Here is a 54951-nt window from a genome sequence, read left to right as displayed (position 1 = left end):
GACGCCGTACGGCTACCTGATGACCCGGCGGATCGAGCGGGCCAAGGCCCTGCTGCGCCGGGGCGACCTCAGCGTGACCGAGGTGTGCCTCGCCGTCGGCTGCACCTCGCTCGGCTCCTTCAGCTCCCGGTTCACCGAGCTGGTCGGCGAGACGCCGAGCGCCTACCGCGCCCGCGACCACGAGGAGACCGCGGCGATCCCGCCCTGTGTGGCCCGCAGGCTGACCCGGCCGCGCCGCCGCCCGTACTGAGGCGCGATCCCGCCCCCCGGTCCTAGGGTGGGTCCATGGACGTGAAACTCGCGCAGTGTTTCCTCGCCGTGGACGACCACGACAAGGCCATCGCCTTCTACCGCGATGTGCTCGGCCTGGAGATCCGCAACGACGTGGGCTTCGAGGGGATGCGCTGGGTGACCCTGGGCTCCCCGCTCCAGCCGGACGTGGAGATCGTCCTGGAGCCGCCGGACGCGAGCCCGGACGCCTCCCCCGCCGACAAGCAGGCGCTCAACGAACTCCTCGCCAAGGGCCTGCTGCGCGGCGTCATCTTCACCACGCCCGACTGCGACGCGCTGTACGCGCGGGTCCGCGAGTCCGGCGCCGACGTCCTCCAGGAGCCGATGGACCAGCCGTACGGGGTGCGCGACTGCGCCTTCCGCGACCCGGCCGGCAACCAGCTGCGCTTCATCGAACGTCCCACGCGCTGAACCCCACCCGCCGGCTCCGCGCCGACGCCGCCCGCTGAGGCGGTACGGGCGCCGCGTCCGTCGGTGTGTCAGCGGTCCGCCTTCCCCGCCCCCCGCTCCGGCCCGCCGTGCCGCTTCCACGGCTCCACGTCCACCACCGCCTCGCACGGTACGGGCCCGTACACGTGCGGGAACTCCTCCCCGCCCGGCTCGGCGGACTCGTACCTCACCGGAACGCCGACCCGCGCCGGGTCCACGACCAGCACGACCAGCTCGTCCGGGCCGTCGTAGCCGCCGTAGAGGAAGTCGGCGATGCGCGGGAGCTGCTCGCGGGTGGAGAAGTGGAGGAAGCCCTCCTCCTGGAGGGTGCGGCCCCTGGTGGACATCTCGTAGGCGCCGCGCTCACGCGCCGCCTCCCACAGGGAGCGCTCGGTGATGTGCAGGATGTACGGCAGTTTCGGCATGCGCCCACGCTACGGCGCCCCCGCCCCCGGGCGCTCAGACGTCGCTGTTCCCGGTGCCCGACGCCGACGGGCCCCGCGGACCGCTGCGGCCGCCCGGCCGGGCCTGCGCACCGGCGGAACGCTCCTGCCCGGCGGCCCGGGTGCCGGTCTCGTCGTACGTCGCGCAGCCGGGGTTGCGGCAGGGCCCGGGGCCCCAGACCGGTACCCAGGCGCCCAGGGTCTTGTGCCGCTTGACGACCGTTTCCACGGGCTGTCCGCAGACGGGACAGGCGTGGTCCTCGCTGTCCATGCCCTCAGCGTAGAGCGGTGGCGCCCTCGGCGCGCCTTCCCGCGACGGCCCCGACGTCCGTGGGGAAGGATCGGCGGCCCCCGCACACCGTCGGGGTGTGCGGGGGCCGCCTGGCCGGAACCTCCCGATGACCGCACGGGGTCAGGAGCCGCACGGGCCCGGGGGCTCCGGGTTCTGCTCGGCCGCCGGGACGGGCGGCCCTCAGTTGGTGCGCCGGGTCACGAACTCGGCGAGCGCCAGCAGACCGCCCGCCGCCTCCGGATCGGGGACCGCGCGGGCCAGCTCCTGCATGGCCCGGGCCATCCGGTCCGCTGCCTCGGCCTGCGCCCAGTCCCGGCCGCCGGCCCGCTCCACCGCCAGCGCCGTACGCGCGATCTCCCCGGCCTCCGCCTCCTCCTCGCGGTACGGCGTCCCGTACAGCGCGGCGAGTTCGGCCGCCGCCGGGGTGCCGGAGGTGAGCGCCGCCACCACCGGCAGGGACTTCTTGCGGGCGGCGAGATCCGCGCCGGCCGGTTTGCCGGTGTGCCGCGGGTCTCCCCATATGCCGATGACGTCGTCGATGAGCTGGAAGGCGAGCCCGGCCTGCCGGCCGAAGCCGTCCAGCGCGGCCACCTCCTCCTCACCCGCGCCCGCGTACAGCGCGCCGAGCGCGCAGGCACAGCCCAGCAGGGCGCCGGTCTTGGCCTCGGCCATCGCGAGCACCTCGTCCAGGGTGACCGCGTCCGGCGCGCACCGCTCCAGGTCGGTGTCGGCGTGCTGGCCCTCGCACAGCTCCACGACACAGGCCGCGAGCCGGGCCGCGGCCGGCACGGAGGCCGGGTGCGGGTCCTCGGCGAGCAGCCGCAGGGCCAGCGCCTGGAGGGCGTCCCCGGCGAGGATCGCGTCGGCGTCGCCGAACACGGTCCAGGCCGTCGGCCGGTGGCGGCGGGTGGTGTCCCGGTCCATCACGTCGTCGTGCAACAGCGTGAAGTTGTGGACCAGTTCGACCGCCGCCGCCGCCCGGACGGCCGCCCCCCGGGCCGCCGGACCGCCGAGCGCGGCGGCGGCCGCCAGCACGAGGGCGGGTCTGATCGCCTTGCCCGCGTTGCCCGCCGCCGGGGTGCCGTCGGCGTGCTGCCAGCCGAAGTGGTAGCTCGCGATCCGGCACATGGAGGCGGGCAGCGATCCCACGGCCGCGCGCAGCTCCGGGTCGACCAGCTTCCGGGCGCGCTCCAGCTGGGCCGCCGCCTCGTGCCCTTCGAGCGGACCGGCGCCGCCGCCCCCGGCCTCCTGCGGTGGCTCCCCCGGGGTGCCGGGACGCGGCACCCCGGAGGAACGCTGTTCGGTCTCCGTCATGAACTCGGCCATGCCTCCCCCTCACCAGGACCGCGGAGTACGTCGTCACCGGCCCGGCCGGACGCGTACCCCGAGGGCCTACCCGCCCCGGGGGGCGGGGACACGGCCTCGACGTGCGGAAACGTCACCTCCATCGGCCGATCTCGACGTTCTCCAGCACGCCGAGGGCGTCGGGCACCAGGACCGCGGCCGAGTAGTACGCCGTCACCAGGTACTTGATGATGGCCTGCTCGTTGATGCCCATGAACCGGACGGACAGGCTCGGCTCGATCTCGTCCGGGATGCTGGACTGCCTGAGGCCGATGACGCCCTGGTCGGCCTCGCCGGTACGCATGGCGATGATCGAGGTCGTACGGGCCTCGCTGATCGGGATCTTGTTGCACGGGTAGATCGGCACCCCGCGCCAGGTGGGGATGCGGTTGCCGGCGATGTCGATGGTCTCCGGGACCAGTCCCCGCTTGTTCAGCTCGCGCCCGATCGCGGCGATGGCGCGCGGGTGGGCGAGCAGGAGCTTGGTGCCGCGGCGGCGGCTGAGCAGCTCGTCCAGGTCGTCCGGGCTCGGCACGCCGTCGTGCGGCTGGATCCGCTGGTCGTACTCGCAGTTGCTGAGCAGACCGAACTCCGGGTTGTTCACCAGCTCGTGCTCCTGGCGCTCCTTCAGCGCCTCGACCGTGAGCCGCAGCTGCTGCTCGGTCTGGTTCATCGGCTGGTTGTAGAGGTCGGCCACGCGCGAGTGGATGCGCAGCACGGTCTGGGCGATGCTCAGTTCGTACTCGCGCGGCCGCGGCTCGTAGTCCACGAAGGTGTGCGGGATGTCGGGCTCGCCGGAGTGGCCGGCCGCCAGCTCGACCTCCTTCTCCCCGTACTTGTTGGTCCGCTGCGCGGGGATCGAGCGCAGCCGTTCCAGGTGCGCGCGCAGCGAGTCGGAGCGCTCCGCGACCTGCTGGAAGTCCTGGCGGCTGAGGATCAGCACCGTGGTCGAGGTGTCCGCGCGGACGGTGTACTCCCAGATCGCCTCCGGGTCGACCAGCGCCTGGTCGCCGAAGTAGGCGCCGTCGGCGAGGACACCGAGGACGGCGTCGTCGCCGTAGGGACCCGTGCTGACCTTCTCCACCCGGCCGTGGGCGAGCAGGTAGACCTCGTCCGCCTGGTTGCCGAAGTCGGCGATCACCTCGCCGGGCGCGAAGTCGCGCTGGCGGCAGCGGCGGGCCAGTTCGGACAGCACCTCCTCGTCCTCGTACGACCGCAGGGCCGGCAGCTCGCCCAGCTCGTTCGGGATGACCTCCACCTGGTTGCCGGTCTTCACGAAGGTGATCCGGCCGTCGCCGACGGCGTACGTCAGACGCCGGTTCACCCGGTACGTGCCGCCCTGGACGTCCACCCAGGGAAGCGTGCGCAGCAGCCAGCGGGAGCTGATCTCCTGCATCTGCGGAACAGACTTGGTGGTGGTGGCCAGGTTCCGCGCGGCCGCCGTCCCGAGGGACTGCTGCGGCCTGCCCTGATCCGTGCGGACCTCTTCGCCTACCGACATAGAGAAATGCCCTCCCATGTATGCCCGGTACCGAAGTGCGCCGGGCATCGGTCTCGCATCGAGCGTCCCAGCACGGTGCGTGTGCGCGCCATTACCCGAAAGAGCGGGAATGGATCATCGGATTAGTGGGCACGGTGGGGGATCTCGCCGCGGCCCGCGGGGCATGCCCCGTCTGTCCGGATCGGCTCGCACACCATACGAACGATGTGTCACGGGACGTCCGGTTTCGGTAGAAGCGGGCAGGACATCCGGCGGCCGCGACCGGCGGCCGCACGGGCACGGCACGAAGGAGTCGGGCATGGCCCCACCCATGTCGGCGAGCGGTTTCCTGGACGCGCTCAGGGCGGAAGGCGTCACGGTCGTCGAGGTCGGCGACTGGCGGAACCACAACCGCAATCACAAGGGCCCCTGGGGGCCGGTCCACGGCGTGATGATCCACCACACGGTGACCAGGGGCGGCGCGCGCACGGTGGAGCTGTGCCGGGACGGTCACCCGGACCTGCCGGGGCCGCTGTGCCACGGCGTGATCACCAAGGACGGCACGGTCCACCTGGTCGGCTACGGCCGCGCCAACCACGCCGGCCTCGGGGACGACGAGGTGCTGCGCGCGGTGATCGCCGAGAAGGGGCTGCCGCCGGACGACGAGGCGAACACCGACGGCAACCGGCACTTCTACGGCTTCGAGTGCGAGAACCTCGGCGACGGGGAGGATCCCTGGCCGGACGCACAGCTGGAGGCGGTCGAACGGGTCGCCGCCGCGGTGTGCCGGCACCACGGGTGGACGGAACGGTCGGTCATCGGCCACCGGGAGTGGCAGCCGGGGAAGGTGGATCCCCGGGGCTTCGAGATGTCCTGGCTGCGGGAGCGGGTGCGGGAACGGCTGAAGGACTAGGTGTGCCGTCCGGACAGGCTGGTGACGCGGCTGGCCGGTGGTTGGCCGCCGATGCCGGTGTGGGGCCGGTGGGCGGCCCCGCCCCCGCCCGGCCGCCGTACCGGCGACAATGAAGCCGTGACCAGCCCCGGCCCGCTCAGCCCCCGCCTCCCCTCGCCCCTGCACGAGGTGCGGGACGCCCGGTTCGAGCGTCGCGGGCTCCGGCTGCTGCTCAAGCGGGACGACCTCATCCACCCGCAGTTGATCGGCAACAAGTGGCGCAAGCTGGTGCCCAACATCGCGGCGGCCCGGGGTCGCCCCCTGGTCACCTTCGGCGGGGCCTACTCCAACCACCTGCGGGCCACCGCCGCCGCGGGCCGCCTGCTGGGCCTGCCGACCACGGGCGTGGTCCGCGGCCACGAGCTGGCCGGCCGCCCCCTCAACCCGTCCCTGGCCCGGTGCGCGGCCGACGGCATGCGGCTGCACTTCATCGACAGATCGACATATCGCCGCAAGACCGAACCGGAGACCCTGGCCAGGATCCTGCGCGCGGCCGGCGCCGAGGACGCGTACGTCGTGCCCGAGGGCGGCAGCAACGCCGAGGCGGTACGCGGCTGCCGTGCCCTCGGCACGGAACTGCGCGGCCGGGCCGACGTCGTCGCGGTCGCCTGCGGCACCGGCGGCACCCTCGCCGGCCTCGCCGCCGGACTCGCGGCCGGCCAGCGCGCGCTCGGCGTACCGGTCCTCAAGGGCGGCTTCCTCGAGGCTGACGTACAGGCGCTGCAGGAACGTGCCTTCGGCGCCCGCAGCGGCGCCTGGTCCCTGGACGACCGCTTCCACTGCGGCGGTTACGCCCGGACGACACCGGAACTGGAGGCGTTCGCACAGGACTTCGAGCAGCGGCACGGGCTGGCCGTGGAGCGTCTCTATGTGGCCAAGTTGCTGTTCGGACTGGCCGCCCTGGCGGAGGAGAACGCCCTCGCGCGCGGGACGACGATCGCCGCCGTCGTCACCGGACGGCCGTTCCCGGAACCCGCGCCGGCCGCCCCGGAGCGCTAACCGGCCTCCCGGTAGGCCGCCGCCTCCTCCAGGTCCAGGCGTCTGAGCAGGGCGCGCAGCATCTCGTCGTCGATGTAGCGCAGGTCGCGGAGCCTGACGAAGACCTCCCGCTCGGCGCCGATCATCTCGCGGGACAGCCGCCGGTAGGTGTCGTCGACGGACTCGCCGGTGATCGGGTTGACCTGCCCGAGGCGTTCCCAGACGGCGTTGCGGCGGCGCTCCAGGACCATGCGGAGCCGGTCGGCGAGGGGCTCGGGCAGGGTGTTGCGCTCGTCGGCGAGGAGTTCGTCGAGCCGGGCCTCGGCGGCCCGGGAGGCCTGGGCCTGGGCGTTGGCCTCGGCGAGCGTCTCGGCCTGCCGGTCGCGGCCGGGGAACTTCAGCAGCCGGATCAGCGGCGGCAGCGTCACGCCCTGCACGACGAGGGTGCCGATGACGGTGGTGAAGGTCAGGAAGAGGATCAGGTTGCGCGGGCCGGCGGGCATGGTCGGCGGGACGGCGAAGGCGATGGCCAGGGAGACGACACCGCGCATGCCGGCCCACGAGGTGACCATCGCGCCCCGCCAGGTGGGGTTCTGTTCGCGCTGCGCGACACGCTTCGACAGGACGCGGGGCAGGAAGGTGGCCGGGTAGACCCAGACGAACCGGGCCACGACCACGACCAGGAAGACGGCGACCGCGTACCAGGCGGCGGAGACGCCCTCGTACTCCCCGAGCCGTTTCAGGACGATCGGCAGTTGCAGGCCGATCAGGGCGAACACCGCGGACTCCAGCACGAAGGCGACCATCTTCCACACCGCGCCCTCCTGGAGGCGGGTGGCGAAGTCGACCTCCCACGCGCGGTGGCCGAGGTAGAGGGCGACGACCACCACCGCGAGCACCCCGGAGGCGTGCGCCTGTTCGGCGACCCCGTAGGCGACGAACGGGATGAGCAGGGAGAGCGTGTTCTGCAGGAGGGGCTCGGTCAGGTGGGTGCGCAGCCAGTGCAGGGGCGCCATGAGGAGCAGGCCGATCCCGACACCGCCGACCGCGGCGAGCGCGAACTCGCGGATGCCGCCCGCCCAGGTGGCCCCCTCCCCGACGGCGGCGCCGAGCGCCACCTTGTAGGCGGTGATCGCCGTGGCGTCGTTCAGCAGGGACTCGCCCTGGAGGACGGTGGTGATCCGGGACGGCAGGCCCACCCGGCGCGCGACCGCCGTGGCGGCGACCGCGTCCGGCGGCGCCACCACCGCGCCCAGCACCAGCGCGGCGGTCAGCGAAAGACCGGGGATGATCATGTACGCGGCCCAGCCGACCACGACGGTCGCGAAGAGCACGTATCCCACCGAGAGCAGCGCCACCGGCCGCATCTGCGCCCGCAGGCCGAGGTAGGAGCTGTCGCTCGCCGACGTGTACAGCAGCGGGGGCAGCAGCAGCGGCAGGACGATGTGCGGATCGAGGGTGTAGGACGGCACACCCGGGATGTAGGACACCGCCAGACCGACCGCGACCAGCAGCAGGGGCGCCGGCACCGGGGTGCGCCGCGCCGCCGCGGCCACCACGGCACTGCCCGCCACCAGCAACAGCAGCGGCATCACGTCCATGGTCCTCGCCCACCCTCGTCTTTCGCGCGGCAACCCGCACAACCGTCGTAATCTGGCAATCATGAAACAGTGCACGCACGCCGACGCGCTGCCGCACCCCGAACCGGAGCCGCTCGACGAGACCTGTCCGGAGTGCCTGCGGGACGGCACGAACCCGGTCCAGCTGCGACTGTGCCTCACCTGCGGCCACGTCGGCTGCTGCGATTCCTCGCCGGCACGGCACGCGACGGAGCACCACGCGCAGTCCGGTCACCCGGTGATGCGGACGTTCGAGCCCGGCGAGGACTGGCGGTGGTGCTTCGTGGACCACGTACTCGTCTGAGCGTTCTCCCCCGGAGCGTCCCGTCCGACCGCGTTCTCGTGTGACACTGCATGCGGCGGCTGCCGCACGACGGTTCGAGCGTCTGACGTCTGGGTACGTCAACCCGGCGCGCGCTCTTCCCATTTGGGCCCGCGAACCCCCTAGACACGGAGCGTATCCACAGCTTTACTGTGAGTGACGCCAGGGGGTTGGGGTCCCGGGGACAGAAACGTTCGGAGCGCGATAGCGTCACCGCTTGAACCACTCACGCGTTACCCCGGGGGGCGACCCTCGGCCCCGTAAAGCTTGTACCACCATGGAGGTGAGGGTGTCCCAGATCGCAGGCGAGCCCGCGTCGAACCAGGACTTCGTGGAAGTCCGGCTGCCGGCTGCGGGTGCCTACCTGTCGGTGCTGCGGACGGCCACGGCCGGTCTCGCGGCCCGCTTGGACTTCACCCTGGACGAGATCGAGGACCTGCGCATCGCCGTGGACGAGGCCTGCGCGATCCTGCTCCAGCAAGCCGTGCCCGGCTCGGTGCTCAGCTGTGTCTTCCGGCTCGTCGACGACTCACTGGAAGTCACGGTGTCGGCGCCGACCACGGACGGCCACGCCCCCTCGCGGGACACCTTCGCCTGGACCGTGCTGTCGGCCCTCGCGGGCAAGGTCTCGTCCGCCGTGGACGAGGACAAGACGGTGTCGATCAGTCTCTACAAACAGCGTGGCGCCGGCCCCGGGCCGGCGTGAGGAACGGGGACGGGCCGGTGCGGGACGAAGAGCGCGGCACACGGGAGCTGCCGACCGGGGACGGGGGTGCCTCCTGGTCGGGCGACGCCGAGACCGCCGGGGCAGGCCCCCGGGACGGTTCCCGGCGCATGGCGGACGGCATCGACGGCATCCCCGAGCAGGCCAGACCGCACCCGGAGGACGACTCCGCGCCGGCCGGCGGTGACGGTGCCACGGGCACGCCGCCGAAGGCGCGCGGCGGCGCCGGACCCGCCGTCCGCGCGGGGGCCAGGGCTCGGGGAAGGGCTACGGGCGGGACGATGAGCGAGCACGAGCGATACGCCGAGGACGACGCGCTGGGCACGGAGGCCGTACAGGCCGTGCAGCACGACGCCCCGGACCGCAGCGGGGCGCGGGCGAAGTTCGTCGAGCTGCGCGCGCTGCCGGCGGGCAGCACGGAGTACGCGGAGCTGCGCAACCAGCTGGTCCGTATGCACCTGCCGCTCGTGGAGCACCTGGCACGCCGGTTCCGCAACCGCGGCGAGCCGCTGGACGACCTCACCCAGGTCGCCACCATCGGTCTCATCAAGTCCGTCGACCGGTTCGACCCCGAGCGTGGCGTGGAGTTCTCCACCTACGCCACACCGACCGTCGTCGGCGAGATCAAGCGGCACTTCCGCGACAAGGGCTGGGCGGTCCGCGTGCCGCGCCGGCTCCAGGAGCTGCGGCTCGCGCTGACCACCGCGACGGCCGAGCTGTCCCAGCTGCACGGCCGTTCCCCGACGGTCCACGAGCTGGCCGAGAAGCTCGCCATCTCCGAGGAGGAGGTTCTGGAGGGCCTGGAGTCCGCGAACGCGTACTCCACGCTGTCCCTGGACGTCCCCGACACCGACGACGAGTCACCGGCGGTCGCCGACACCCTGGGCGCCGAGGACGAGGCGCTGGAGGGCGTGGAGTACCGCGAGTCCCTCAAGCCGCTGCTGGAGGACCTCCCGCCGCGCGAGAAGCGGATCCTGCTGCTGCGCTTCTTCGGCAACATGACCCAGTCGCAGATCGCGCAGGAGGTCGGCATCTCCCAGATGCACGTCTCGCGCCTGCTGGCCCGCACGCTGGCCCAGCTCCGCGAGAAGCTCCTCGTGGAGGAATGAGCAAGCGGTGGGACCCCGCTCGGCGCGGCCCCTTGTGCGCGGCCGGTCCCGCCCGGTGAGCCCTACTCGCCCCGGCCCGGTCCCTTGATCCCGAGGGCCCGGGTCGTCTCGCCGTTGACGAGCAGCACCAGTGCCGCCACGGCGACGAGCGCGAGCGCGATACCGGCCGGAATGGCCACGCTGTCGGCCCGGAGCAGGTTGTAGGCCACGGGCAGGGCCATGAGCTGGGTGATCAGCGCGGGCCCCCGGCTCCAGCCGCGCCGCAGCAGCAGACCGCGCGCGGCGAGCAGCGGCAGCAGCGCGAGGACGACCAGGGTGATGCCCAGGGTCACGGCCTGCTGCCGGTCGTCCGGGTCACCGGTGAGCCCGAGCACCAGCACCCACAGGCCGCCGGCCACCAGCGCCGTGCCCTCCAGCGCGGCCAGCACCGCCGCGTACGTCAGCCGGCGCGGGCGCGGCCCGGCGGCCGGGTCGGCCGTGGCGGCTTCGGCGGTGTGCGGGGCGGGATTCTGCTGACTGCTCACCCCAGCAGGGTAGCCCTCCCCCTCCGGCGCGCTGCCGCGCCCCGCGCCCCGCGAGTGTCCAGGCTCACGCCCCGGTCTCTTACCGGATCCCTAACTCGGTCTGGGCCGAGTACCCCCCAGTAGGTACGCTGCCATCCATGCGTGCACTTCTCGTGGTCAATCCGGCGGCAACCACCACAAGCGCACGCAGACGTGACGTACTGATCCATGCGCTGGCCAGCGAGATGAAGCTGGAGGCGGTCACCACCGAGTACCGCGGCCACGCGCGCGACCTCGGCCGGCAGGCGGCGGAGAGCGACGACATCGACCTGGTGGTGGCGCTCGGCGGCGACGGCACGGTCAACGAGGTCGTCAACGGCCTCCTGCACGCCGGCCCCGCCCCGGACCGCCTCCCCGGTCTCGCCGTGGTCCCGGGCGGCTCCACGAACGTCTTCGCCCGCGCGCTGGGCCTGCCCAACGACCCCGTCGAGGCCACCGGGGCCCTGCTGGACGCGCTGCGCGACGGCACCGAGCGGGTCGTCGGCCTCGGCCTGACCTCGGGCACCCCGGGCACCGAGGACGAGGCGGTGCCGGCCCGCTGGTTCACCTTCAACGCCGGACTCGGCTTCGACGCGGGCGTGGTGGGCCGGGTCGAGCAGCAGCGCGAGCGCGGGAAGAAGTCGACGCACGCGCTGTACGTCCGTCAGGTGGTCCGGCAGTTCCTCGGTGAGCCGAACCGCCGGCACGGCACGATCACGCTCGAACAGCCCGGCGCGGACCCGATCGAGGACCTGGTCGTCGCCATAGTCTCGAACACGTCCCCGTGGACGTATCTCGGCAATCGCCCGATGTACACGTCGCCTAAGGCCTCGTTCGATACGGGCATCGACGTGCTCGGTCTCAGCCGGCTGTCCACCGCCGCGGTTGCCCGGTATGGCACCCAGTTGCTCACTTCGTCCCCCGAGCGGGGACCGCAGGGGAAGCACGCCGTCTCCCTGCACGACCTGGACCAGTTCACCTTGCATTCGAAGGCGCCCCTGCCCCTCCAGATGGACGGTGACCATCTCGGGCTGCGTACGAGCGTGACGTTCACAGGCGTACGCCGTGCACTGCGTGTGATTGTGTGAGCGGAACGGGCGAAAGTCCTTTCACTCGAACGTTTAGGCCAGGGTCCACCCCATGGAAGTACGGCTGTGACCTAGTCGACACCGAGGAATCAAAAAAAATCTTCCGGAAGGGGTTGTATCCGCCGCTGAGGTTTGCGAGTCTCTACGTGGCGATCGGGACGGCCCGCAACACCGGCCTCCGCTGATCACCAGAACCCCTCTTCAAACACAGGACCACGCCGGGTGAAGACTCGGCGGTCGGCCCTTCACTTGTTGAGGGATTCGTGAAAGCGTTCACATTCACAAGCAACTTGCACGTAATACCAAGGAGAGGTAGCAGCCATGGACTGGCGTCACAACGCCGTTTGCCGCGAGGAAGACCCCGAGCTCTTCTTCCCCATCGGCAACACCGGTCCTGCGCTGCTGCAGATCGAGGAAGCCAAGGCCGTCTGCCGTCGCTGCCCGGTGATCGAGCAGTGTCTGCAGTGGGCGCTCGAGTCCGGTCAGGACTCCGGCGTCTGGGGTGGTCTCAGCGAGGACGAGCGCCGCGCCATGAAGCGCCGCGCCGCCCGCAACCGGGCTCGTCAGGCCTCCGCCTGACATACCCACCCCTGCTGACAGCCTGAGCTTGGCGGCGCGCACAGCACGTACGCATCTCCCGCCCCCGAGCCGCAGCGCGCAGTTCCCCCGATGCTCCCCCAACTCTCGGCTACGCTCGAGCCGGGGGGACCCCCATCGCAAGAGAAGCAAAGCAGCAACGAGCGACAGCCCCGGACCGAAGAAGGTCCGGGGCTTTTTGCCGCACCGGGTCCGTCGGTTCACTTCTGGGCCCGCACCGGGATGTCGAGGATCACCCGCGTCCCGCGCTCCGGCGCCGGCACCATGTCGAACGAGCCGCCCAACTCGCCCTCCACCAGCGTCCGCACGATCTGCAGGCCGAGGTTGCCCGAGCGGTGCGGGTCGAAGCCCTCGGGCAGGCCGACCCCGTCGTCCTGGACGGTGACCAGCAGCCGAGCCTCCTTGGTGGTGCCGCCGCGCACCGCGGACACCTCGACCGTGCCGGTGTCGCCCTCGCGGAACCCGTGCTCCAGGGCGTTCTGCAGGACCTCGGTGAGGACCATGGACAGCGGGGTGGCGACCTCGGCGTCGAGTATGCCGAACCGTCCGCTGCGCCGGCCGGTCACCTTGCCCGGCGAGATCTCGGCGACCATCGCCAGCACCCGGTCGGCGATCTCGTCGAACTCCACGCGTTCGTCCAGGTTCTGAGACAGCGTCTCATGCACGATCGCGATGGAGCCGACCCGGCGGACCGCCTCCTCCAGCGCCTCCCGGCCGCGTTCGGACTCGATGCGCCGGGCCTGGAGCCGGAGCAGCGCGGCGACCGTCTGGAGGTTGTTCTTCACCCGGTGGTGGATCTCCCGGATGGTGGCGTCCTTGGTGATCAACTCACGCTCGCGGCGCCGCAGTTCGGTGACGTCCCGGAGCAGCACGAGCGAACCGATGCGCGTGCCCTTGGGTTTGAGCGGGATGGCCCGGAACTGGATGACCCCGTCGTGCGCCTCGATCTCGAACTCGCGCGGTGCCCAGCCGCTCGCCACCTTGGCCAGTGCCTCGTCCACCGGCCCCCGGGTCGGGGCGAGTTCGGCGGTCGTCTGGCCGAGGTGGTGGCCGACGAGGTCGGCGGCGAGGCCGAGCCGGTGGTAGGCGGACAGGGCGTTCGGGGAGGCGTACTGGACGATGCCGTCCGCGTCGAGCCGGATCAGGCCGTCGCCGACGCGCGGGGAGGCGTCCATGTCGACCTGCTGGTTCGGGAACGGGAAGGCGCCGGCCGCGATCATCTGCGCGAGGTCGGAGGCGCTCTGGAGGTAGGTCAGCTCCAGGCGGCTGGGGGTGCGCACGGTGAGCAGGTTGGTGTTCCGTGCGATCACGCCGAGGACGCGGCCCTCACGCCGTACGGGGATGGACTCGACCCGTACGGGCACCTCTTCGCGCCACTCCGGGTCGCCCTCGCGCACGATCCGGCCCTCGTCCAGGGCCGCGTCCAGCATGGGCCGCCGGCCGCGCGGCACCAGGTGGCCGACCATGTCGTCCTGGTAGGAGGTCGGGCCGGTGTTGGGGCGCATCTGGGCGACCGAGACGTACCGGGTGCCGTCCCGGGTGGGGACCCACAGCACCAGGTCGGCGAAGGAGAGGTCGGAGAGCAGCTGCCACTCCGAGACCAGCAGGTGGAGCCACTCGAGGTCGGAGTCGTCGAGGGCGGTGTGCTGGCGTACGAGTTCGTTCATGGAGGGCACGTCTGCGAGCGTACCCGGGGCCTCGCGGGTGGCCGAAAAACACCCGCGGGCCGCGGCGCCTGGAAGGGACCCTCAACCCTCCCGGCACCGCAGCCCGGAGCATCATCGGCCGTGGGGTGTGCGGTCCCGGTCGGCCGAAGGCCGAGGAGCCGGGGCAGTCAGGGCAGAGAGCGCCGGTTCCTCGATCCGCCTTCCTGTGCGGGGAGGGCGGAAGCGTGCTGTTCTCGATTGTGGACTAGACCACGACGGCGTGTCCATGGTGTGGAGGCGTCCGCGCCGCGAGGGGCACCGGCACGCGATGCCACGCAGCCTAGCCCGCGCCGGTCAGTCGTGGGGCCAGATGGACAGGGCAATTTCCGCGAGTGCTTCCAGTTCCTCCCGGCGTGCGCCGTCGCGGGCCTGCTGGGACATGCCCTGGATCATCGCGCCGGTGTGCCGGGCGAGGGCGGCGGCGTCGGTGCCGGCCGGCAGCAGCCCGGCGGCGATGTCCGCCCGGATCCGGGCTTCGACCGCGGCGATGCTCGCGTTGCGCATGTCGCGCAGCAGCGCCTCCACCTCGGGGCTGGTGCAGTTGGTGGCCGCGTGGACGATCAGGCAGCCGTGCGGGTGGCCGGGGTCGGTGTACTCGGCGGCGGCCTCGCGGAGCATGCGGGCGACACCCGCCCGGGCCGTGGGCTCCTCGGCGAGGGCGCGGTCGGTGAAGGCGCCGTGCGAGCCGGCGTAGACCCGCACGACCTCGTCGAAGAGGGTCCGCTTGTCGCCGAAGGCCGCGTACAGACTGGGCGCGCCGATGCCCATGAGCCGGGTGAGGTCGGAGACCGAGGTGGCCTCGTACCCCCGCTCCCAGAAGGCCATCAGCGCCTTCTCCAGCGCGGTGGCCCGGTCGAAGGAGCGCGGCCGGCCCCGCGTCCGGCCCGTGCCGCCCTGTGCCCGCGTGTCCTGACCCGTCGTCATGGGGACCATTTTATAACGGCCCCTAGAAAATGGTCGGCGAGGTGGTGTACGGTTTTTCTGTAACGACCGCTAGACAAATCCGGAGGGGCGGACATGGGCGTGCTCACGGGGAAGACGGCGCTGGTCACGGGCGCGAGCCGGGGCATCGGACGAGGGATCGCCGAGCGGCTGGGACGCGACGGGGCGCGGGTGGCGGTGCACTACGGGCGCGACGAGACCGCGGCGAAGGAGACGGTCGCGGCGATCGGGGCGGCCGGCGGATCGGCGTTCCCGCTCGGGGTGGAGCTGGGGACGCCCGGGGACGCCGAGCGGCTGTGGACGGAGTTCGACCGGCACGCGGACGGACTGGACATCCTGGTGCACAACGCGGGCATCGGCACCACCCGCCCGTTCGCGGAGACCGACGAGGAGGAGTACGACCGGCTCTTCGCGGTGAACGTGAAGGCCCCGTTCTTCCTCACCCGGCTCGGGGCGGAGCGGCTGCGGGACGGCGGGCGGGTGGTGGCCATATCGTCCGGCCTCTCCCGGACCGCGGCGATGCCCGACCTGATGGGGTACGCGATGACGAAGGCGGCCCTGGACGTCTTCACCCGGGACCTGTCCAAGGTGCTCGGCCCCCGCGGGATCACGGTTAACTCGGTGGCGCCCGGCATCGTGGACACCGACGTCAACGCCCCGTGGCTGCGCGCGAGCGACGAGGCGTGGCAGCGGGCGGCCGCGTACTCGGCGCTGGGCCGGGTGGGCACGCCGGCGGACATCGCCGACGTGGTCGCCTTCCTGGTCTCTGAGGACGGCCGCTGGGTCACCGGGCACTGGCTGGACGCGACGGGAGGCTCCCTCACCTGACACCCCCCCCCCGGGGCCTTCCCGCCCTCCCCGCCTCTCCGCCCTCCCGTCTTTCCCGCGCTCTCGAACACCGATACTGTTAGATTGGTCTAAACCACCTAGAGACGCACAGAGCCCTCTTCAGAACGGCAGGCCCAGCGTGGAAGTTGTCATCGTTCCGGACGCCGCGGCGGGCGGCGAACTGATCGCCGAGGCCATGGCACAGCTGCTGCGACGCAAGCCCGGCGCCCTGCTCGGCGTGGCCACCGGCTCCACCCCGCTGCCCGTCTACCAGGCACTGGCCGCCAAGGTGCGCTCCGGCGCCGTGGACGTCTCGCGGGCGCGGATCGCCCAGCTCGACGAGTACGTGGGGCTGCCCGCCGACCACCCCGAGTCCTACCGCTCGGTGCTGCGCCGCGAGGTGCTGGAGCCGCTCGGCATAGACATGGACGCGTTCATGGGACCGGACGGCACGGCCGAGGACGTCCAGGCGGCGTGCGAGGCGTACGACCGCGCGCTCGCCGGGGCCGGCGGCGTGGACCTGCAACTGCTCGGCATCGGGACCGACGGGCACATCGGCTTCAACGAGCCGTGCTCCTCGCTCGCCTCGCGCACCCGGATCAAGACGCTGACCGAGCAGACCCGTGTCGACAACGCCCGCTTCTTCGACGGCGACATCGAGCAGGTCCCGCACCACGTCATCACCCAGGGCATCGGGACGATCCTGGAGGCCCGCCACCTGGTGCTGCTGGCGACCGGCGAGGGCAAGGCGGACGCGGTCGCGGCGACCGTCGAGGGCCCCGTCGCGGCCGTCTGCCCGGCCTCCGCGCTCCAGCTCCACCCGCACGCGACGGTGGTCGCCGACGAGGCCGCCGCCTCCAAGCTGAAGCTGGCCGACTACTTCCGGCACACGTACGCAAACAAGCCGGACTGGCAGGGCATCTGACCCGCAGCGCCCGAGGGGAGGGCGGCCCCGGCCCGGCGGGCCCGCCGAGCTTGCCCTCCCGTTGGACTAGACCAACAGCGGGCGCAACGGTATATAGAGGAGATCACGGAGCGTGCGGGTGGAGTGCTGAGACGACAACCCGTGCCACGATGTGAGCCGTGGCCGATGGGGTTGTCGGTCGCTTTCGGCATCCGGAGCCGGGAAGGCAGAGCATGAGCACCGACGTCAGCAGTGCGGAGAACGAGGCCGGCACCACCCGTACCGCGCGCGTGCCGAAGTACTACCGCTTGAAGAAGCACCTGCTCGACATGACGGAGACGCAGGCGCCGGGCACCCCGGTCCCGCCCGAGCGCACGCTGGCCGCCGAGTTCGACACCTCCCGCACCACGGTGCGCCAGGCGCTGCAGGAGCTGGTCGTGGAGGGGCGGCTCGAGCGCATCCAGGGCAAGGGCACCTTCGTGGCCAAGCCCAAGGTCTCCCAGGCGCTGCAGCTCACCTCCTACACGGAGGACATGCGCGCCCAGGGCCTGGAGCCGACCTCGCAGCTGCTGGACATCGGGTACGTCACCGCCGACGACCGGCTCGCCGAGCTGCTCGACATCACGGCCGGCGGGCGCGTGCTGCGCATCGAGCGGCTGCGCATGGCCAACGGCGAGCCGATGGCGATCGAGACCACCCACCTGTCGGCCAAGCGCTTCCCGGCCCTCCGGCGCTCGCTGGTGAAGTACACCTCCCTGTACACCGCGCTCGCCGAGGTCTACGACGTCCACCTCGCCGAGGCCGAGGAGACCATCGAGACCTCCCTGGCCACACCGCGCGAGGCGGGGCTGCTCGGCACCGACGTGGGCCTGCCGATGCTGATGCTCTCCCGGCACTCGCTGGACCGCGAGGGCAAGCCGGTGGAATGGGTGCGGTCGGTGTACCGGGGGGACCGGTACAAGTTCGTGGCGCGGCTCAAGCGGCCGGTGGACTAGGCGCCGGCCGGCCGGCGCCCGGCATGTTCGCTGAATCGATATACCGATATGCGGACGAGGTCTTCCACTCCCGGGACACCGTCACCTAGATTGCCTGCGCATTACACAGGTGATCAGCGAGGGGACGGAGCCGTGGCATGTCCGAAACGCCTGAAGTGAGGCCACCGGTGGTGACACCGGTCAGGGTGGTCATCGCCCTGTGTCTCGTCGCGCCCTTCGTGGCGATGCTGTGGGTCGGCTCGTACGCCAAGACGGATCCCGCGTTCATCGGAATCCCGTTCTTCTACTGGTACCAGATGCTCTGGGTGCTGATCTCCACCGCGCTCACCATGCTGGCGTACAAGCTGTGGCAGCGTGACCAGCGTGCCCGCAAGGACACGAACGGGGGTGCGGTGAAGTGAAGGACGGCGTCAACGGCGTCGCGCTCGGCGTCTTCATCTTCTTCTTCCTGGCCGTCACGGTCATGGGCTTCCTGGCCGCGCGCTGGCGCAGGGCCGAGAACGAGCAGTCCCTGGACGAGTGGGGTCTGGGCGGCCGGTCCTTCGGCACCTGGGTCACCTGGTTCCTGCTGGGCGGCGACCTGTACACGGCGTACACCTTCGTCGCCGTCCCGGCGGCGATCTACGCGGCGGGCGCGTCCGGCTTCTTCGCGGTGCCGTACACGATCCTGGTGTACCCGCTGATCTTCACGTTCCTGCCCCGTCTGTGGTCGGTCTCGCACCGCCACGGGTACGTCACCACCTCCGACTTCGTGCGCGGCCGGTTCGGCTCGAAGGGCCTGTCGCTGGCGGTGGCGGTGACCGGCATCCTGGCGACGATGCCGTACATCGCGCTCCAGCTCGTCGGCATCCAGGCGGTGCTGGACGTGATGGGCGTCGGCGGCGGCGAGAACACCAACTGGTTCGTGAAGGACCTGCCGCTGCTCATCGCCTTCGGCGTGCTGGCCGCCTACACCTACTCGTCCGGTCTGCGCGCCCCCGCGCTGATCGCGTTCGTCAAGGACGGCCTGATCTACCTCGTCATCGCGGTGGCGATCATCTACATCCCGATCAAGCTGGGCGGGTTCGACGACATCTTCGCCAAGGCGGGCCAGGCGTTCAGCCAGGTGAACCCGGCCACCCACAAGCCACGCGGGGCACTGGCTCCCGCCGAGGCGAGCCAGTGGACGTACGCCACCCTGGCCCTCGGCTCCGCGCTGGCGCTGTTCATGTACCCGCACTCGATCACCGCGACCCTGTCGTCCAGGAGCCGTGAGGTGATCCGCCGCAACACCACGATCCTGCCGCTGTACTCCCTCATGCTCGGGCTGCTGGCGCTGCTGGGCTTCATGGCGATCGCGGCCGGCGTGAAGGTCACCAACGGCCAGCTGGCGATCCCTCAGCTGTTCGAGGACATGTTCCCGGACTGGTTCGCGGGCGTGGCGTTCGCGGCGATCGGCATCGGCGCGCTGGTCCCGGCGGCGATCATGTCCATCGCGGCGGCCAACCTCTTCACCCGCAACATCTACAAGGACTTCATCAAGCCCGACGCGACGGCGGAGCAGGAGACCAAGGTCTCCAAGCTGGTCTCGCTGCTGGTGAAGGTCGGCGCGCTGGTCTTCGTCCTCACCATGGACAAGACGGTCGCCATCAACTTCCAGCTCCTCGGCGGCATCTGGATCCTGCAGACCTTCCCGGCGCTGGTGGGCGGCCTGTTCACCCGCTGGTTCCACCGCTGGGCACTGCTCGCCGGCTGGGCGGTCGGCATGATCTACGGCACGGCCGCGGCTTACGGCATCGCCTCGCCGACGCAGAAGCACTTCGGCGGCAACGCCAAGGAGATCCCCGGCATCGGGGAGATCGGCTACATCGGCCTCACCGCGTTCGTCCTGAACGTCCTGGTCACCGTCGTCCTCACCTTCGTCCTGAAGGCCGTCAAGGCTCCCGAGGGCGTCGACGAGACCAAGCCGGAGGACTACACGGCGGACGCAGGCGACCCCGGTGTCCAGGTGGAACTTCCCCCGGCCACCGCGGACAGCGCTCACTAGTCAGCGTCCCGGCCGGGCGCTCAGTCGCGTGTGCGCCCGGCCATCGCGTCCCAGAAGCCGTCCAGTTCGCGCACGCGCATGCTCACCCAGGGCGGTGTCTTCCTGTGCACGGTCCGGGGCAGCTTCCGGCGTATCGGGCCGGGCAGCAGGACCTGCTGCTGGCGGCAGAAGGGCTCGCGGATCTCGCCCCGGGGCACCCCGCCCCGGGGCGGGTACGGGCACAGCTGGAACTTGCAGTCCGGCAGACAGGCGCTGCCCGGCGGGGGCGGGGCGGAGGTGCCGGGCCGCAGACCGGGCCGCAGCGGCTCGCGGTCCGTGCCGATGCACGGCGGGAGCGGCATGCCGGGGCGCTCGGCACGGGCCATGCGCTCCTCGACCTCGCTCGGATACCCGTCCCGCTCGATCAGGTTCAGCATGATCAGCACGTCGGCGACGAGGCGCTGGGCGCGCCCGTCGAGGGTGCTCCAGCCGGCGGAGGGCGGGATCCACAGGTTGTGCTTGCGGTAGCCGCGGTTGTTCCCGGTGCGCGAGCCGATGTTGTCGGTGACGGTCTTCTCGTCCATCCAGAGGAACCGTTCGGGCTGCCCGGTCTCCAGTGCCATGGCCACCAGGTCGCCCGCCTCGGCGACGAACGGGTGCAGCACCCGCCGGGGCGCGTCGCCGTCGCCGCCGGGCCCTGCGGGCGCGGGGTTCACCGTGCCCGCCATCGACAGCCAGCGCTGCACCGTCTGCACCGCGTTGCACCCGCCGATCGCCCGGGACGGCTCGCCGGAACCGTCGGCGTCGTCCTCCCGCCACACCGCGCTGTCCGCGTCCTGCTCATGGCGGCCGACGCTGTCCGGGAGCTCCCACAGGCACAGCGCCTGAAGCAGCATCACCTGCGTGTACCAGCAGCGGGACTGCTGCAGCACGGTCTCCGCCTGCCGGATCAGGTCGGCCCGGCTGCCCGGGTAGGAGTACGGGTGACGCTTGCGCCGGTTGGCCGCGAACTTGAAGCCCTGGGCCAGCGCGGCCTCCAGCAGGAGGGGCAGGTCAGGGCTGCCGTGGGTGTCCTTCGGATCGAGGTGGCGCAGCCACTTGGTCAGGCGGTCCCGGGCCTCGTCGCGGTGGGCGTCGTCGACGGAGCCCAGGAGCATGGGGAGCATCCAGGCCCGCATCATGAACTCCCTGCACAGCTCGATACGGGCCGTGCGGTACTGCCGCTTGATCTCCTTGCGCTCCTCCTGGAGCCGGTCGACCTCCGCCGGTGACGCGTTCCGCGAGGGAGCGCGGTCGGCCAGCGCCTTCCGCATCCGCTCCGTCCAGTCCTGGTACCGGTCCCTCTTGTCGGCTCTCAGCCGGCCGACCGCCTTGTCGTACTCCCTGACGGGGTCGGTGTCCAGGCCGATCTTCTCCCGGATGAAGGCGAACGCGTCGTTGCCGCCGCTGCCGAACTCCTGGGCGACCGCCAGGCGTACGGAGTGCGAGGGCTCCACCTTGCCGAGGTGGAAGAGGTGGTCGTACAGCGGCATGGTGTCGGTCTGCTCCGAGGCCGCGCGCAGTGCCGTGCCGAGCTGCTTGAGCAGGGCCAGCTTCGCGTCCTCGACGGTGCGGCGGTCGCCCTGGATGCCGGGCCAGCGGCTGTGCACCCGCTCGACGATGTCGTACAGCAGCCGTGACCGGCGTTCCACGCTGTCGACCTCCAGGGCCGCCGCGTACAGGTCGAGGGCCTTGGGGTCGTTCGCACGGTGGTTGGCGGCCACGAAGAGCCGCCGGGCCAGGGGGTGGCCGTACAGGGGGGCGCGGCGCAGCAGTTCGGTCCGGGTCTTCTGCCACTCGGCCCCGAGACTGCCTCCCCCGGCCGAGAGCCTCGCCACCCGGTGGCGGGAGTGCAGCACCGCGGCGATGAGCAGTTCACGGCTGGGGCCCGGCGGCCGCAGCGCCTGCTCGATCAGCTCGCCGGCGTCGCGCTCGTCGAGGTGCCGCAGCAGACGGAAGCCGAAGTAGGCCTGCATGATGCTGTGGGGGAAGCGCACCCTCTTCTCGAAGCTCTCCACCAACTGGAGCCTGTTCGCGTTGGCCGCCAGGTGGGCGAGCGCGCTCTGGCACTGGCACAGGTCGCCCTGGGTCAGACGCTCTCTCTGTTCCTGGCTCAGATGGCCGCAGAGCGTGTCCCAGATCCGCTGCCGGTGCCACTCCGAGAAGACGTTGGCTCGCTCGTCGTAGTGGTGGAAACCGGGTCTCCCGGCCCACAGGTGCCCCGCCCTGGCCCGGGTCCGCCGCGCCGGACCGGGGTGTACGGCGTCGCCCAGCAGCTCGGTGAAGCAGACCTCCAGCTTGTCCTGGAGCAGTCCGACGCAGGCGAGCGCCGAGACCACCTCCAGCGTGTCGCCGCGCTCCCGCGGGTTCAGCTCGACGTCCCCGCGCAGCCGGCCCTCCCGCACCGCGAGATCCCATGTCTCCAGCAGCCACAGCCGCAGTGTGCTGCGGTCCCAGCTCCGGGTGTCCAGCCGGTCCCTGTCCTCGCGCGGACGGTCGCGTTCCAGGCCGCCGTGGTGGTGCAGTTCGCGGGCGATCTGCAGGTAGATGGGCGACTCCGTGACCTCCGCGGTCTCCACGATCCAGTCCACGCGGCGCTCGTCCGTCTCCGGGATCCGGGCCTCGACGAAGTACAGCGCCTCCTCCTCGCTGAGCGGTTCCAGCTCCACGATCGCGGCGGGGGTGCTCTCCAGCGGGCTGTGCGGCCGCGACGCGATGACGAGCGGCAGCTTGTCCTCGTGGGCGCACTCGATGGCCCTGCGGATGATGTTGTCCCTGTCCTCCTGGAGGCGCTCGTCGAGGACCGCCTCCTCCAGGCCGTCGGCGAGGACGACCACCTTGTCGTCGGCGAGCAGTTGCTGCCAGACCCGGTCGTTCTTGGTGCGGGCGAGGATGCCGCGGGGTGCTTCCTCGGCGAACCGTTCCCTGGCCATGCGCTCGAAGTTCAGATCGGCGCCGGTGGCGTCCCGCAGCCGGATCGGCACGGGCACGGCGTGCTGCCGGGCGAGCAGTTCGGTGAGCCGCACCAGGACGGCCGTCTTGCCCGTGCCCACACCGCCGACGAGCACATAGGGCCTGCGGGTCTCACGCTGCCGCAGCCGCTGGGCGATGACCCGGGCGATCTCCTCGCGGCCCACGATCTCGGCGATGTCGGGGCCGGCGGTGGGCACCAGATCGCGGGGGTGCCTGCGCGCCTTCGCGAGGTAGCGCCGCTTGGTCCACCAGTACCAGAAGAACAGGAAGAGGGCGGCGGCGATCGAAGCGGAGAGCACCGGACCGACGAAGCGGAGAACGTCGTCGAAGCCCTGGTTGCCGTTCCGCCACGTCTCGAACCGCGTCGTGTGGTGCGAGATCAGGATGTACACGCCCTCTCCGGCCCACGCCAGGACGGCGAGGGCGGCAAGGGCCCACACGACCCGGTTCGCGTTGGTGTACGAGGCCCATCTGCGCCACTTGCGGGGGCGGGTGGTGTCGAGCCGGGCTTCCGATCTGATGGTCAGGTGGTGCCAGTAGCCCAGGAGGAACCGCCTGCCCCGGCACCACGCCCGTCGCCCGTACAGCGTCGCCATCGGCGCGTTGCGTGGTCGCTCCTTGCCCGGTGGGTGACGGACGATTCTCGTCATGGTGCGTTCTCCTTCCGAGACCAGCTTTCGGCACGGAGGACCCCACACAGCACCTGTTTCCATGAAAACATGGGCATTCCGCCCCGCAACCCGGCAGGCGACCGCCGCGGATCCCCGGGAATCCGCGCCGCGCCCCTCGGGCAGACTCGGTGTCATGGACTTCGTGATCCGGCGGGCAGCTCCCGGCGAGTACGACGACCTGGGCGAGATCACCGCCGGGGCCTATGTCCGTGACGGCCTCCTCGCCTTCGACGAGAGCGGCTGGTACCTCGGCGAGCTGAGGGACGTGGCGAAGCGGGCCGCCGCCGCGGACGTCCTCGTGGCCGTCCGCGACGGCGTGCTCCTCGGCGGGGTCACCTTCGTCCGCTCCGGCGGCCCCATGACCGACATCGCCGGCCCGGGGGAGGCGGAGATCAGGATGCTCGCGGTCGCCCCCGCGGCCCGGGGCCGGGGCGTGGGGGAGGCGCTGGTGCGGGCCTGCGTCGAGCGCGGGCGGGCCACCGAGGGCTGCGTGCGCGTGGTCCTCTCCACTCAGCGGACCATGCACAGCGCCCACCGCGTCTACACCCGCCTCGGTTTCGTCCGCGCCCCCGAGCGGGACTGGAATCCCCTCCCGGGCCGGGACGACCTCACGCTCCTCGCGTACGAGTTGACCCTCTGAGGCCGGGCCGACACTACATCTGGGGGTGACATGGCAGCCCGGCACTAGATGTATGCTCGTCCTCGCTGTCGTCGCAGGGGAATCCGGTGCGAATCCGGAACTGTCCCGCAACGGTGTACCCGTGTGCCCCCGCACGCGTGTCGAGTCCGAAGACCTGCCGGCGGTGCACCCGGCCGTCCAGGCCCGGGTGGTTCTGACGTCCGGGCCTCGTGGAATGGGCCGGTGGACGCGACGCCGTGCGCGCTCGTGACTGCCCCTGCCTCCCGCCAGGCCCCGTGCCGAGCGAGGGAGAGCCCCACGTGACCATCGCGCCAGCCGACCCGGTCTCAGTCAGCGAGCCGGAGACCGACGGTCCCGGTGCCGCGCTGCTGCGGACCCTGACCGAGCTGACCGCCGACCTGCCCGACGCCGACCCGGGCCGGGTGGCCGCCGCCGCGCTGCGGGGCCGGTCCGCCCGCGCCGACGAGGCGGAGTTGCGGGAGCTGGCCACGGAGGCCGCGGCCGGCCTGATCTCCGAGGATCCCGCGTACTCGAAGCTGGCCGCCCGGCTGCTGACCCTCGCCATCCGGGACGAGGCCGCCTCGCAGGGCGTGACGTCCTTCACCGAGTCGGTCGCGGTCGGCCACCGCGAGGGCCTGATCGCCGACCGCACCGCCGAGTTCGTGCGGCTGCACGCCGAGCGCCTCGACGCGCTGGTCGACCCCGCGGCCGACGACCGCTTCGGCTACTTCGGCCTGCGCACCCTGCACAGCCGCTACCTGCTGCGCCACCCGGTCACCCGCAGGGTCGTGGAGACACCCCAGCACTTCCTGCTGCGCGTGGCGAGCGGCCTGGCGGAGGACGACACGGCCCGCTCCGTGGACGAAGTGGCGTCCCTGTACGGCCTGATGAGCCGCCTGGACTACCTGCCGTCCTCCCCCACCCTGTTCAACTCCGGCACGCGACACCCCCAGATGTCGTCCTGCTACCTGCTGGACTCCCCGCGGGACGAGCTGGACTCCATCTACGACCGCTACCACCAGGTCGCCCGCCTGTCGAAGCACGCCGGCGGCATCGGCCTGTCCTACTCCCGCATCCGCTCGCGCGGTTCGCTGATCCGGGGGACGAACGGGCACTCCAACGGGATCGTGCCGTTCCTGAAGACCCTGGACGCGTCGGTGGCGGCGGTCAACCAGGGCGGCCGGCGCAAGGGCGCGGCAGCGGTCTACCTGGAGACCTGGCACTCCGACATCGAGGAGTTCCTGGAGCTGCGGGACAACACCGGCGAGGACGCCCGCCGCACCCACAACCTCAACCTCGCGCACTGGATCCCGGACGAGTTCATGCGCCGGGTCAACGCCGACGGGCAGTGGTCGCTGTTCTCCCCCGCCGACGTGCCCGAACTGGTCGACCTGTGGGGCGAGGACTTCGACACCGCCTACCGCAGGGCCGAGGCGGCGGGCCTGGCGAAGAAGACCATCGCGGCCAGGGACCTGTACGGGCGGATGATGCGCACCCTCGCCCAGACCGGCAACGGCTGGATGACGTTCAAGGACGCCGCCAACCGCACCGCCAACCAGACCGCCGAACCCGGCAACGTCATCCACTCCTCCAACCTGTGCACCGAGATCCTGGAGGTCACCGACGACGGCGAGACGGCCGTCTGCAACCTCGGCTCGGTCAACCTCGGCGCCTTCGTGGACACCACGACCGGGGACATCGACTGGGAGCGGCTGGACCAGACGGTCCGCACGGCCGTCACCTTCCTGGACCGCGTGGTCGACATCAACTTCTACCCCACCGAGCAGGCGGGGCGTTCCAACGCCAGGTGGCGCCCGGTCGGCCTGGGCGCGATGGGCCTGCAGGACGTCTTCTTCAGACTCCGCCTGCCCTTCGACTCGGCGGAAGCCAAGGCCCTCTCCACGCGGATCGCCGAGCGGATCATGCTCGCCGCCTACGAGACCTCCGCCGACCTCGCCGAACGCAACGGCCCCCTGCCCGCCTGGAAGCACACCCGCACCGCCCGGGGCGTCCTGCACCCCGACCACTACGACGTCGACCTCACCTGGCCCGGACGCTGGGACGCCCTGCGCAAGCGGATCGCGGAGACGGGCATGCGCAACTCGCTTCTCCTCGCGATCGCGCCGACGGCCACGATCGCGTCGATCGCGGGGGTGTACGAGTGCATCGAGCCCCAGGTCTCCAACCTGTTCAAGCGCGAGACCCTCTCGGGTGAGTTCCTCCAGGTCAACTCCTACCTCGTACAGGAGCTGAAGAACCTCGGCGTCTGGGACGCCCGCACCCGCGAAGCCCTGCGCGACTCGGGCGGCTCCATCCAGGACTTCCCCTGGATCCCCGAGGACATCCGCGCCCTGTACCGCACGGCCTGGGAGATCCCCCAGCGCGGCCTCATCGACATGGCCGCCGCCCGCACCCCGTTCCTCGACCAGGCCCAGTCGCTGAACCTCTTCCTGGAGACGCCGACGATCGGCAAGCTCTCCTCGATGTACGCCTACGCCTGGAAGTCCGGGCTCAAGACGACGTACTACCTGCGCTCCCGCCCCGCGACCCGCATCGCCCGCGCCGCCCAGGCCACCGTCCCCGCACAACAGACCACCGATCCGGAAGCGATCGCCTGCTCCCTGGAAAACCCCGAGTCCTGCGAGGCCTGCCAGTAATGACCACCCGACCCCAGAACCTGCTCGACCCGGGCTTCGAGCTGACGCTCCGCCCCATGCGCTACCCCGACTTCTACGAGCGCTACCGGGACGCCATCAAGAACACCTGGACCGTCGAAGAGGTCGACCTCCACTCCGACGTGGCCGACCTCGCCAAGCTGACGCCGGAAGAGCAGCACCTCATCGGCCGGCTGGTCGCGTTCTTCGCCACCGGCGACTCGATCGTGGCGAACAACCTGGTGCTGACGCTGTACAAGCACATCAACTCCCCCGAGGCGCGGCTGTACCTGAGCCGCCAGCTCTTCGAGGAAGCCGTCCACGTCCAGTTCTACCTGACCCTGCTGGACACCTACCTCCCCGACCCCGACGACCGCGCCGCCGCCTTCGCCGCCGTGGAGAACATCCCCTCCATCCGCGAAAAAGCCGAGTTCTGCTTCAAGTGGATCAACGAGGTCGAGAAGATCGACCGCCTGGAGAGCACAGCGGACCGCCGCCGCTTCCTGCTCAACCTCATCTGCTTCGCCGCCTGCATCGAAGGACTCTTCTTCTACGGCGCCTTCGCCTACGTCTACTGGTTCCGCAGCCGCGGCCTCCTGCACGGCCTGGCGACCGGCACCAACTGGGTCTTCCGCGACGAGACCATGCACATGAGCTTCGCCTTCGACGTCGTCGACACCGTCCGCAAGGAAGAACCCGACCTCTTCGACGACCAGCTCCGGCAACAGGTCACCGACATGCTCCACGAGGCCGTCGAAGCCGAGCTCCAGTTCGCCCGCGACCTGTGCGGCGACGGCCTGCCCGGCATGAACACCGACTCCATGCGCCAGTACCTGCAATGCGTGGCCGACCAACGCCTCACCCGCCTCGGCTTCGCCCCCGTCTACGGCAGCGAGAACCCCTTCTCCTTCATGGAACTCCAGGGCGTCCAGGAACTGACCAACTTCTTCGAGCGCCGCCCGTCGGCCTACCAGGTCGCCGTGGAGGGCACGGTCGACCTGGACGAGGACTTCTGACGGCCGTTACTTCAGCTTCACCGCGTCCCCGGCCGACACGACCCGCGCGGTCGTCGTCGTGCCGGGGAAGTACCAGCGCCAGCTGCCCGCCGAGGTGGCGGTGACCTTGGTGCTGAGCTTTCCGGCGTCGCCCGTGCGCACGGTCTTCACCGTACGGTAGTGGGCGGCGCCGGCCGCCTTGAACTGCAGCCGCACGTCCTGCCCGGTGAACCCGTGGTACTTCAGGTCCTCCCAGTTCGCCCGGGACAGCTTGCCGGTGACGGTCAGCTTGGCGCCCTTGGCGACGGGCTCGGGCGAGGCGTCCGTGGTCAGCCGCGAGGCACGCTTCACCTTGTACTCGGCGATCCGGTCGGAGATCCAGTAGTCGCCGTCGTTCGCCTTGACGGTGGCGTCGACCTGCCAGACGCCGGCCAGCTTGTTGCTGTCCATGTCGTCACTCTGGCGGATCCAGACCGGGTCGGCCGTCATCGTGACCGTGCACACCGACGTGGTGTGCGACTTCTTCACGCACGAGGTCCCGGCCCGCTCGAAGAAGCCCCAGACGTAGGCCGAGTTGAAGGTGTCGGCATCGCTCACGCCCTTCACGCCCGAGTCGTCCTTGATCGTGAGGGCGATGGGGAACGTGACCTTCTTCGTCGTGCCGACGATCACGTTCCCGCCCTTGTTGACGACGGTCTTCACGACACGGATGTCTCCCCTGCCCTCCGCGTGGGCGCCCGTCGCGGTCAGCAGCGTCAGGGCCGTGGCCCCGCCCGCCAGCGCCCAGGCCGTTCGAGACGTTCTGCCTCGCATGTTCCCTCCCCTTGTGGTGTGGAGAGGAGAGGTTACACAGCGGGGAGACAGGGCTCTCACACGCGGCTTCCGTCAGGCGGCGCGGGCCGCGCCGTGGCGCCTCCCGTGGGGCTCGGGCTCCCGCGCCGGCCCGGTCGTCCGGGGCGCCGCCGGCCGCTCGGCCGCCCGGAGCTGACGGTCGATGCGCCGGTCGCGCACGATGCCGAGCACGGACGGGAGGACCAGCAGGACCAGGATCCCGAAGGTGGCGAGCATTCCGATCAGGCCTTCTATCTGGTTTCCGTTCATGTACACCACTGTCGCTCCGGACACTCCTTACCGTCAGTGGCAGGACTGCCGTAGAGCCTCGAATTCCTGCCAGCGCCGAGGCACACTGGCAGCATGCTGAAGAACGTGGCCGCCGTGCTGCTGGACGGAGTGCATCCCTTCGAGCTGGGTGTCGTATGCGAGGTGTTCGGCATCGACCGCAGCGACGACGGGCTGCCCGGGTACGACTTCGCCGTGGTGTCGGCGGAGGGGCCCGTCCTGAGCACCCACTGCGGGTTCACCGTGTCCACGCCGTACGGCCTGGAGCGGCTGGAAGAGGCCGATCTGATCGCCGTGCCGGCCGGGGAGACCTATACGCGGCGCGAGTATCCGGAGGAGCTGCTGGCGGCGCTGCGGCGGGCCGTGGACCGGGGCGCCCGGGTGCTCAGCGTCTGCTCCGGGGTGTTCGTCCTCGCGGCGGCGGGGCTGCTGGACGGGCGGCGGTGCGCGGCGCACTGGCACAACGCCGAGCAGCTGACCCGGCGCTACCCGCGGCTCACGGTCGAGCCGGATGTGCTGTACGTGGACGAGGACCCCGTGATCACCTCGGCCGGCACCGCCGCCGGGATCGACGCCTGTCTGCACCTCGTGCGCAAGGAGCAGGGGCCGGAGGTGGCCAACAAGATCGCCCGTCGGATGGTGGTGCCGCCGCACCGGGACGGCGGGCAGGCGCAGTTCATCGAGCGGCCCCTGCCGAAGGCGCCCTGCGACACGGTCGGTGAGGTGCTCGCCTGGATGGAGGCCCACCTCGACCAGGAGGTGACCGTCGAACAGCTCGCCGCCCGCGCCCACATGGCGCCGCGCACCTTCGCCCGGCGCTTCCAGCAGGAGACCGGGACCACGCCGTACCGGTGGATCCTGCGGCAACGCGTGCTGCTGGCACAGCAGTTGCTGGAGGGCACGGACGAGACGATGGATGCCATCGCCTGGCGCACCGGGTTCGGTACGGCCGCCGCGCTGCGCCACCAGTTCGTCCGGGCGCTGGGGACGACCCCGAACGCCTACCGGCGCGCGTTCCGGGGCCCGCAGGCCGCCTGAGCGCGCGCCGGTGCGGGCGGCCTACCAGGGCATCGCCCGCAGCAGCAGGTTCTGCGGGCGCAGCGTGATGCCCACGCGGGTGGTGTCGTCGGACCCGCCGGCCTGCTCGAAGCGGTACTTCGCGGAGATCGCCGCGGTGATCAGGCTCAGCTGGGCCATGGAGAAGTGGTCGCTGGGGCATTTGCGGTTGCCCACGCTGAACGGGCTCATCGCGTACTTCGGCACCTGCCTGGCCCGCTCGGGCAGCCAGCGGTCGGGGTCGAAGTCGAGGTGGCGGGCGTAGGAGCGGGCGTCGCGCTGGATGGCGTACGGGCTGTAGACGATGTCCGCCCCGGCCGGAATGCGATAGCCGCCGAGCGCGGTGTCGCTCACGGCGCGCCGCGTCAATATCCATACGGCGGGCCGGAGTCGCATGGCCTCGACGACGACATTGTTGGTGTGTGTGAGCGAGCGGACGTGCTCGAATCCGACCGGTCGACCGCCGGTCACGGATTCGACCTCGGTCCGTACCTTCTCGGCGTGTTCCGGATGTGCGGCGAGGACCTGGAGCAGCCACATGATCGTGGACGCGACTGTTTCGCTGCCGGGGGTGAGTATGGCGACGACCTGGTCGTGGATCTCCTGTTCCCCGATGGGGTCGCCATTGTCGTCCTTCGCCTCCAGCAATGCCGTCAGCAAATCGTCCGGCTTTTGACCAGATGCCCTGCGCTCGGCGACGATCTCGTCCACCAGCAGATGCAAATCGGCCAGCGCCCGGTTGAATTCGCGGTTGGCCGGGAACGGCAGCCGGTAGAGCGGGCCGAGCGGGATCACCATCCGGCGGTACATACCACGGAAGACGGTGGCGAGATCGATGCTGAGCCGTTCCGCGCGCTCGTCCATGTAGTCGCCGCGCAGCAGGCAGCGGGCCGCGATGCGGACGGCGACCCGGAAGGACTCGGAGGTGCAGTCGATGGTGCCGCCGGGTTTCCAGCGGTCGGTCAGGGCGTGCGCCTCCTCCTCCATGACCGGGCCGTAACCGGGTATCGCGTCCAGCCGGAACGCGGGCTGTACGGTGCGCCGCTGCCGGCGGTGCCGGGGGCCGTTCGCGGTGGCCACGCCCTCCTTGCCGAGCAGGCCTTCGAGCGATTCCCACAGCGGGCCGTCGATCTTGAAGTCGGGGTTCAGGGCCAGTGCTCCGGTGAGCGCCGGGGTGGTGACGGCGTACACCGTCTTGGGGCCGAGCTTCAGCCGGACGACGTCTCCGTGGTCACGCAGCCGGGACATGAAGGCGAGCGGGTCGCGGACCAGTTTCCACCCGTGCCCGAGGACCGGTACGGCACCTCCGGCCAGGGGCGGTTCACGCAGGCCGGACGTCTCGGGGTTCGCGGGCTGTATCGACTGTACGGTCATTTCTCACCTGCCGCTTCGTTCGTGACGTACGGGGGTGTGGAGCGGTCGTCCCAGCTGTCGACCATGTACCGGCCGGACTCGTGGTGGAACCAGTAGACGGAGCTGAACCAGTTGCGCATGGCGCCGACACAGGACTGGACCGCGGCGCTCAGCTCCTTTCCGCGGACCGTTCCGTCGTCGATCTCGCGGGCGAACCTCAGGGCGTCCTGTTCGGCCAGGAGGAATTCAGCGATGCATTCCTCGACGCGCCGCCGGACGTCGTCCACCGCTTCTTCCAGGGTCAGCCCCTTGTGGGTGATGAGGCTGATTCCGAGATTGTGCACCTCGTCGCCCGCTATTTCCTTCGGAAGCGAGCAGAGGTCGTTGTACCAGGCGGCGAATTCCTGACTGAGGAGGGCCGCCCGGCGGTAGGCCGGGTTCTTCCGCACCGCGTCCGGGAGTTCGCATCCGGCACTGGGTTCGAGCAGGTCCGTCCATATCCAGTGCGCGAAGGTGAGCCGGCGCAGCGCGAGGTATTCCTCGACACCGGGTACGCATCCCTCGGTGCGGTTGCGGAATTCACGGTCGTAGGCCTCGACGACCGCGTGGAAGTGCCGGGCGAACCGCTGGTTCCAGGTGGGTGACAGGAAGCCGTACAGCCGCAGCACGCAGTCCGCGAAGCCCGCCACCAGCGGGTCGGGGTGGTGCAGATGGTGCCTGGGCGCGTCCAGGGCCGCGTGCAGCCGGTGCCGCAGCCGCCGCCAGTCCCCCGCCCGGCCGTGCACGATGTCGCGGTCGTGGCGGTCGTCCCAGACGAAGAACCAGGCGCTGTAGTCGGCTATGGCCTGCAGGACCTCGTCGGGCGCAGCGGTGTAGTAGCCCGCCATGAGGTCGGTGTAGCACAGGCCATCGGCATATTCCCGAACCTTGGCCGGCGGCATGAGCCGCTTTTCCAGGAGCCAGAGCCGGGTCTTCTCCTGGAGCCGTGGCCAATACGGATGCAGTTGCCGTGGAAAGGCGGACTCGATCACCGGGAGTACCAGTGAGGGTGGGACTGTGACCGCCGTCTGCGTCGCTGTGGTGCTGTGTGGGAAAGCCTGCACGAACAAACCCCTCTCAGCCGCCAGGAGCGCACACCCCTCCCGTTGTGCCGGGCGTGCGCCGTTGCGTGTCCCGCACTTCCATTCAGCACCACAACTGACCACCGTGGGAACGGATTTGCCTCATTCACCACCCCAAGGCGCCTCGAATCCCCCCTTGTGTGACTGGTTAAGGATCACCAGGGGCGCAGAAGGGACCGTTTGTACGACGCGCGAACGAGCGGTCACCGCAACGCGAAGGCGCCCCGCCCAGGAAGGATCCGGACGGGGCGCCCCGAGTGCGCGGCGTCGCTCAGTCGTTGGCGACCACGGGGTAGCGTGGCTCGTTCTCCGCCATCTGCCGCAGCGCGTCCTTGCGGTCCCGCTTCGACAGCCGGTCGATGTACAGGTAGCCGTAGAGGTGGTCGGTCTCGTGCTGCAGACAGCGGGCGAAGTAGCCGGTGCCGCGGACCTTGACCGGGTTGCCCTGCTCGTCCTGGCCGGTCACCTCGGCGTAGTCGGGGCGGGCGAGCGACGCGTACGCCGTGGGCACGGACAGGCAGCCCTCGTTGCTGTCGTCCAGCCGGCGCTTCTCGGCGGGCAGGTCGACGAGCTTGGGGTTGCAGACCACGCCCACGTGCCGGACGCCCGCGTCGTCCTGGCAGTCGTAGACGAAGACCTTCAGGTCGACACCGATCTGGTTGGCGGCCAGGCCCACGCCCTCGGCGGTGCGCTGGCTGGCGAACATGTCGGCGACGAGCTGCTGGAGGTCCTCGCCGAACTCGGTGACGTCCTTGCACTCCTTGTGCAGCACCGGGTTGCCGACGACCGTGATCGGCCGGGAGGTGCCGCGCTCGCGCCAGGCCCTCTCGCGCTCCTCGCAGTCCTCCGTGTCGACGACATAGCCCTCGCCGTCGACGGGGAGCACGCCCGCGTGCTGCTGACCGGTGTCCTGCTGCGCCATGACCGACGTACGCCTTCCTCAAAGAACAGGGCAGAGATGTTGCTGATACAGGGTACGGCGCCCGCTCAGCAGACCTCCTCCAGATCGCGCCAGTCCCGCGAGTCCGGGCTGTCGGCGACCCATCCGTCGAGAAGCCCCCGCACGAGGGATGCCGGGGCCGCGACACCGCACTCCCGCTCCGGCACCCACAGCTGCCCGTCCGTCCGGTGCCCGAGCGGCCCGGGGTGACCCGGCTCGCTGTGGTCGTGCGGGTCCAGGTGCACCCCGTCGCCCTCGTCGGACGGCATGCGGGACTCGCTGCACATCCGGCACAGCAGCCGTACCGACGACGACCAGTCCTCCGCCGCGAAGCCCGCGTCCGCGGCGAGTTGCTCCAGCGCGTCCCGGTCGGCCTCGGTGGCCGCCTCCAGCAGGACCACCCAGGTGGGGACGGGCGACGGCGCCCACAGCTCGATCTCGTCGAAGACCGGGTAGGAGTGCCCGTCCGAGGTGGTGCGCTCGCCGTGCGGGACGCCGTCGTGCAGCACGACCTCCCCCCAGCGCCGCCCGGACGAGGGCAGCGGGATCGACAGCACCTCGATCCGCGCGGGGTCCAGCCGGCGGCCCCAGACCACCTCGGCCTCGCCTTCCGGGGAGAGCCGCACGGCCGCGCTGCCCAGCTCCATGCCGACGGGCTCGGCGGAGGCCGCGGCTCCCCCGGGCACCTTCAGCCCGTACGCCTGCCAGGCGCGGCGGGCCAGCGGCCAGTCCTGAAGGGCGGTCGCGGCGATGCCGACGTTCCACCAGTCGGGCGCCCCGGTCTCCCGTTCGAGCAGGGCGACCGCGCGCAGTCCGGCCGCGCGCGCCTGCTCCCAGTCGTGCCGGAACTTGTGCAGCAGGGCCAGGTTGAACCAGGACTCCGACAGCCAGGGTTCCAGATCGGCGGCGCGTGTCAGCAGCTCGCCCGCGTCCTCGTACCGGCCGTCGCCGATGAGCGTGAACGCCCGGTCGGTGGCCTGCCGCCAGGAGGCGGAGGGCCGGTGCCGTCCCTTGCCGAAGATCCTCACGATTCCCGCCTGCCAGTTCCATTTCCCGCTGTGGGCTGGCTTGTGCCCCCGGACACCCTCTCCCTCGCATCCAACCACGTGCCGCGGGAAAGGCGCTCATTACCCATGGGTTACCCAGCCGGGCGCGGGTCAGACAGTCCCGTTCGCCGCGGCGGCACCCGCTCCCGCACGCCCGGTGGCCTGGCCAGCACCCGGGCGAGCGACTCCACGACCTCGGGAGCGTAGTCGCCGGCGGTGCCGAGCCGCAGCTCCTCCAGAGCGCGCAGCGGGCCTTCGGGACCGGCGTCACGGGTCCGCTCCTCGTAGGCGTTCACGGCCCGGACGATCCGGGCGGCGAGCGGCTGTTCCCGGTAGGGGTCGGCCTGCCGTTCCACCACGACGGCGACGGCCGCGTCCACGCCGGTCTGCCGGACGACGGCACCGCCGAGCAGGGCGATGCGCCGCTGCTCCGCGGCGGGCAGGCCGGCGGTGGCGCCGGCCGGGACCGGGTCGACCAGGCTGAGCTGGCCGATGTCGTGCATCAGGGCCGCGTACTCCAGGACGGTCAGCTCGGGTCCGGTCAGGCCGAGGTCCCGGCCGACGGCGAGGCTGAGCGCGGCGACGCGGTGGGCGTGCCCGGCGGGGGTGCAGCCGGCGATCTCGGTGGCGCGGGCGAGGGAGGCGATGGTCTGCCGGTAGGTGGCGCGGACCGCCGCGTACCGGCTGAGGGAGAGCTGGACGAGCAGCATGGGCAGGCAGAACACGGGCAGCGCCCACAGGCCGACGACGGCGACCGCGAGGGCCATCACGGCACCGGTCGCGCAGATGGCGGAGCCGATGCCGAGCAGTCCGCGCAGTTCCTCGCGCAGCAGCGGGCCGAACGGCCAGCGGGTGCGGCAGTGGGCGAGCGCGGCGGCCAGGACCGCACCGCACAGGGAGGTGAGGGCGAGCAGGGTGAGCAGCAGCAGGGCGTAGGCGGGGCCGCCCCAGTGGGCGAAGACGCCCTGGCTGTAGAGGGGTTGGAAGCAGACGGCGGCGAAGCCGACGGTGAGGATCCGGCGGGCCAGGTGGTCGACGGTGGGGCTGCGGCCGGACCAGATGTGCGGGACGGCGCCGAGCACGGTGGCGAGGAGGACGACGGTGACGACCTGGGCGGCTCCGTGCTGGCCGGGCCGTCCGGCGTCGGCGCCCAGCAGGGCGTACGACAGGGCGCCGGCGGCACCGAGGGGCGCGGCCTGCCGCTGTCCCTGCTCGTCGCTCCAGCGGGTCAGTTCGCCGGCGGCTATGAGCACGCCGAAGGCGAGCGCGACGCCCCGGTCGTGCAGGCCGGTTCGGAGGGTGACGGCGAGGGAGCCGGCCGCGACGAGGGCGGCGGCGCCGTGGATCAGCCGCAGGGCGGTCATCGGGGCGCCCCGGTGCTGGAGGTCCGCTCGGCGGGCGCGGTGCCGTACGCGGGTTCGTCGGCGGTGACCGCCGGATGCCAGCCGGAGCGGCGCAGGGCGCGGACCAGCGCGCCGACCATCCGGGGGTCGAAGTGGGCCCCGGCGCAGCGCTCCAGCTCGGCGACGGCGGCCTCGACCGGGCGGGCCCTGCTGTAGCAGCGGGTGGAGGTCATGGCGTCGAAGGCGTCCGCGACGGCGACGATCCGGGCGCACTCGGGGATGCGGTCGCCGGCCAGGCCGTACGGGTAGCCGCTGCCGTCGAGCCGTTCGTGGTGGTGGAGGATGGCCGCGCGGGCCTCGCCGAGGAAGGAGATGCCGCGGACCATCTCGTGGCCGTACTCGGGGTGCAGTTCGATGATCCGCCGCTCCTCCGGGGTGAGCGGGCCGTCCTTGCGCAGCAGCCGGGTGGGCACGCCCAGCTTGCCGACGTCGTGCAGGATGCCGGCGAAGCGCAGCACCTCGACGCGGTCGTCGTCCATGCCGAGTTCGCGGGCGATCAGCACGGAGGCGTGTCCGACGCGTTCGCTGTGGCCGCGGGTGTAGCCGTCCTTGATGTCGACGGCCTGGACGAGTGCGCGGATGGTGGCCTGGTGGGCGGCGCGTTCGCGGTGGTACAGGGCGAAGACCCACCAGGAGACGCCCATCGGCAGCAGCACGAGCAGCGCGGCGACGGGGCCGTAGGGGCTGCGCCAGAGCACGGCCATCATCAGCCCGGCGAGTCCGTGCACGGCGACCGGGGCCGGCGAGCGCGCCGGCAGCCCGCGCCAGGCCCGCCGCAGCGGCACCAGCCCGACCGCCGCGCGCAGACCGCCGTCGAGCGCGGTGAGCACCAGGCAGAACGCGAGGAGGGCCGCGCCCGCGGGCAGCAGCGCGGAGGGGAAGTCCGAGCCGAGGACGGCGTCCTCGCCGCCGAGTGCCCGGTGCGTCCGGGCGGCGGCCCACACGGCGAGCGCGGGCTGCGCGGCCCGCCACACGCGCCGGAGCAGGACGGGCGGGTGCTCGACCGGGGAGAGCAGCGCGGCGGGCACCGGGACGAGCGCGGCGGCCGCCGGGGGCAGCAGGAACGCACCGGCGAGCAGCACGGGATAGAAGGTGCCGCCGAAGCGGCGGCGCCCGGCGTGCTCGCAGGCCGCGTAGAGCCCGGCGAGCAGGGCCGGTGCCCCCCAGGGGGTGTGCGTGGCCGGCAGGGGCAGCAGGCACAGGACGGCCGACAGGGCGACGGCGGCGACGTAGCCGCGCGCCCTTGCCGGTACCGCGTCCATCACGCCCCTCCCCTACCGTGCCTCCTCCAGGGCTCGGAGCCTAGGGCGGAATCGGGGGATGGGGGGCTTATGACCTGAGGATTAGCACGTTCGGGTGATATGTCCCGGCGTGTCAGGACTCCTGCTGTGCCGCCGGGGCCTTGGTGACATCGTGCTCCGGCACGGTCTGCCCGGAGCGGATCAGGTCGATCCGTCCCATGACCTTGGCCCGCAGGTCGGCGGGCACGTCGTCATGTCCGCAGCACCGCTTGACCAGCTTCTTCACGGCCTGCTCCAGGCCGTACTTCTCCAGGCACGGCGAGCATTCCTCGAAGTGGTGCTGGAACTTGTCGCGGTCGACGTCCGGCATCTCGCTGTCGAGGAACTCGTACAGGTGGTCGAGGACCTCACTGCAGTCCGTCTCGTGCGGCTCTCCGCAGCTCATGAGCCCGAGCCTTTCGCTTCGTTCGACTCTCCGGCGCCGGCCGGGACCAGCCCGCGCTCACGGGCGTAGTCCTCCAGCATGCCGCGCAGCTGACGGCGGCCCCGGTGCAGCCGGGACATCACCGTACCGATGGGTGTCCCCATGATGTCCGCGATCTCCTTGTAGGCAAACCCCTCGACGTCCGCGAGGTAGACGGCGATGCGGAACTCCTCGGGGATGGCCTGGAGCGCGGCCTTCACGTCCGAGTCGGGCAGGTGGTCGAGCGCCTGCGACTCGGCGGAGCGCAGACCGGTCGACATGTGCGACTCGGCACGGGCGAGCTGCCAGTCCTCGATCTCCTCCGCGGCGGAGCGCTGGGGCTCGCGCTGCTTCTTGCGGTAGGAGTTGATGAAGGTGTTCGTGAGGATGCGGTACAGCCACGCCTTGAGGTTGGTGCCCTCGCGGAACTGGTGGAAGGACGCGTACGCCTTGGCGTACGTCTCCTGCACCAGGTCCTCGGCGTCGGCCGGGTTGCGCGTCATGCGCAGCGCGGCCGAGTACATCTGGTCGAGGAATTCGAGCGCGTCCCGCTCGAAGCGCGCGCTGCGCTCCGCGGTCGACTCATCGGACGCGTCCGCGCTGACGCCCTGGCCCTCGGGCAGCTCCGCCTGGCCGTTGTCGGTCCCTGCGTCGGTACCGGTGACCGGACCCACCTCCTCAAGATCACGGGTAGGACCGAAACCGATCCCACTCGATTCGGAGGATAGAACACGACCCGTGCCTGCCGCCGCTCGAATAGGAGCGGTCTTGGCCGCGTGCAGCACGGACCAGTCCAGGTCAGTGCGGCTGCTGCGGGCCGGGCAGATGGTCGAACCCATGCGGCGGACTTCCTCTCCTGCGACGTCGGTGCCGAAGGCGTCGGCACTTCCGATCGTGTCAACAGGGCCCCACCGCACAACATTCCCGGGTCACCCGAGTGACGCGGTCCACTCCCGTACCGCGCCGGTGACGACCTCCAGCGCCCGCTCCTGGGTGATCTCCGCGCGCTTGGGCACGGCGAACCCGTGATCGCCGTGCGGCACCTCGATGAGCCGGAAGTCACCCTCGGGGAACTCCGCCGGCTTCCCGAAGGGGTCGTTGCCGCCCTGGACGACCAGCGTGGGCACCCCGGCCCCCAGCAGTTCCTCCGCCCGCGACTTCTCCGGCCTGCCCGGCGGGTGCAGCGGGAAGCTCAGCGCGAGCACGGCGTGCGCACCGAGTTCGGCCGCCGTGCGGCAGGCGACCCGGGCGCCGGCGCTGCGGCCCCCGGAGATCACCGGCAGCCCCGGCCCGGTGAGCGCGGGCCACACGCCCCGCCAGCCGGTGTCCAGGGTCTTCGGCGCCGGCGCGACCTTCTTGCCGGCGACCCGCCAGGGCTGCTCGACGAGGGCGACGGTCACGCCGTCGGCGGGCAGCGCCGCCGCGAGCGCCTGGAGGTCGCGTGCCTCGATGCCGCCGCCGGCGCCGTGGCCGACGGCCAGCACCAGCCGGGCGTTCTTCGCCGGGTGCCAGGTGATCCGGGCGTCCCCGGCCTCCGTCCCGACGGTCTGTGCGGTCACGTCTGTCACGTCTGTCGCCTTGGTCACGTCAGAAGAGTGTGCCCTCTTCCGGACCCTCCAGCTCCTTCAGCAGCTCCGGGCCGTTGTTGCGGACGTTGCTGACGGCGGTGGAGACCGGGTAGGCCCGCATCAGGCCGGCCGGCGGCGGGGCGAGCAGCCCGCGCAGGTCATCGGGGTCGGTGCGGGAGGGGTCGAGCCAGGCGTCCCAGCGGTCGGGGGTGAGCATCAGGGGCATCCGGGGGTGAATCTCGGCGAGGGAGCCCGGGCCCTCGGCGGGGGCCACGGCCAGCGGGGTCCTCTCCGCCTCGGTGGTGATCACCGAGCAGGTCACCCACCAGGCGCGCGGGTGGTCGTCGGGCAGGGTCCGGTCGCGCCAGAACTCGTACAGGCCGGCCATCGCGAACACCGAGCCGTCGGCGGGCAGCACGAAGTACGGCTGCTTGCGCGGCCGCTTCTTCCTGCCCTCCACCTCCAGGTCGCGCTCCTGGGCGCCGGTGACCCACTCGTAGTAGCCGTCGGCCGGCAGGATGCAGCGGCGGGCGGCGAAGGCGCGCCGGTAGGCGGGCTTCTCGTGGACGGTCTCCGCGCGGGCGTTGATCATCCGGGCGCCGCCTTCCGGGGTCTTCGCCCAGGACGGGACCAGGCCCCACTTCAGCCGGCGCAGCTGGCGAACCGGACGCGGGGAGTCCGCGTCTTTCAGGGGGCGGTCCAGGACGGCGTAGACCTCCTTGGTCGGCGCCACGTTGTAGTCGGGCGCCAGGGTCTCCTCGGGCTCCCACACCTCGGCCTCGAAGACTCCCGCGAGATCCTCGGGCCTACGACTCGATGCATACCGTCCGCACATACGTGCCACACTGCCAGATTCCGTACCAGTACAGGGAGCCACTCCGACCGATGGACAGCCTCGCCGCCACCGCGCTGCCCGACCTCTGGGACCGGCTCACCGGCACCCAGCCCGATCCCGGCCTGTGGGTGGTGCTGGCCACGCTGGCCGCCGCCCTCGCCGTGGTCGTCCCGCACCCGGTGTGGCGGATATCCCGCAACGCGATCACCATCGCGCACGAGGGCGGTCACGGTCTGGTCGCCCTGCTCACCGGCCGGCAGCTCACCGGCATCCGGCTGCACTCCGACACCAGCGGACTCACCGTGAGCCGGGGCAAGCCGTACGGGCTGGGCATGATCCTGACGGCCGCGGCCGGCTACACGGCACCCTCGCTGCTGGGCCTCGGCGGGGCCGCGCTGCTGGCCGCCGGGCGCATCACCCTCCTGCTGTGGGCGGCCACCGCCCTGCTGGTGGCGATGCTGGTGATGATCCGCAACGCCTACGGCGTGCTGACCGTGGTCCTCGCGGGCGGGGCCTTCCTGCTGGTGTCCTGGCTGGCGGGGCCGCGGGTGCAGGCCGCGTTCGCGTACGCGGTGGTGTGGTTCCTGCTGTCCGGCGGAGTGCGGCCGCCGTTCGAGCTCCAGGCCAAGCGGTCCCGGTCGGGGGCGGGGGACTCGGACGCGGACCAGTTGTCGCGGCTGACGCACGTGCCGGCGGGCCTGTGGCTGTTCCTCTTCCACGCGGTGTCGCTGTGCTCGCTGATCGGCGGCGGCCGCTGGCTGCTGGAAGGTTGACGGCGCGCCCTCCTTATAAAGTGGCCCCATGGCCCCGAACACCTCCTCCACCGCCCTCTGGCCCGCCCCGCACGCGAGCGGAGCCGTCGACGCGACGGTCCACGTGCCGGGGTCCAAGTCGGTCACCAACCGCGCTCTGGTCCTCGCGGCCCTGGCCTCCGAGCCCGGCTGGCTGCGCCGCCCGCTGCGGTCCCGCGACACCCTGCTGATGGCCGGCGCGCTGCGGGCCATGGGTGTGGAGATCGAGGAGGGGGTGGGCCCCGACGGCACCGGCGAGGCCTGGCGGGTGCTGCCCACGGGCCTGTCCGGCCCGGCCACGGTCGACGTCGGCAACGCGGGCACGGTGATGCGGTTCCTGCCGCCGGTGGCCGCGCTGGCCGACGGCCCGGTCCGGTTCGACGGGGACCCGCGGTCGTACGAGCGTCCCCTGAACGGCGTGATCGACGCGCTGCGGGTGCTCGGTGCCCGGATCGACGACGACGGCCGGGGCACGCTGCCGCTGACCGTGCACGGCGGCGGGGCCCTTGACGGCGGCCCGGTGTCGATCGACGCCTCCTCGTCCTCGCAGTTCGTCTCGGCGCTGCTGCTGTCCGGCCCCCGTTTCAACCAGGGCGTGGAGGTCCGCCACACCGGCGCCAGCCTGCCCTCGGTGCCGCACATCCGGATGACGGTGGACATGCTGCGCGCGGTCGGCGCCCAGGTGGACACCCCGGAGTCGGGCGGTGAGCCGAACGTGTGGCGGGTGACGCCGGGCGCGCTGCTCGGGCGGGACCTGACCATCGAGCCGGACCTGTCCAACGCGCAGCCGTTCCTGGCGGCGGCCCTGGTCACCGGCGGCAAGGTGGTGATCCCGGACTGGCCCGCCCGGACCACCCAGCCGGGTGACCGGCTGCGGGAGATCTTCACCGAGATGGGCGGTTCCTGCGAACTCACCGAGTACGGCCTGGAGTTCACCGGTTCGGGGGCGATCCACGGCATCGACGTGGACCTCGGTGACGTGGGCGAGCTGACCCCGGGCATCGCGGCGGTGGCCGCGCTCGCCGACTCGCCGTCCACCCTGCGGGGCGTGGCCCACCTGCGGCTGCACGAGACGGACCGGCTGGCCGCGCTGACCAAGGAGATCAACGAGCTGGGCGGTGACGTCACGGAGACGGCCGACGGCCTGCACATCCGCCCGCGCGCGCTGCACGCCGGGACCTTCCACACCTACGAGGACCACCGCATGGCGACCGCCGGTGCGGTCATCGGCCTGGCCGTGCCGGGCGTGCGGATCGAGAACGTGGCGACGACGGCGAAGACCCTGCCGGACTTCCCCGAGCTGTGGACCGGGATGCTCGGGCAGTAGGGACGTACATCATGCGCCGCTACGGCAAGCACACCGACGAGGACGACATCCGCAGCCGTCCCAACCGCAAGGGCAACCGGCCGCGGACGAACATCCGGCCCAAGCACGAGGACGCGGCCGAGGGCATGGTCCTCACCGTCGACCGGGGACGGCTGACCTGCCTGGTCGAGGACCGGGTCGTGATGGCCATGAAGGCGCGCGAGCTGGGCCGCAAGGCGGCCGTGGTGGGCGACCGGGTGGCCCTGGTCGGTGACCTGTCCGGCGCCAAGGACACGCTCGCGCGGATCGTCCGCATCGAGGAGCGCACGTCGGTGCTGCGCCGCACCGCCGACGACGACGATCCGTACGAGCGGGTGGTCGTCGCCAACGCCGACCAGCTGGCGATCGTGACGGCCCTGGCCGATCCCGAGCCCCGCCCGCGGCTGATCGACCGCTGCCTGGTCGCTGCCTTCGACGGCGGTCTGGAGCCGCTGCTGGTGATGACCAAGTCGGACCTGGCCCCGCCGGACAAGCTGCTGGAGCTGTACGGCGCCCTCGACATCCCGTACGTCGTCACCAGCCGCGGGGAACTGGAGAACGGGGACGCGGCGGACCGGGTACGCGAACACCTCGCGGGCAAGATCACCGCGTTCGTGGGTCACTCGGGCGTCGGCAAGACGACCCTGGTCAACGCGCTGGTGCCGCAGGAGCGCCGGCGCCTGACGGGCCATGTGAACGCGGTGACGGGCCGCGGCCGGCACACCACCACCTCCGCCCTCGCCCTGCCGCTGACCGGATCGGACGGCTGGGTCGTCGACACCCCCGGGATCCGCTCCTTCGGACTCGCGCACATCGATCCGTCGCGCGTGATCCACGCCTTCCCCGACCTCGAACCCGGTACGGCGGGCTGCCCGCGCGCGTGCAGCCACGACGAGCCGGACTGCGCGCTGGACGCGTGGGTGGAGGAGGGGCACGCGGACCCGGCACGGCTGTACTCGCTGCGCCGGCTGCTGGCCACGAGGGAGCGCAAGGAAGGCGACTGAGCCTCGCGTTGTTTGCCGGGGTGCCCGGCCGGTAAGTGCATAATCGCACCGAGCCGGAGATCCGGATCAACGGGAGGACCGCACATGGCGTGGCTGCTGGTCATAGTGGCCGGGATACTGGAGACCGGCTTCGCCGTGTGCCTGAAGCTCTCGCACGGGTTCACGCGCATGTGGCCCACGATCGCCTTCGCGTCGTTCGCCCTGGGCAGCTTCGGTCTGCTCACCCTGTCGCTGAGGAAGCTGGACGTCGGCCCCGCCTACGCGGTGTGGACCGGCATCGGCGCGGCGGGCACCGCGATCTACGGCATGGTCTTCCTCGGCGACCTGGTCTCCACCCTGAAGATCGTGTCGATCAGCCTGGTCATCATCGGCGTGATCGGACTCCAGCTGTCGGGCTCCGCCCACTAGGCCGGCGCGACCCGTCCACCAGGGGCCCCGGGAAGCGCGGGTTCACACCAGATGCCGCGGCAGCACCGCCCGCACCAGCTCCGCCCCGCCCTCGCGGGAGCGCAGCAGTTCCGCGGTACCGGCCGGGTCGGCGCCGGGACCGGCCAGCGCGGCCGCCGCGCGCGCCCGGACGATCCGCAAGCCCTGTCAAGCCCGGGAAGCGCGGGTTCACACCAGATGCCGCGGCAGCACCGCCCGCACCAGCTCCGCCACCCCGCCCTCCCCCGGCGGCGCCGCCACACAGGACAGGGCGAGGCGTACCACCAGTTCGCAGCAGCGCAGCAGCTCCGCGGTACCGGCCGGGTCGGCGCCGGGACCGGCCAGCGCGGCCGCCGCGCGGTCGCGGACGATCCGCACGAAGTCGCGGGGCGCGGGCAGCGGCCCGTCCGCGCGGCGCTGCGCCGGTACCGCGGTGGCGGAAGGCACGGCGGTGAGCGGCGGACTCGGCAGCCACTCGGTCCAGCAGCCGGTGAGCATGGCCCGGACCAGCACGTTGTCCCGGGCGGCGGTGGCCGTCCACTCGGCGGTGGCGGTGAGCCGGTCCCGCGCCCCCGCGGAGCCGGCGAGGGCCCGCTCGACGCCGGCGAGGTAGCCGTCGGCCTCCCGCCGCACCAGCGCCCGGGCCAGGCCGTCCTTGCTGCCGAACTCGTTGTACAGGGTCTGCCGGGACACCCCGGCCGACGCGGCCACGTCGACCATCCGCACGGCGGACCACGGCCGGCGCGCGAGCGCCGTGCAGGCGGCGTCCAACAGCGACTCCCGGGCAGCAGGCATCCTCGCCTCCCTGGACCACACCGACTCTGCGCCCAGATTTGACGCGCTTGTATGCACTGTCAAGGGTTCGCGACGGGGCGGACGGCGCACCCGCCCGTCCGCCGGCCGGGCGGGCGCGCCCCCGCCCGGCCGCAAGGTTCCCGCGCCCCCGGTGGCCCCGCGCCGGCCCCGCCCGATACCGTTCTGCACATGCCCGACTACCTCGACGACCTCCGCCTCGCCCACGTCCTGGCGGACGCGGCCGACGCCGCCACCACGGCCCGGTTCAAGGCCCTCGACCTCAAGGTGGAGACGAAGCCGGACATGACCCCGGTGAGCGAGGCGGACAAGGCCGCGGAGGAACTCATCCGCGGCCAGCTCCAGCGCGCCCGCCCGCGGGACTCCGTCCTCGGCGAGGAGTACGGCGTCGAGGGCACGGGCCCGCGCCGCTGGGTGATCGACCCGATCGACGGGACGAAGAACTACGTACGGGGCGTCCCGGTCTGGGCCACCCTGATCTCCCTGATGGAGGCGGGCGAGGGGGGTTACGAGCCCGTCGTCGGCGTGGTCTCCGCACCCGCGCTCGGCCGCCGCTGGTGGGCGGCGAAGGGCCACGGCGCCTTCACCGGCCGCAACCTCACCTCCGCGACCCGGATCCACGTCTCGCGCGTCGGCAGGCTCGCGGACGCCTCCTTCGCGTACTCCTCGCTCACCGGCTGGGAGGAGCGCGACCGCCTGGACGGCTTCCTGGAGCTGTCCCGCCAGGTGTGGCGCACGCGCGCGTACGGCGACTTCTGGCCGTACATGATGGTCGCCGAGGGCTCCGTGGACATCTGCGCCGAGCCGGAGCTGTCACTGTGGGACATGGCCGCCAACGCGATCATCGTGACGGAGGCGGGCGGCACCTTCACCGGCCTCGACGGCCGCCCGGGTCCGCACAGCGGCGACGCCGCGGCGTCCAACGGCCTCCTCCACGACGAGCTGCTGGAGTACCTCGCCCCGCGCCCGTGAGGAACGGGGGCAGCACCGGAGTACTCCCGTCACGCCCTCAACTCGCGTCGCGCGCCCCCTTGTTGACCCGCCCTTTACCTGGCACTCTGGGCCCACCCCCACTTGTGAACTTGTGAATCCCTGAACTTTTCCAGGGGTTCCTAGGAGGTGCTCCGTCCATGCTCGTCCGTGACGCCATGAGCACGGTGATTCTCACCCTCGGCCCCGCCCACACCCTCCGCCAGGCAGCCGCCCTGATGTCCGCCCGCCGCGTCGGCGCCGCCGTGGTCCTCGACCCGGACGCCGGCGGCATCGGCATCCTGACCGAACGCGACATCCTCAACTCCGTCGGCCTCGGGCAGAACCCGGACGCGGAGCGCACCCACGCCCACACCACCACCGACGTCGTCTTCGCCGCCCCCACCTGGACCCTGGAGGAGGCGGCCCGCGCCATGGCGAACGGCGGCTTCCGGCACCTCATCGTCCTCGACCGGGGTGATGTGGCCGGCATCGTCTCGGTGCGCGACATCGTCCGCCGCTGGCTCCCGGCCCGCGAGCCCACGCCCGCGCTGTGACACGCGAAGCGGGCCGGACCCCGAGCACCGTGGGGTCCGGCCCGCCCAGCCGCGAGGGCGGCCGGCTCAGCCGCGCAGCTCCCGCACCGCCGCCTCCAGCCGCTTGCCGAAGTCGGCGTCGGCGTTCGCGAAGTTGCCGATCGCGCGCTCGACGATGTCCTCGCGCGAGACCTGCGAGATCGCGCCCGCGAGGTTGGCGATCAGCCGCTCCTTCTCCGCCTCCGACATCAGCCGGTAGAGGTTGCCCGCCTGCACGAAGTCGTCGTCCTCGGCGTGCGCGGGCGTCGGGTGGCTGCCGGTGCCGGCCGCGAAGCCGTCGAACGGCTGCCAGAGCGGACGGCCGGTCTGCTGCGGCCCGCCGAAGCTGTTCGGCTCGTAGTTCTTCGCACCGCCGTGCCGGCCGTCGTAGAGGAAGCCGTCACGGGAGTTGGTGCGCGCCTCGGTGGCGTGCGGGCGGTTCACCGGCAGGTGGTCGGCGTTGATGCCGACGCGGTAGCGGTGGGCGTCGCCGTAGGCGAAGAGCCGGCCCTGGAGCATCTTGTCGGGCGAGGGGCCGATACCGGGCACGAAGTGCGCCGGCGAGAAGATCGACTGCTCGACCTCGGCGAAGATGTTCTGCGGGTTGCGGTTCAGCTCCAGCTTGCCGATCTCGATGACCGGGTAGTCCGCGTGCGGCCACACCTTGGTCAGGTCGAACGGGTTGAAGCGGTACGTCGCCGCGTCCGCCGCCGGCATGATCTGCACGCCCACGGTCCAGCTCGGGAACTCCCCGCGCTCGATCGCCTCGCGCAGGTCGCGCTGGTGCGAGTCGGGGTCCTTGCCCGCGAGGACGTCCGCCTCCTCGGCGGTGAGGTTCTTGATGCCCTGGTCGGTCTTGAAGTGGTACTTGACCCAGAAGACCTCGCCGGCCGCGTTGTTCCACTGGTAGGTGTGCGAGCCGAAGCCGTCCATGTGCCGGTACGACGCCGGGATGCCGCGGTCGCCGAACAGCCAGGTCACCTGGTGCGTCGACTCCGGCGACAGCGACCAGAAGTCCCACACGTTGTCGGCCTCGGTGCTGCCGGTGTACGGGTCGCGCTTCTGGGTGTGGATGAAGTCCGGGAACTTGATCGCGTCCCGGATGAAGAAGACCGGGGTGTTGTTGCCGACGAGGTCGTAGTTGCCCTCCTCGGTGTAGAACTTCAGCGCGAAGCCGCGCGGGTCGCGGACGGCGTCCGCCGCGCCGAGGTTGCCGGCCACGGTCGAGAAGCGCAGGAAGACCTCGGTCTGCTTGCCGGCCTCGGAGAGGAAGGCGGCGCGGGTGTACGGCGTGACATCGGCGCTCACGGTGAAGGTGCCGTACGCGCCGGCGCCCCGGGCGTGCACCACGCGCTCCGGGATGCGCTCGCGGTTGAAGTGCGCCAGCTTCTCCAGCAGCAGCTGGTCCTGGACGAGGACCGGCCCGCCGACGCCCGCCGTCTCGCTGTTCTGGTTGTCGGCGACCGGGGCACCGGCCTCCGTGGTGAGCGGTCCCTGCGTCACGTACGCCTCCTGCGTCATCCCTGACTAGTCCTGTCCTGTGGCCAAAGCCGGTTCCGATCCTACAATGGACATTGTCTAAGTCAAACGGCGATCCAAAATCACACCTATTCCCGACCTGGGGACTCTTCCTGTTAGGCTGGTGGCCATGAGCGACCTTCTGGAACGGCTGCGTGGACGCGGATGGCGGATGACCGCGCAGCGACGCGTGGTGGCCGAGGTCCTGAACGGCGAGCACGTCCATCTGACGGCCGACGAGGTCCACGCACGGGCTGTCGCCAAGCTGCCCGAGATCTCCCGGGCGACCGTCTACAACACGCTCGGTGAGCTGGTCTCGCTCGGCGAGGTGCTGGAAGTCACGACGGACAAGCGCGCCAAGCGGTACGACCCGAACGCGCACCGGCCGCACCACCACCTGGTCTGCGCCCGCTGCGGCGCCATCCGCGACGTGCACCCGAACGGCAACCCCCTGGCCGACCTCCCCGACACCGAGCGCTTCGGCTTCACGGTGTCGGACGTCGAGGTGACGTACCGGGGACTGTGCCCGAACTGCGCGGGCGCGTAAGCCGAGCGCACCTACACCGCTTCCCTGGGAGCCCCGGCATCCGCCGGGGCTCTTCGCGCAGGGCCGTCACCGCGCACGACCCGGACGCACGAAAACACCGAGGGCCGGAACCCATCTCTGGATTCCGGCCCTCGGCCTTCAGTAGCGGGGACAGGATTTGAACCTGCGACCTCTGGGTTATGAGCCCAGCGAGCTACCGAGCTGCTCCACCCCGCGTCGGTGAACACGACACTACGTGAGGGGAGCGCCGAGAAGCAAATCAATCGAGGCCGGGGTGTCCGGCGTCACGCCGAGAGCTCCTCCCGCAGCGCGTCCCGCAGCCGTCCCGCCCGCTCGGCCACCTCCGCCGGCCCCAGCGCCACCGCCCGGTCGGCCCACCGCTGCCCCTCCGCCAGCTCGCCGCGACGCGCGTAGACGAGGGCCAGCCGCAGGGCCGCCCGCCCGTGCCCGGCGTCGGCGGCCCGGGCCCACCACACCGCCGCCTCCGGCTCGCTCCCCTCACGGGCGAGCAGCAGCCCCAGGTTGAAGGCGCCGTTGCGCGACCCGGCCTCGGCCGCCGCCCGGTACCAGCGCGCCGCCTCCACCACGTCACCTCGCGCCGCCGCGTGCATGCCGACCCGCACCTGTGCCCGCCGGTGCCCCTGCGAGGCGGCCCGCTCGTACCACTCCTCGCACTCGGTCTTCTCCTGCACGGTCTCGCCCAGCTCGTGCGCGGGCTCCGGCGGCCGGCGCGCGTCGAGCAGGGTGGCCAGCCGGTATGCGCCCTCCGCGCTGCCGCCGCCCGCCGCGCAGCGCAGATGCCGTTCGGCCTCCTGCTCGTCGCCCTTGCGCAGCCGGGCGATCCCGACCTGGAGCGCGGCCTCGGTGTGCCCGGCGGCCGCCGCCCGCTCGTACCAGCGCAGGGCCATCGCGTCCTCGCCGCGCCCGGCGTAGAGGATGCCGAGGTTGAACGCGGCGTCCACGCTCCCGGCCTCGGCGGCCTTGGAGAACCAGGGCTCGGCTCCGGTCGGGTCGCCGTTCTGGAGCAGCAGGATGGCCAGCGCGTTCGCGGCCTCGCGGTGCCCGGCGTACGCGGCGCGCCGGTACCACTGCTCGGCCTGCGCGGTGCGGCCCTGCTCGGCGCAGAGCAGTCCGAGGTTGTAGGCGCCGTTGTCGTCACCGGCGTCGAGCGCGGCCCGGTACCACCGCTCGGCGGTCTGGGTCTCGCCGCGCTCGGCGTGCAGGGCGCCCAGCGCGTTGGCCGCGTTGCCGTCGCCGTCCTGGGCGGCGCGCAGCCACCACACGGCCGCACTCTCGGTGTCGCCGGCGTCACGCAGCAGGAAGCCGAGGGCGCAGGCGGCACGCGGCTCGCCGTCCTTGGCGGAGGTCAGGTACCAGCGGCCGGCCTCCTTCAGCTCGCCGCGCTTCTCCAGGATCGCCCCGAGCTGGAGCGCGGCCCGCCGGTGCCCGCGCGCGGCGGCCTGCCGGTACCACTGCTCGGCCTCCGCGACGGCGGTGTCACCCCCGGTCTCCTCCCCGAGTCCGGCGGCGCGGTCGAGCGCGCGCGCCAGCCGGTAGGCGGCCTCCCGGTGCCCGCGCTCGGCGGCGGCGCGCATCCAGTGCTCGGCGCCGACGTCGCCGCGGTGCTCCAGCAGGTCGGCGAGCGCGTAGGCGCCGAGGACGTGGCCCTGCTCGGCGGACTGGCGCAGCCAGTACTCGGCGGCCGGTTCGTCCCCGCGCTCGCGGTGGTGGCGGCCGAGCGCGTGCGCGGCGGCGGCGGAACCGGCGACGGCGGCGATCCGCCACCAGCCGGCCGCCTCCTCGGGGTAGCCCCGCTGGTGCAGCAGGACGCCCAGGTTGTTGGCAGCGGCCCGGTCGCCGGCCGCGGTGGCCGCGCGCAGGTGGGGTTCGGCTCCGTCGAGGTCGCCGCGGCGCAGCAGCATGGCTCCGAGGACGCTCGCCGCCTCGGCGTCACCGCTCTGCGCGGCGAGCGCGAGGCGCGTCTCCTCGCCGGCTTCCCCCATGTCCGCCAACTCGTCGCGGGCCGGCTCCGCGTCGAAAGGCCGCACAAATCGCCCTGACTCGTACAGAGTTGCCTTGTCCCCCATAACGTCCATCGTCGCACCACCTGCAACCTGGGTACACCCGGTATACCGCAGCCCGTGAGGTCACTTGAGCGTTTTGTCGACATGCCCACAGAGAGACAAGTCAAACACACACCGCCCAACTCCCCACGGCGGCGCGGCCGGTCCCTCCCCTCAGTACATGAGTTCGCACACCACGAAGGCCCGGATCCGTTTCTGGATCCGGGCCTTCGACTTCAGTAGCGGGGACAGGATTTGAACCTGCGACCTCTGGGTTATGAGCCCAGCGAGCTACCGAGCTGCTCCACCCCGCGCCGTTGTGCGTCAACCGTACCACGGCGCGAGGAGGTCTTGATCAACTTTTGCTCTTGTCGCCGTTCTTGCCGCCCGTCGCGGACTGGGCGTCCTCGGCACGCTTCAGCGCGTCCCGGAGGTCCTTCTGCGCCTTGGCGTACGCGTCCCAGTCCGGCCCGTTCTTCAGCGCCTGCTGCCCGGCGTCGAACGCCTTCTGCGCGTCTTCCAGCGCCTGCTTGACCGTCGGGTTGCCGGTGCCGGGCGGAGTCGTGGTGCCGGTCTGCGGGGGTCTGGTCGAACTCTTCACCCCGAACACCTCGTTGAGGGCCTCGTCCAGGGTGTCCTTGAAGGCGGTCCTGCCCCCGTAGGTGACCAGGACCTTCCTCAGCAACGGGTACTTGAGCGAGCCGCCGCGGACGTAGACCGGCTCCGCGTACAGCAGGCCGCCGTCCAACGGCACGGTCAGCAGATTGCCGTACTCGACCTTCGAGTGCCCGCGGCTGAGGAGGCTGATGGTCTCCGCGATGTCCGATTCGGAGTTGAACTGGCTCTGGACCTGTTTGGGGCCGTCGACGGTCGTGTTCGTCGGCAGCTTCAGGACTCTGATCCTGCCGTAGTCGCTGGTGCGCGGATCGGAGTCGACGGCCATGAAGGCGCTGAGGTTGTCCCGCCCGTTGGGCGTGAACGTCGTCGTCAGCGAGAACGCCTGCTCGCTCTGGCCCGGCATCTTCATGCTCAGGTAGTACGGCGGCACCGCGCTGCCCGAGTTGTTCGTCGGGTCGTCCGGGACCTGCCACACCTCGCTGCCGGTGAGGAAGGTCTGCGCGTCCGTCACGTGGTAGCGGGTGAGCAGCTCGCGCTGCACCTTGAACAGGTCCTGCGGGTAGCGCAGGTGGTCCATCAGCTCCGGGGAGATCGCGCTGCGCGGCTCCACCGTGTCGGGGAACGCCTTCATCCAGGTCTTCAGCACCGGGTCCTGGGTGTCCCACTGGTACAGCTTGACCTCGCCGGTGTACGCGTCGACGGTCGCCTTCACCGAGTTGCGGATGTAGTTGACCTGGTTCTGCTGGGCCACCACCGCGCGCGAGTTGTTCGTCGCGGTCAGCGAGTCGGCCGTGGTGTCCCCGAGGGTCGTACGGGAGGCGTACGGGTAGCCGTTCGACGTCGTGTACGCGTCGACGATCCACTGGATGCGGTGGTTCACGACCGCCGGGTACGCGTCGCCGTCGATGGTCAGCCAGGGGGCGACCGCCTCCACGCGCTCCTTGGGCGTGCGGTTGTACAGGATCCGGGAGCCCTTGCCGATCGCGCCCGAGTAGAGGATCTGCGGCTCGTTGAACGCCACCGCGTACGCGGCCCGGTTGACCGGGTTGTCGAGGTTGACCCCGCTCGCGCCCTGGTAGCTGGTGGTCATCTCACGCTCGTTGTCGGAGTAGTCGACCTCCTTCTGGGGGCCTCCGACGATCGAGTACGTGGTGGTCTTCTCGCCGTAGTAGATCCGCTGTTCGTACGTCCCGAGGTCGCCCTGGGACGGCAGGTTCTTCTCGGTGAAGACGGGCCGGCCCTCGGAGTCGGCCTCGGTGCCCTTGGCGGCCACCACGCCGAAGCCGTGCGTGTAGCGGAAGTGGTCGTTGATCCAGTTGTTCTTCGGGATGCCGTCCAGGTTCAGTTCGCGCAGACCGATGACGGTGTCCTGCTCCTTGCCGTCCTTGGGGTACCGGTCGACGTCGAGGTTGGTCGGGAACCCGTAGTACGCCTTGATCTGCTGGAGCTGCTGGAACGTCGGCGAGACGACGTTCGGGTCCATGATGCGGATGCTGGCCGTGGCGTCGACCTGGTCGCGCAGCTTCGTCTTGTCCGAGGTCGTGGACTTGCCCGGGTACTCGGTGACCTTGGCCTGGTCGATGCCGTACGCCTCGCGGGTCGCCTTCAGGTTCTTCTGGACGTACGGCGCCTCCTTGGCCTGCTCGTTCGGCTGGACCTGGAACTTCTGCACGATGGCCGGGTAGAGGCCGCCGATCAGGATCGCCGACAGCACCATCAGGCCGAAGCCGATGACGGGCAGTTGCCACGTGCGCCGCCACAGGGTGGCGAAGAACAGCAGCGCGCAGATGACGGCGATGCAGAACAGGATCGTCTTGGCCGGCAGGTAGGCGTTGGCGTCGACGTAGCGCAGGCCGGTCCAGTTGCCGGTCGCCTTGAAGTCGCTGGACTTGACGGCGAGGCCGTACCGGTCGAGCCAGTAGGCGACCGCCTTGAGGGCGACGAAGATGCCGAGCAGCACCGACAGGTGTCCGGTCGCGGCGGCGGTGGCGCGCGCCCCCGGGCTGGTGACCCGCAGCCCGCCGTACAGGTAGTGCGTGAGCGCCGCGGCGATCAGGCACAGGATGGCGGCGGCGAAGCCGAAGCCCAGCAGGAAGCGGTACCAGGGCAGGTTGAAGGCGTAGAAGGAGACGTCCAGGTGGAACTGCGGGTCCTTCTCGTGGAAGGGCACGCCGTTCACCCACATCAGCCACGTCCGCCACTGGCTCGACGCGGAGGCGCCCGCGATCAGCCCGACCAGGGCGGTGACGGCGAGCAGCAGCCACTTCTTGTACGGCGCGATGGCCATGCGGTAGCGGTCGAGGCTCTGCTGCTCCATGGACATGGCGCTGAGCGGGGGCCGCAGCCGGTGCGCGAGCCAGATGTTGAGGCCGACCGCGGCCGCCATCAGCAGGCCGAAGACGAAGAAGAGCCCGATCTTGGTCGACAGGGTGGTGGTGAACACGGACGAGTAGTGCACCGACCGGTACCACAGCCAGTCCGTCCAGAAGCCCGCGAACATCGTGAACGCCATGCCGAGGACGGCAAGGACGCCCAGTGTCACGAGCAGGGCTCGGACCCTCCGGGACGGGCGGCCCGCTCTGATCCGTGGCCCCGTCGGGCCTCCGCCGCGGTCCGGCATCTGGAAAGCCAAGGTGCGCACCTCGAAGTTCGCTGTCGATCCGTCAGACCCTCGGGTTCGCGGGCCCGCCGTGGCCCCCCTTTGATCGCGGGCCCACACCTATGCAACTTACTCACGGTTTACTCGGTTCCCGATTCCGGCCGGGAACGAGGCAGGATTGTGACCATGTCCAACACTCCCATGGCAGCGAGCCCGCTCACCCGGGCCGTACTCGAGATCGACGAGTACGTCTCCGGCCTCGGCTGGGACCAGCCCGCTCGCCTCTTCGCCCTCGTAGACACCGCACGGCTGCGGGTTCAGGAACCGTCGCTCGCGGCCCAGCTGGGCCTTCAGGACGAGTCCGAGACCGCGGGTCTCACCCCGATCGAGCAGGACGAGCTCCCGTCCGGCAAGCCCCTCGACGAGTTCCTCGGCACCATCGCCTGGCCCGACGCGGTGGCCGGCTGCGCGCTCGCCGTGGAACGCCTGATGCTGCCGCCGTCCGCCGAGGCGCAGGTGCCCTCCGGTCTGGACGAGGCGGGGCTGGCGAGGTGGGTGGCCGAGCACCCCGAGCGCCAGGAGGTCCGGATGACGGTGGCCGTGCTGCGCGACGGCAGCCGGGAGTCGGCGCTGCGGCTGCGGGAGAAGGACTCCCCGACGGAGGTCCTGACCGGCCCCGACCTGGTGCCGGGCCTGGCGGACGCCCTGGCGGCGACGTTCGCGGACTGACCCGTCCCCTGCCGTACGGCGGTGAGGGCGCTTCTGGTGGCCAGGGAGCGCCCCCTACGCCGTGTCACGGCCCGTTCAGCCCTTGGTGGTGCACTTCGGCAGTGCGGCGGTGTCGCCGCTGCGGATGTCCTTCAGCGCGTCGAGTGCGTCGCCGATGGTCTTGACCTTGACAAGGGTGAGGCCGCCCGGGGTGTCCTTGGCGGCGGCCGCGCAGTTGTCGGCGGGGGTCAGGAAGTACTGGGCGCCGCGGTCGCGCGCGCCGACGGTCTTCATCTCGACGCCGCCGATCGGGCCGACCGTGCCGTTGTCGTCGATGGTGCCGGTGCCGGCGACGAACTTCCCGCCGGTGAGGTTGCCCGGGGTGAGCTTGTCGTAGATGCCGAGGGCGAACATCAGGCCGGCGCTGGGCCCGCCGACGTCGGCGAGCTTGATGTCGATGGTGAACGGGAAGGTGTGGTCGGTTCCGGCGGAGATGCCGACGACGGCCCGCTCGGCCCCGGTGTCGTGGGAGGTGGTCGTCGTGATGGTGACGTCCTGCGTCCTGGTCGCCGTCCGGTGCGCCTTCTCGGCGGCGGCCTGCTCCTTGGCGGGCACCACGGTGAAGACGACCTTCTGCCCCGGCTTGTGCTCGGTGACCAGCTTGGCGACGTCGGAGGGCTGCTTGACCGCCGTCCCGTCGACGGCCTTGATCACGTCACCGGCGTGCAGCCTGCCCTCGGCCGGGGAGCCCTTGACGACCGTGGAGACGATCACCCAGGACTTCACCGGGACACCCAGCTCCTTCAGGGCGGCGACCTTGGCGCTCTCCTGGGACTGGCTGAACTCCTCGGCGTTCTCCTGGGAGGACTGCTCCTCCGTCTTGCCGTCCGGGTACAGCGTGTCGTGCGGGATGATCTTGCTGTCGTGGGCGAGCCAGCCGTAGACGGCCTCGACCATGTTCATCCGGTAGTCGGCGCCGGTGACCCGGACGGTGGTCATGTTCAGGTGGCCGTCCGCCGGATAGGTCTTGTGCCCCGAGATCTGCAGCACCGGCTCGCCGTCGTGCTCGCCGAGCGTGTTCACGGTCGGGCCGGGAGACATCTCCGCGTACGGCACGGGGATGAGGACTCCCGCGCACAGAAGCGCGATCAGCATCAAGGTCGAGGCGAGCATCGTCGCGGTGCGGCGTGGCATGCCACGACAGTACGGGACGCCTCTGTCAGCGCACCGTCAGGGCACCCCCGTCAGGCGCCGCGCGCACCCGTGTG

The 54951-nt window shown here is 71.5% G+C and carries 54 protein-coding genes, 2 tRNA genes and 1 riboswitch (2 of these 57 only partly in view); of the genes, 26 read left to right on the top strand and 30 right to left on the bottom strand.

Translation table 11 applies throughout. The features are described from left to right. Together ACZ5DC_RS27275 and ACZ5DC_RS27270 are read left to right on the top strand one after the other, a co-directional pair. Window positions 1-250 carry the 3' portion of a helix-turn-helix transcriptional regulator gene (locus tag ACZ5DC_RS27275; RefSeq protein WP_014674927.1) on the top strand. The gene continues 152 nt to the left of window position 1, outside the view, so the window shows 250 of its 402 coding nt (coding positions 153-402); its start codon lies beyond the left edge, outside the window; the stop codon is at window positions 248-250. A 35-nt stretch (window positions 251-285) separates the two neighbouring features. Beyond that, a complete protein-coding gene (locus ACZ5DC_RS27270) occupies window positions 286-702 on the top strand; it encodes a VOC family protein (protein ID WP_366751966.1) in 417 nt (138 codons plus the stop codon). A gap of 68 nt (window positions 703-770) precedes the next feature. Here the strand turns inward: ACZ5DC_RS27270 and ACZ5DC_RS27265 are convergent, their stop codons facing one another. The 4 genes from ACZ5DC_RS27265 to ACZ5DC_RS27250 all read right to left on the bottom strand — a co-directional run bounded on the left by ACZ5DC_RS27265 (window position 771) and on the right by ACZ5DC_RS27250 (window position 4300). Beyond that, a complete protein-coding gene (locus ACZ5DC_RS27265) occupies window positions 771-1145 on the bottom strand; it encodes a DUF952 domain-containing protein (RefSeq protein WP_468656944.1) in 375 nt (124 codons plus the stop codon). A gap of 34 nt (window positions 1146-1179) precedes the next feature. Further along, on the bottom strand, window positions 1180-1434 hold the full coding sequence (locus ACZ5DC_RS27260; RefSeq protein WP_468656942.1) for a hypothetical protein: 255 nt from the start codon (window positions 1432-1434) through the stop codon (window positions 1180-1182). A gap of 201 nt (window positions 1435-1635) precedes the next feature. Further along, a complete protein-coding gene (locus ACZ5DC_RS27255; protein WP_468656940.1) occupies window positions 1636-2781 on the bottom strand; it encodes a family 2 encapsulin nanocompartment cargo protein polyprenyl transferase in 1146 nt (381 codons plus the stop codon). Between the two features lie 112 nt (window positions 2782-2893). Next, entirely contained in the window at window positions 2894-4300 is a 1407-nt protein-coding gene (locus tag ACZ5DC_RS27250) for a family 2B encapsulin nanocompartment shell protein (protein WP_468656938.1), read from the bottom strand. A gap of 298 nt (window positions 4301-4598) precedes the next feature. On the opposite strand from ACZ5DC_RS27250, the gene ACZ5DC_RS27245 reads away from it, so the two are divergent. Both ACZ5DC_RS27245 and ACZ5DC_RS27240 read left to right on the top strand, forming a co-directional pair. Then, window positions 4599-5192, top strand: a complete 594-nt coding sequence (locus ACZ5DC_RS27245) for an N-acetylmuramoyl-L-alanine amidase (RefSeq protein WP_468656936.1) — start codon at window positions 4599-4601, stop codon at window positions 5190-5192. Between the two features lie 117 nt (window positions 5193-5309). Then, window positions 5310-6230 (top strand): 1-aminocyclopropane-1-carboxylate deaminase/D-cysteine desulfhydrase, encoded by a 921-nt coding sequence (locus ACZ5DC_RS27240; RefSeq protein ID WP_468656934.1) that lies wholly within the window; start codon window positions 5310-5312, stop codon window positions 6228-6230. Here the strand turns inward: ACZ5DC_RS27240 and ACZ5DC_RS27235 are convergent. Beyond that, complete coding sequence (locus ACZ5DC_RS27235) at window positions 6227-7810, bottom strand: Na+/H+ antiporter (protein ID WP_468656932.1); 1584 nt, start codon at window positions 7808-7810, stop codon at window positions 6227-6229. The genes ACZ5DC_RS27240 and ACZ5DC_RS27235 overlap by 4 nt on opposite strands. Window positions 7811-7871: 61 nt before the next feature. On the opposite strand from ACZ5DC_RS27235, the gene ACZ5DC_RS27230 reads away from it, so the two are divergent. The 3 genes from ACZ5DC_RS27230 to ACZ5DC_RS27220 all read left to right on the top strand — a co-directional run bounded on the left by ACZ5DC_RS27230 (window position 7872) and on the right by ACZ5DC_RS27220 (window position 9983). Further along, window positions 7872-8132: a UBP-type zinc finger domain-containing protein gene (locus tag ACZ5DC_RS27230; RefSeq protein WP_356118227.1), complete on the top strand. Its 261-nt coding sequence runs from the start codon at window positions 7872-7874 to the stop codon at window positions 8130-8132. Window positions 8133-8439: 307 nt separating this feature from the next. Continuing rightward, a complete protein-coding gene (locus ACZ5DC_RS27225) occupies window positions 8440-8856 on the top strand; it encodes an ATP-binding protein (RefSeq protein WP_171152933.1) in 417 nt (138 codons plus the stop codon). A gap of 17 nt (window positions 8857-8873) precedes the next feature. Beyond that, complete coding sequence (locus tag ACZ5DC_RS27220; protein ID WP_468656930.1) at window positions 8874-9983, top strand: RNA polymerase sigma factor SigF; 1110 nt, start codon at window positions 8874-8876, stop codon at window positions 9981-9983. Window positions 9984-10045: 62 nt separating this feature from the next. Here the strand turns inward: ACZ5DC_RS27220 and ACZ5DC_RS27215 are convergent, their stop codons facing one another. Continuing rightward, complete coding sequence (locus tag ACZ5DC_RS27215; protein WP_468656928.1) at window positions 10046-10507, bottom strand: hypothetical protein; 462 nt, start codon at window positions 10505-10507, stop codon at window positions 10046-10048. A 137-nt stretch (window positions 10508-10644) separates the two neighbouring features. Here ACZ5DC_RS27215 and ACZ5DC_RS27210 point away from each other — a divergent pair, with 137 nt between their 5' ends. Both ACZ5DC_RS27210 and ACZ5DC_RS27205 read left to right on the top strand, forming a co-directional pair. Beyond that, entirely contained in the window at window positions 10645-11613 is a 969-nt protein-coding gene (locus tag ACZ5DC_RS27210; RefSeq protein WP_468656926.1) for a diacylglycerol/lipid kinase family protein, read from the top strand. A gap of 321 nt (window positions 11614-11934) precedes the next feature. Further along, a complete protein-coding gene (locus tag ACZ5DC_RS27205; RefSeq protein WP_003992873.1) occupies window positions 11935-12192 on the top strand; it encodes a WhiB family transcriptional regulator in 258 nt (85 codons plus the stop codon). A gap of 218 nt (window positions 12193-12410) precedes the next feature. On the opposite strand, the gene ACZ5DC_RS27200 is transcribed toward ACZ5DC_RS27205, so the two are convergent. Together ACZ5DC_RS27200 and ACZ5DC_RS27195 are read right to left on the bottom strand one after the other, a co-directional pair. After that, the gene (locus tag ACZ5DC_RS27200) at window positions 12411-13886 is read right to left on the bottom strand and encodes a sensor histidine kinase (RefSeq protein ID WP_366751977.1); all 1476 of its coding nucleotides are present in this window, start codon (window positions 13884-13886) and stop codon (window positions 12411-12413) included. A gap of 324 nt (window positions 13887-14210) precedes the next feature. After that, window positions 14211-14840, bottom strand: a complete 630-nt coding sequence (locus ACZ5DC_RS27195; protein ID WP_468656924.1) for a TetR/AcrR family transcriptional regulator — start codon at window positions 14838-14840, stop codon at window positions 14211-14213. A gap of 93 nt (window positions 14841-14933) precedes the next feature. Here ACZ5DC_RS27195 and ACZ5DC_RS27190 point away from each other — a divergent pair, with 93 nt between their 5' ends. The 5 genes from ACZ5DC_RS27190 (at window position 14934) to mctP (ending at window position 19611) form a co-directional block, all read left to right on the top strand. Further along, complete coding sequence (locus ACZ5DC_RS27190) at window positions 14934-15686, top strand: SDR family oxidoreductase (RefSeq protein ID WP_468656922.1); 753 nt, start codon at window positions 14934-14936, stop codon at window positions 15684-15686. A gap of 139 nt (window positions 15687-15825) precedes the next feature. Then, window positions 15826-16611: a glucosamine-6-phosphate deaminase gene (gene nagB, locus ACZ5DC_RS27185; RefSeq protein ID WP_366751981.1), complete on the top strand. Its 786-nt coding sequence runs from the start codon at window positions 15826-15828 to the stop codon at window positions 16609-16611. Window positions 16612-16823: 212 nt separating this feature from the next. Then, on the top strand, window positions 16824-17585 hold the full coding sequence (locus ACZ5DC_RS27180; protein WP_366751982.1) for a GntR family transcriptional regulator: 762 nt from the start codon (window positions 16824-16826) through the stop codon (window positions 17583-17585). Window positions 17586-17722: 137 nt separating this feature from the next. Continuing rightward, entirely contained in the window at window positions 17723-17986 is a 264-nt protein-coding gene (locus ACZ5DC_RS27175; protein WP_366759281.1) for a DUF3311 domain-containing protein, read from the top strand. Next, window positions 17983-19611 carry a monocarboxylate uptake permease MctP gene (gene mctP, locus ACZ5DC_RS27170; RefSeq protein WP_468656919.1) on the top strand — a complete coding sequence of 543 codons (1629 nt, stop codon included), beginning with the start codon at window positions 17983-17985 and terminating at the stop codon, window positions 19609-19611. The genes ACZ5DC_RS27175 and mctP overlap by 4 nt, the downstream gene beginning before the upstream one ends. Before the next feature lie 20 nt (window positions 19612-19631). Here the strand turns inward: mctP and ACZ5DC_RS27165 are convergent, their stop codons facing one another. Continuing rightward, a complete protein-coding gene (locus ACZ5DC_RS27165) occupies window positions 19632-23252 on the bottom strand; it encodes an NACHT domain-containing protein (RefSeq protein WP_468656917.1) in 3621 nt (1206 codons plus the stop codon). Window positions 23253-23406: 154 nt separating this feature from the next. Here ACZ5DC_RS27165 and ACZ5DC_RS27160 point away from each other — a divergent pair, with 154 nt between their 5' ends. From ACZ5DC_RS27160 to ACZ5DC_RS27150, 3 genes are all read left to right on the top strand, one after another. Then, window positions 23407-23913 (top strand): GNAT family N-acetyltransferase, encoded by a 507-nt coding sequence (locus tag ACZ5DC_RS27160; protein WP_468656916.1) that lies wholly within the window; start codon window positions 23407-23409, stop codon window positions 23911-23913. 46 nt (window positions 23914-23959) lie between these two features. Continuing rightward, window positions 23960-24089: riboswitch (cobalamin riboswitch) on the top strand. A 123-nt stretch (window positions 24090-24212) separates the two neighbouring features. Continuing rightward, window positions 24213-26570, top strand: coding sequence for a ribonucleoside-diphosphate reductase subunit alpha (locus ACZ5DC_RS27155; RefSeq protein ID WP_468656914.1), 2358 nt, complete (start codon window positions 24213-24215; stop codon window positions 26568-26570). Then, window positions 26570-27583 carry a ribonucleotide-diphosphate reductase subunit beta gene (locus tag ACZ5DC_RS27150; RefSeq protein ID WP_468656912.1) on the top strand — a complete coding sequence of 338 codons (1014 nt, stop codon included), beginning with the start codon at window positions 26570-26572 and terminating at the stop codon, window positions 27581-27583. Before ACZ5DC_RS27155 ends, ACZ5DC_RS27150 begins: the two co-directional genes overlap by 1 nt. Before the next feature lie 6 nt (window positions 27584-27589). On the opposite strand, the gene ACZ5DC_RS27145 is transcribed toward ACZ5DC_RS27150, so the two are convergent. Both ACZ5DC_RS27145 and ACZ5DC_RS27140 read right to left on the bottom strand, forming a co-directional pair. Further along, window positions 27590-28375, bottom strand: a complete 786-nt coding sequence (locus tag ACZ5DC_RS27145; RefSeq protein WP_468656910.1) for a hypothetical protein — start codon at window positions 28373-28375, stop codon at window positions 27590-27592. Between the two features lie 72 nt (window positions 28376-28447). Beyond that, window positions 28448-28663, bottom strand: a complete 216-nt coding sequence (locus tag ACZ5DC_RS27140; protein WP_468656908.1) for a hypothetical protein — start codon at window positions 28661-28663, stop codon at window positions 28448-28450. A gap of 93 nt (window positions 28664-28756) precedes the next feature. On the opposite strand from ACZ5DC_RS27140, the gene ACZ5DC_RS27135 reads away from it, so the two are divergent. Beyond that, window positions 28757-29719 carry a GlxA family transcriptional regulator gene (locus ACZ5DC_RS27135; protein WP_468656906.1) on the top strand — a complete coding sequence of 321 codons (963 nt, stop codon included), beginning with the start codon at window positions 28757-28759 and terminating at the stop codon, window positions 29717-29719. A gap of 21 nt (window positions 29720-29740) precedes the next feature. On the opposite strand, the gene ACZ5DC_RS27130 is transcribed toward ACZ5DC_RS27135, so the two are convergent. The 10 genes from ACZ5DC_RS27130 to ACZ5DC_RS27085 form a co-directional block, all read right to left on the bottom strand. Then, complete coding sequence (locus ACZ5DC_RS27130) at window positions 29741-31111, bottom strand: bifunctional albaflavenone monooxygenase/terpene synthase (RefSeq protein ID WP_468656904.1); 1371 nt, start codon at window positions 31109-31111, stop codon at window positions 29741-29743. Continuing rightward, on the bottom strand, window positions 31108-32193 hold the full coding sequence (cyc1, locus tag ACZ5DC_RS27125; RefSeq protein ID WP_468656902.1) for an epi-isozizaene synthase: 1086 nt from the start codon (window positions 32191-32193) through the stop codon (window positions 31108-31110). The genes ACZ5DC_RS27130 and cyc1 overlap by 4 nt, the downstream gene beginning before the upstream one ends. A gap of 289 nt (window positions 32194-32482) precedes the next feature. Further along, window positions 32483-33133, bottom strand: a complete 651-nt coding sequence (gene def / locus ACZ5DC_RS27120; protein WP_366751994.1) for a peptide deformylase — start codon at window positions 33131-33133, stop codon at window positions 32483-32485. A 65-nt stretch (window positions 33134-33198) separates the two neighbouring features. Further along, window positions 33199-34179, bottom strand: coding sequence for a tetratricopeptide repeat protein (locus ACZ5DC_RS27115; RefSeq protein WP_171152962.1), 981 nt, complete (start codon window positions 34177-34179; stop codon window positions 33199-33201). A gap of 110 nt (window positions 34180-34289) precedes the next feature. Next, window positions 34290-35561 carry an HD-GYP domain-containing protein gene (locus ACZ5DC_RS27110; protein ID WP_468656899.1) on the bottom strand — a complete coding sequence of 424 codons (1272 nt, stop codon included), beginning with the start codon at window positions 35559-35561 and terminating at the stop codon, window positions 34290-34292. Then, window positions 35558-36862, bottom strand: coding sequence for an HD-GYP domain-containing protein (locus ACZ5DC_RS27105; protein ID WP_468656897.1), 1305 nt, complete (start codon window positions 36860-36862; stop codon window positions 35558-35560). The genes ACZ5DC_RS27110 and ACZ5DC_RS27105 overlap by 4 nt, the downstream gene beginning before the upstream one ends. Before the next feature lie 112 nt (window positions 36863-36974). Continuing rightward, window positions 36975-37286, bottom strand: coding sequence for a mycothiol system anti-sigma-R factor (gene rsrA, locus ACZ5DC_RS27100; RefSeq protein ID WP_366751998.1), 312 nt, complete (start codon window positions 37284-37286; stop codon window positions 36975-36977). After that, window positions 37283-37978, bottom strand: coding sequence for an RNA polymerase sigma factor SigR (gene sigR, locus ACZ5DC_RS27095; protein WP_014674890.1), 696 nt, complete (start codon window positions 37976-37978; stop codon window positions 37283-37285). The genes rsrA and sigR overlap by 4 nt, the downstream gene beginning before the upstream one ends. A 255-nt stretch (window positions 37979-38233) precedes the next feature. Continuing rightward, window positions 38234-38890 carry an alpha/beta hydrolase family protein gene (locus tag ACZ5DC_RS27090; protein WP_468656894.1) on the bottom strand — a complete coding sequence of 219 codons (657 nt, stop codon included), beginning with the start codon at window positions 38888-38890 and terminating at the stop codon, window positions 38234-38236. Window position 38891: 1 nt separating this feature from the next. After that, window positions 38892-39707, bottom strand: a complete 816-nt coding sequence (locus ACZ5DC_RS27085) for an SOS response-associated peptidase (protein ID WP_468656893.1) — start codon at window positions 39705-39707, stop codon at window positions 38892-38894. A gap of 50 nt (window positions 39708-39757) precedes the next feature. On the opposite strand from ACZ5DC_RS27085, the gene ACZ5DC_RS27080 reads away from it, so the two are divergent. The 4 genes from ACZ5DC_RS27080 to ACZ5DC_RS27065 all read left to right on the top strand — a co-directional run bounded on the left by ACZ5DC_RS27080 (window position 39758) and on the right by ACZ5DC_RS27065 (window position 43255). After that, window positions 39758-40480 (top strand): M50 family metallopeptidase, encoded by a 723-nt coding sequence (locus tag ACZ5DC_RS27080; protein WP_366759296.1) that lies wholly within the window; start codon window positions 39758-39760, stop codon window positions 40478-40480. Window positions 40481-40508: 28 nt separating this feature from the next. Continuing rightward, window positions 40509-41825 carry a 3-phosphoshikimate 1-carboxyvinyltransferase gene (gene aroA, locus ACZ5DC_RS27075; protein WP_171152973.1) on the top strand — a complete coding sequence of 439 codons (1317 nt, stop codon included), beginning with the start codon at window positions 40509-40511 and terminating at the stop codon, window positions 41823-41825. An 11-nt stretch (window positions 41826-41836) separates the two neighbouring features. After that, window positions 41837-42847, top strand: coding sequence for a ribosome small subunit-dependent GTPase A (gene rsgA, locus ACZ5DC_RS27070; RefSeq protein ID WP_468656890.1), 1011 nt, complete (start codon window positions 41837-41839; stop codon window positions 42845-42847). Window positions 42848-42931: 84 nt separating this feature from the next. Beyond that, window positions 42932-43255: a DMT family transporter gene (locus tag ACZ5DC_RS27065; protein WP_366752003.1), complete on the top strand. Its 324-nt coding sequence runs from the start codon at window positions 42932-42934 to the stop codon at window positions 43253-43255. Between the two features lie 42 nt (window positions 43256-43297). Here ACZ5DC_RS27065 and ACZ5DC_RS27060 read toward each other — a convergent pair whose 3' ends face one another. Then, window positions 43298-43435 carry a hypothetical protein gene (locus tag ACZ5DC_RS27060; protein ID WP_468656888.1) on the bottom strand — a complete coding sequence of 46 codons (138 nt, stop codon included), beginning with the start codon at window positions 43433-43435 and terminating at the stop codon, window positions 43298-43300. Between the two features lie 27 nt (window positions 43436-43462). Then, entirely contained in the window at window positions 43463-44068 is a 606-nt protein-coding gene (locus tag ACZ5DC_RS27055; protein ID WP_468656886.1) for a TetR/AcrR family transcriptional regulator, read from the bottom strand. 189 nt (window positions 44069-44257) lie between these two features. Between ACZ5DC_RS27055 and hisN the strand changes: the two genes are divergently transcribed. Both hisN and ACZ5DC_RS27045 read left to right on the top strand, forming a co-directional pair. Next, on the top strand, window positions 44258-45058 hold the full coding sequence (gene hisN, locus ACZ5DC_RS27050) for a histidinol-phosphatase (protein ID WP_468656884.1): 801 nt from the start codon (window positions 44258-44260) through the stop codon (window positions 45056-45058). Between the two features lie 158 nt (window positions 45059-45216). Further along, window positions 45217-45612, top strand: a complete 396-nt coding sequence (locus tag ACZ5DC_RS27045; protein ID WP_366752006.1) for a CBS domain-containing protein — start codon at window positions 45217-45219, stop codon at window positions 45610-45612. A gap of 66 nt (window positions 45613-45678) precedes the next feature. Here the strand turns inward: ACZ5DC_RS27045 and ACZ5DC_RS27040 are convergent, their stop codons facing one another. After that, window positions 45679-47133 (bottom strand): catalase, encoded by a 1455-nt coding sequence (locus ACZ5DC_RS27040; RefSeq protein ID WP_468656882.1) that lies wholly within the window; start codon window positions 47131-47133, stop codon window positions 45679-45681. Between the two features lie 145 nt (window positions 47134-47278). On the opposite strand from ACZ5DC_RS27040, the gene ACZ5DC_RS27035 reads away from it, so the two are divergent. Then, window positions 47279-47695: a Fur family transcriptional regulator gene (locus tag ACZ5DC_RS27035; protein WP_366752008.1), complete on the top strand. Its 417-nt coding sequence runs from the start codon at window positions 47279-47281 to the stop codon at window positions 47693-47695. Between the two features lie 142 nt (window positions 47696-47837). On the opposite strand, the gene ACZ5DC_RS27030 is transcribed toward ACZ5DC_RS27035, so the two are convergent. From ACZ5DC_RS27030 to ACZ5DC_RS27015, 4 genes are all read right to left on the bottom strand, one after another. Beyond that, window positions 47838-47911, bottom strand: a tRNA-Met gene (locus tag ACZ5DC_RS27030). Window positions 47912-47979: 68 nt separating this feature from the next. Beyond that, the gene (locus ACZ5DC_RS27025; RefSeq protein ID WP_468656879.1) at window positions 47980-49791 is read right to left on the bottom strand and encodes a tetratricopeptide repeat protein; all 1812 of its coding nucleotides are present in this window, start codon (window positions 49789-49791) and stop codon (window positions 47980-47982) included. Between the two features lie 207 nt (window positions 49792-49998). After that, window positions 49999-50072: transfer RNA gene (locus tag ACZ5DC_RS27020), tRNA-Met, on the bottom strand. Between the two features lie 41 nt (window positions 50073-50113). Further along, window positions 50114-52996, bottom strand: coding sequence for a UPF0182 family membrane protein (locus ACZ5DC_RS27015; protein WP_468657197.1), 2883 nt, complete (start codon window positions 52994-52996; stop codon window positions 50114-50116). Between the two features lie 165 nt (window positions 52997-53161). On the opposite strand from ACZ5DC_RS27015, the gene ACZ5DC_RS27010 reads away from it, so the two are divergent. Next, window positions 53162-53704, top strand: coding sequence for a PPA1309 family protein (locus ACZ5DC_RS27010; RefSeq protein ID WP_468656877.1), 543 nt, complete (start codon window positions 53162-53164; stop codon window positions 53702-53704). A 75-nt stretch (window positions 53705-53779) separates the two neighbouring features. Here the strand turns inward: ACZ5DC_RS27010 and ACZ5DC_RS27005 are convergent, their stop codons facing one another. Then, window positions 53780-54877, bottom strand: coding sequence for a YlbL family protein (locus ACZ5DC_RS27005; RefSeq protein ID WP_468656875.1), 1098 nt, complete (start codon window positions 54875-54877; stop codon window positions 53780-53782). Window positions 54878-54927: 50 nt separating this feature from the next. Further along, on the bottom strand, window positions 54928-54951 hold the 3' end of the coding sequence (locus ACZ5DC_RS27000; protein WP_468656874.1) for a hypothetical protein. It continues 150 nt past the right edge of the window; only the last 24 of its 174 coding nucleotides appear in the window; its start codon lies off the right edge, out of view; the stop codon is at window positions 54928-54930.

The sequence above is a fragment of the Streptomyces sp. NPDC031445 genome, from assembly GCF_055581365.1.
This window is presented reverse-complemented; position numbering and strand designations above follow the sequence as displayed.

Coding starts and splice junctions, on each gene's coding strand:
- ACZ5DC_RS27270 (WP_366751966.1), top strand. CDS start 286: ATGGACGTGAAACTCGCGCAGTGTTTCCTCGCCGTGGACGACCACGAC.
- ACZ5DC_RS27265 (WP_468656944.1), bottom strand. CDS start 1,145: ATGCCGAAACTGCCGTACATCCTGCACATCACCGAGCGCTCCCTGTGG.
- ACZ5DC_RS27260 (WP_468656942.1), bottom strand. CDS start 1,434: ATGGACAGCGAGGACCACGCCTGTCCCGTCTGCGGACAGCCCGTGGAA.
- ACZ5DC_RS27255 (WP_468656940.1), bottom strand. CDS start 2,781: ATGGCCGAGTTCATGACGGAGACCGAACAGCGTTCCTCCGGGGTGCCG.
- ACZ5DC_RS27250 (WP_468656938.1), bottom strand. CDS start 4,300: ATGTCGGTAGGCGAAGAGGTCCGCACGGATCAGGGCAGGCCGCAGCAG.
- ACZ5DC_RS27245 (WP_468656936.1), top strand. CDS start 4,599: ATGGCCCCACCCATGTCGGCGAGCGGTTTCCTGGACGCGCTCAGGGCG.
- ACZ5DC_RS27235 (WP_468656932.1), bottom strand. CDS start 7,810: ATGGACGTGATGCCGCTGCTGTTGCTGGTGGCGGGCAGTGCCGTGGTG.
- ACZ5DC_RS27230 (WP_356118227.1), top strand. CDS start 7,872: ATGAAACAGTGCACGCACGCCGACGCGCTGCCGCACCCCGAACCGGAG.
- ACZ5DC_RS27210 (WP_468656926.1), top strand. CDS start 10,645: ATGCGTGCACTTCTCGTGGTCAATCCGGCGGCAACCACCACAAGCGCA.
- ACZ5DC_RS27205 (WP_003992873.1), top strand. CDS start 11,935: ATGGACTGGCGTCACAACGCCGTTTGCCGCGAGGAAGACCCCGAGCTC.
- ACZ5DC_RS27195 (WP_468656924.1), bottom strand. CDS start 14,840: ATGACGACGGGTCAGGACACGCGGGCACAGGGCGGCACGGGCCGGACG.
- ACZ5DC_RS27190 (WP_468656922.1), top strand. CDS start 14,934: ATGGGCGTGCTCACGGGGAAGACGGCGCTGGTCACGGGCGCGAGCCGG.
- ACZ5DC_RS27180 (WP_366751982.1), top strand. CDS start 16,824: ATGAGCACCGACGTCAGCAGTGCGGAGAACGAGGCCGGCACCACCCGT.
- ACZ5DC_RS27175 (WP_366759281.1), top strand. CDS start 17,723: ATGTCCGAAACGCCTGAAGTGAGGCCACCGGTGGTGACACCGGTCAGG.
- ACZ5DC_RS27165 (WP_468656917.1), bottom strand. CDS start 23,252: ATGACGAGAATCGTCCGTCACCCACCGGGCAAGGAGCGACCACGCAAC.
- ACZ5DC_RS27160 (WP_468656916.1), top strand. CDS start 23,407: ATGGACTTCGTGATCCGGCGGGCAGCTCCCGGCGAGTACGACGACCTG.
- ACZ5DC_RS27150 (WP_468656912.1), top strand. CDS start 26,570: ATGACCACCCGACCCCAGAACCTGCTCGACCCGGGCTTCGAGCTGACG.
- ACZ5DC_RS27145 (WP_468656910.1), bottom strand. CDS start 28,375: ATGCGAGGCAGAACGTCTCGAACGGCCTGGGCGCTGGCGGGCGGGGCC.
- ACZ5DC_RS27140 (WP_468656908.1), bottom strand. CDS start 28,663: ATGAACGGAAACCAGATAGAAGGCCTGATCGGAATGCTCGCCACCTTC.
- ACZ5DC_RS27135 (WP_468656906.1), top strand. CDS start 28,757: ATGCTGAAGAACGTGGCCGCCGTGCTGCTGGACGGAGTGCATCCCTTC.
- ACZ5DC_RS27130 (WP_468656904.1), bottom strand. CDS start 31,111: ATGACCGTACAGTCGATACAGCCCGCGAACCCCGAGACGTCCGGCCTG.
- def (WP_366751994.1), bottom strand. CDS start 33,133: ATGGCGCAGCAGGACACCGGTCAGCAGCACGCGGGCGTGCTCCCCGTC.
- ACZ5DC_RS27110 (WP_468656899.1), bottom strand. CDS start 35,561: ATGACCGCCCTGCGGCTGATCCACGGCGCCGCCGCCCTCGTCGCGGCC.
- ACZ5DC_RS27105 (WP_468656897.1), bottom strand. CDS start 36,862: ATGGACGCGGTACCGGCAAGGGCGCGCGGCTACGTCGCCGCCGTCGCC.
- rsrA (WP_366751998.1), bottom strand. CDS start 37,286: ATGAGCTGCGGAGAGCCGCACGAGACGGACTGCAGTGAGGTCCTCGAC.
- ACZ5DC_RS27085 (WP_468656893.1), bottom strand. CDS start 39,707: ATGTGCGGACGGTATGCATCGAGTCGTAGGCCCGAGGATCTCGCGGGA.
- ACZ5DC_RS27080 (WP_366759296.1), top strand. CDS start 39,758: ATGGACAGCCTCGCCGCCACCGCGCTGCCCGACCTCTGGGACCGGCTC.
- aroA (WP_171152973.1), top strand. CDS start 40,509: ATGGCCCCGAACACCTCCTCCACCGCCCTCTGGCCCGCCCCGCACGCG.
- rsgA (WP_468656890.1), top strand. CDS start 41,837: ATGCGCCGCTACGGCAAGCACACCGACGAGGACGACATCCGCAGCCGT.
- ACZ5DC_RS27065 (WP_366752003.1), top strand. CDS start 42,932: ATGGCGTGGCTGCTGGTCATAGTGGCCGGGATACTGGAGACCGGCTTC.
- ACZ5DC_RS27055 (WP_468656886.1), bottom strand. CDS start 44,068: ATGCCTGCTGCCCGGGAGTCGCTGTTGGACGCCGCCTGCACGGCGCTC.
- hisN (WP_468656884.1), top strand. CDS start 44,258: ATGCCCGACTACCTCGACGACCTCCGCCTCGCCCACGTCCTGGCGGAC.
- ACZ5DC_RS27045 (WP_366752006.1), top strand. CDS start 45,217: ATGCTCGTCCGTGACGCCATGAGCACGGTGATTCTCACCCTCGGCCCC.
- ACZ5DC_RS27035 (WP_366752008.1), top strand. CDS start 47,279: ATGAGCGACCTTCTGGAACGGCTGCGTGGACGCGGATGGCGGATGACC.
- ACZ5DC_RS27025 (WP_468656879.1), bottom strand. CDS start 49,791: ATGGACGTTATGGGGGACAAGGCAACTCTGTACGAGTCAGGGCGATTT.
- ACZ5DC_RS27015 (WP_468657197.1), bottom strand. CDS start 52,996: ATGCCGGACCGCGGCGGAGGCCCGACGGGGCCACGGATCAGAGCGGGC.
- ACZ5DC_RS27010 (WP_468656877.1), top strand. CDS start 53,162: ATGTCCAACACTCCCATGGCAGCGAGCCCGCTCACCCGGGCCGTACTC.
- ACZ5DC_RS27005 (WP_468656875.1), bottom strand. CDS start 54,877: ATGCCACGCCGCACCGCGACGATGCTCGCCTCGACCTTGATGCTGATC.